Genomic DNA, 56,635 nt, shown 5'->3' with positions numbered 1-56,635 from the left:
CCAGTTCCAGCGCCCGTTTCAGCCGCTCGCGAAAATCGGCGTCATAGGGTACCCCCATGAACGGGCCACGCTCGATGAAGCCGCGGCCGTCAGTCCTGAGCAGCGCCACATCGATTCCATCCATCGACGTGCCGCTCATCAGGCCGATCGCGGTTCTGATGACATCCATGCGGCTTGCCTCCCATGCGATTCCCGGATGCACTTTTATAAAAACAGTGCTAAACGCGCCGCGATAGATCAACAACAACGAACTTGCGTGAAGCCATATGGGTCAAACGCAGACACCAAGAGACGAAAGCCATGTCCGATTTCAAGTCCGATTTCCTCCGCACGCTGAAAGAGCGCGGCTTCATTCATCAGGTCTCCGATGAACGCGGCCTCGACGACCTGTTCGCCAAGGAAACCGTGACGGCTTATATTGGCTTCGATCCGACGGCGCCCAGCCTGCACGCCGGCTCGCTGATCCAGATCATGATGCTGCATTGGATGCAGAAGACCGGTCATCGGGCCATTTCGCTAATGGGCGGCGGCACCGGTATGGTCGGCGACCCCTCCTTCAAGGAAGAGGCGCGCCAGCTCATGACCGTGGATACGATCGAAGGCAACATCGCCTCGATCAAGCGCGCCTTCTCCAATTATCTGAATTACGGCGACGGTCCGAAGGACGCGCTGATGATCAACAATGCCGAATGGCTGCGCTCGCTGAACTACCTCGAATTCCTGCGCGATGTCGGCAAGCACTTCTCCGTCAATCGCATGCTGTCCTTCGACAGCGTGAAGACGCGCCTTGACCGCGAACAGTCGCTGTCCTTCCTGGAATTCAACTACATGATCCTCCAGGCCTACGACTTCGTCGAGATCGCCAAGCGCTATGGCTGCCGTCTGCAGATGGGCGGTTCGGATCAGTGGGGTAATATCGTCAACGGTATCGATCTCGGTCACCGCATGGGGACACCGCAGCTTTATGCACTGACATCGCCGCTGCTGACGACGTCGTCGGGCGCCAAGATGGGCAAGTCGGCGACGGGCGCTATCTGGCTGAACGCCGACATGCTCTCGGCCTACGATTTCTGGCAGTACTGGCGCAACACCGAGGACGCCGACGTCTCGCGCTTCCTGAAGCTCTACACGACGCTGCCGATGGATGAAATCGCCCGTCTCTCGGCGCTCGGCGGTTCGGAGATCAACGAGGTCAAGAAGATCCTCGCGACTGAGGTAACGGCGATCCTGCACGGCCGAGAATTCGCCGATCAGGCCGCCGAAACGGCGCGCAAGACCTTCGAGGAAGGCCGCGTCGCCGAAAACCTGCCTTCGGTCGACATCCCTGGCACCGAACTCGACGGCGGCATCGGCCTGCTGTCGCTGATGGTCCGCGCTGGTCTTGCCGGCTCGAATGGCGAGGCTCGCCGTCACATCCAGGGCGGCGCGGTGCGCATCAACGACGAGGCCGTCAGCGACGAGCGCCGGCTGATCGGCAGCAACGAAATCACCGCCGACGGCGTCATCAAGCTCTCGCTCGGCAAAAAGAAGCACATCCTGATCCGCCGCGCGGCGTAAGCGGCTTCAATTGCGAACAAATCAAAGCCGGCGCTCGCGCCGGCTTTTTCTTTGCCCAACTCATGCGTTGGCGCGCACCCCTCACTCAACTCCGGGCCGAGATGCCGCGTCCGTTCGTTCGGCCTCCCGGAAGACATAGGGTGGTGGATTGACGTCTGGCGCGTGCGTCACGCGGGACCACCAGCTGATCGAGAAGATCGGCGGTGTCACCGTCGCATCGAGAGGAACCGCCAGTACATGGGCGGAACGGATGAGCTCCGGCGGTTTCAGCCGCTCGCTCTTCTCTGCAGAGTATGACGCATGGTGGCCGGCTGCAGCAGCGGCCACCGCGACCGATAGGAACGAGACTGTCCGAGCGCACTGCATGGCATCCTCCGACATTGCGCCGACCGTTTTGCGGGCCGGGATTCACATTACATCAGAGTTACCTAAAATAGGCAAAGCATCAATGTCGGACTTGTCAGTATAAGTCGGAATTAGCGAACAAGCCGCACGACAATCAGCGCTTTATCGGAACCTTTTCCGCCCGCCGGGATTTGCGACCAGATTGGATTGGAGCGCCGGCATGATCAACGACCTCTGGTATAAAAACGCCGTCATCTACTGCCTGTCGGTCGAGACCTTCATGGATGCAAACGGTGACGGCGTCGGCGATTTTCAGGGGCTGATGCGGCGCCTCGACTATCTCTCCGGCCTCGGCGTGACGGCAATCTGGCTGATGCCCTTCCAGGCTTCACCCGGTCGCGACGACGGTTACGACGTCTCGGATTATTACAATGTCGACCCACGCTACGGCACGCTCGGCGACTTCGTCGAATTCACCCACGGCGCCAAGCAGCGCGGTATCCGCGTGTTGATCGATCTGGTGATCAATCACACATCCAAGGATCATCCCTGGTTCCAGGAGGCCAGGAGCGATCCGCAGTCACGCTATCGCGATTGGTACGTCTGGTCTGAGAAAAAGCCGGCTAATGCCGATCAGGGCATGGTCTTCCCCGGCGTCCAGAAGACCACATGGACCCATGACGAGAAGGCCAAGGCCTATTATTTCCACCGTTTCTACGATCATCAGCCCGATCTCAACACGTCCAATCCCGAGGTGCAGGCCGAAATCCTCAAGATCATGGGCTTCTGGATCCAGCTCGGCGTCTCCGGCTTTCGGATGGATGCCGCCCCCTTCATCATCGCTAGGAAAGGCGCCGATGTCAGCAAGCCGGTCGAGCAGTTCGACATGTTGAGAAAATTTCGCGAATTCCTGCAGTGGCGGCTCGGCGATTCCATCATCCTCGCCGAAGCCAACATCCTGCCGAAGGACAATTTCGAATATTTCGGCGACGATGGCGACCGCATGCAGATGATGTTCAATTTCCAGGTCAATCAGGCGCTGTTTTATGCTCTTGCCAGCGCCGATACGCGACCGCTAAAGAAGGCGATGGAGACGACGAAACCGCGCCCGGCAACCGCGCAATGGGGCCTGTTTCTCCGCAACCACGACGAACTGGATCTCGGCCGGCTGTCGGAAAAGCAGCGCGACGCCGTCTTTGCCGCCTTCGGGCCTGAAAAGGACATGCAGCTCTATAACAGGGGCATTCGCCGTCGCCTGGCGCCGATGCTCGGCGGCGACCGCCACAGGATCGAGATGGCCTACAGCCTGCTGTTTTCGCTGCCCGGAACGCCGGTCATCCGTTACGGCGACGAGATCGGCATGGGCGACGATCTCGCTCTGCCAGAACGCAATTGCGCCCGCACGCCGATGCAGTGGTCGACCGAACCGGAAGGCGGTTTCACCAAAAGTCGAAAGCCTGTCTCGCCTGTCATCAAGGACGGCCCCTACGGCTTCCAGCATGTCAACGTCGCCGAGCAGCGGCGCGATGCCAATTCATTGCTGAACTGGACCGAACGAATGATCCGGATGCGCAAGGAAGCTCCTGAGATCGGCTGGGGCGATTTCGCTGTGGTCGACACCGGAAACGACGGCGTGCTAGCGCTTCGTTACGACTGGCGCGGCAATTCCGTGTTGATCCTGCACAATCTGCATGCGCAGCCGGCAGAAGTCACCTTCGATCCGGACAGAGGCAAAGACGGGCGACAGTTGATCGATATCGCCGACGGCGCGAGCAGCGAAGCGGACGAGAAAGGCTGCCACACCGTCGTGCTCGACGCCTATGGCTATCGCTGGTACCGCGTCGGTGGCCTCGACTATCTCCTCAGGCGCAAGGAAATTTAATGCATGTCGACCGGAAGTGTGCAGCGGTTCCGGGAAAACGACATGCATAAAAACAAAGAACTAAAGCGCGCCGCATGATTCAAATTTGATGCGACGCGCTTTAGGTTCCGCGCCCTACTGGAATTCGAAGATCTGCCGGAAGACACCCGGTGCGATGATCGACAGCGGGTTGATCTGCAGGTTTGGCTGGTCGAACTTGCCGGTGAGCTTGAAGGTGATGCCGATCAGGCCGCGGTCGCTGCCGTTGCCGAGGATGACGCCGATCAGCGGCAGTTCGGCAAACAGCCGGTTTAGGCCGTAGGCCGGCATGAAGGTGCCGGTCATGTCCATATTGCCCTTGCGGTCGCGCACCACGCCCTGGAAGGTCGCGCCGATCTGGTCGCCGCGCAGCACGCCATTCTCGATGCCGACCATGCCATCGCGCGAGACGACGCGGGCAAAGCCGCGCTGAAAGCGTTGCGACGAGGTATCGATCTCGCGCTTGACGGCTTCGTTGAGGCTGCGCTGCTCGTTGCCGACAGGCGTCGAGACGATCGAGCGCAGCCGTTGTTCGTTGACGATCGAGAACCGGCGCACGTCGAGCGAACCGTCCCAGCCGCCCTGTGCCGAAAGCCTGATTGCCAGATTGAGCAGGCCGCCCTGCATGTGCTTGTAGAGATCGGCAAAACGCGAGACCGCGCCGGCATCGCCGCTGGTGATGTTGATGACGCCACCGTCCTTCATCTGGCTGACCACGGCTTCACCGCTGTCGGTAACGGCGGAAAAGTTCAGCGCTTGCAGCTTGTCGCCGCGAAGTGACACCTGCGCCTGGAAATTGCCGATCTTCTCATCGTTGAAGCCGATGACGTTTTTCAGCCTGGCGCGCACCGATACGCCGGTGTCGCCGGCATCCCCGTCACCATCGCCATCGCCCGAGCCCGATTTCAGCCGCGCGATAACTGGCCGCGCATCGGCGCTGTCGCCGGAGACCGAGACGTCGAAATTGCCCTTGCTGCGCTTCACCGACAGGGCGAAATCGTCCAGCGAGGAGAGTTTGACGCTGTCGAAATCGGCTGAGATCAGCCCATTTTTGCCGACGTTCATCGATCCGTTGGCGCCGAAACCGTCGCCCTTCAGCCGGAAGTTCTTGATCTGGGTATTGTCGGCCGGGCCGGAGGTTTCGAATTCGGCCGAAGCTGCAATGCCGCTGCCCTTCGACCAGCCGATCCACGGCAGGTCGAGTTGCGACCGGGTAAGCTCGAGCTGAACGTCCTGCCGGTCGTCGTCGATCCGCGTCAGCACCATCTTCACGCTGCCGCCGACGATTCCGGAAAGGCCGGGGATCAGCTTGTTGCGCTGCTCCTCGGAAAGCGTCGCGGTGATCACCCGCTGCCGCTTCGCACTGTCGGATGCCTCGACCGGTTCGGTAAGATCGATATCGGCGGGGACGCCATCGATCTGGGCCTTGGCGTCGAGCGTGATCTGTTTCGGATTGCCGTTCAGCGTACCGTTGAGATTGCTGATCGTGCGGCCGGAAAACGGCTTGCCAAGATCGACATCGGTGAGCTTCATGGCCGCCGTCCATTCGGCCGGCGGCGGGTTCTGCGAGGCGAGCAGGCCGAAATGCGCCTTCACGTTCGCCTCGATCCGCCCCTTGAAATCGTCGGGCGTAAAGCCGGCGCGCTGCAGCACCCGGATCGGTCTGTAGGTCAGAAGCTCGCCGACGGCATCCGCTGCCCCGGAGACCGTAAGATCGATATCCGCCATCAGCGGCTTGTCGTAGGTGGCGGGCATGATGAAGGTTCCCTGCCCGAGACCGACGGATCGGCCGGAGGGGAAAAACGACGTGCCGCTTTTGATCGCGATCGTCGCAACCGGGCCGGCCAGGTCGAAATGGGCCGAGGTGTCACGGATCGGCGGAATGTCGCCGGCAACGTTCATCCGCGCTCCCGTGATGTCGAAGCCGATGCGGATCTGGTTGGCGTCGAGCTTCAACCCCTTGCCGCCGGCTGCCTCGTCCAGCCTGCCGAAGGGAATGAAAACGGAGATGGCAGCGTTGGTGACGGTGCCGCCGAAGAGGTTGCCCTGTACCCAGGTGCGCACCTTGGGCGCCATCCAGAATGGCCACATTTGCTTGATCGCCGTCGTCTGCAGTTGTGCCGACTGGCCGGCAAAGCTGATCTCCGGCGATTTGCCCCCGAGCTTGACGTGCAGTGCCCCGTAAAGCGCGCCGAGCGAGCTGGAGACGGCCATATTGGGAAACTGGAATTCCCGCCCGGCGACAAGGTAGCGCCCGGTCGCCTGGATATCGAAAGAGAGCGGCTGCTCGCCGGAGCCGCTGGGGGCTGCCATGCCGCCGCTGACCAGCAGATCGATGCCGAAGCCCTTGCCGGCCTGCGGGTCGAGCTTGTCGAGATCGATCAGCGCGCCGTTGATCGGAAGCGTGGTCGCGCCGAACCGGGCATTCGACCGGGCGATCTCGAGCGTCTGCTTGGCGAAATCATAGACGAGGTTGATCTGCCCGCCCGATAGCTCCTGCGGATCGCCATCCGCATAGATCAGGCCGGGATCGATGTCGATCGTCGCCGCAAGCGCCGGCTCCACGCCATCGCGCCCCCTGGTGGCCGACACCGTCAGGTCGGCAAACGCGCTGAGCCCCTGCCGGATCACGCCTTGATCGTTGCGTTTGAGCGAAAAGGGCGTGAGGTCGGCATGCCTGAGCGTCGCCACCACCTTCGATACGTGGCCGTCTTCCTTCTCGGCCAGTACATCGAGCTTCGCCACCTCGCCGTTCAGCGCCACCTCGCCGCTCAATTGCAGCGAGGATGGGCCGGCATGGGCAAAGACGAGGTTGTCGACGACCAGCGACAGTGGGCCGTTGGCGGTATCGGCAAGCTTGATAGTTATGCCGGAGATCCGTACCGAATTGGTTGAGCCCCGGGTCACGACGCTGTCGAACATGTCGAATTGCGAGAAGATCTTCTCCGTCGCCGCCGGCATGGCGTCGATGCGCAGATCGTCGAGCGTCAGAGGATTGCCGGAGGGCAAAAGCGCGGTATCGAGCGCGATATCCTCCGCTTCGATGTCGGTGACGGCGATGCGGCCGCGGAAAAGCTGCAGCGGATCGAGCCCCAGGCGCACCGAACCCGTCGTCGACAGGTGCTGGCCGCTCTGCTCATCGATCATGTTGACGTTGCGCGCTTCCAGCGCCAGCCGGAAATCCGAGGTGAAACGGATGACGGTGGAGCCGACCTCGGCGTGGTAACGCGGTCCGGCCACGCCGTTCAACGCCGCCTGCGCCTGCTGCGACAGCGGCTTGTCGAACATGCCGCTCTCGACGGTAAAGACGATCGCCGCGAGAACAAGGAGGATCAGGCCCAGAAATCCCGCGGTCAGCTTCGCTGTCCGGCGCATCGGCGAACGCGGCGGCGGGCAATGGACGATGATCGGATCCTCGGCCTGAGCGGACGGCAAGCGGTCCAGCGCAACGATATCCTTCTTGCGAAACGTGACCTTTTCGCCGCGGATGGCTGACATGCGCCTTCGGGCTCTCCCTTTAAATGAAGAATTGAACCCGGCCATGCTGGACGGGTTTCCGTCCACTATATAATTCGGGGAGAGAAAGTGTCATCCACAAACCCGGCAAAAGAAAGGTTTTCCCAATGGCGGTTCCAGGCATCGGCGCCACGGCTCCTGATTTCAACCTTCCCCGCGACGGCGGCGGCCGCGTCTCGCTGGCCGAATTCCAGGGCAGGCCACTCGTCCTGTTCTTCTATCCCAAGGACGATACGACAGGCTGCACCGCCGAATCACTGGCCTTCACCGCGCTGGCAGGCGAGTTCGAGGCAGCGGGTGTGGCCGTCATCGGCATGTCGCCCGATTCGGCCGCCTGCCATGACAAATTCGTCAGGAAACACCGTCTTTCGGTGGCGCTTGCCTCGGACGAGGAAAAGACCACGTTGCAGGCCTATGGCGTCTGGAAGGAAAAGAGCATGTACGGCCGCAATTTCATGGGCGTCGAGCGCACCACTTTCCTCATCCGCCAGGACGGCACGATCGCCACCATCTGGCAGAAGGTGAAGGTGCAGGGCCATGCCGAAACCGTGCTCGAGGCGGTGCGGAATCTGGCCGCGTGACCGGAGATCTTGCGATAACGTCGCTGCGCGGCGGCGCAATCGATGCCATCTGCTCCGCCGATCTCGACCGCAAGACGGCGCTGGCGCAGGAAAGCGCCACCCGCTGGTTTGCCCGCCGGGTGTCGTTGCGCTCGCCGCTCGATGCCGCTTTGCCGGACAGGCCCGGCCGTCCTGACAGACCGCTGCTGACGCCGCCGACCCAGGTGGAAAAGCGCTCGCTGCATACGTTGAAAGGCCGGATCGCCCTGCTGCATGCCATCGCCCACATCGAGCTCAATGCCGTCGATCTGGCGCTCGATATCGTCGCGCGATTCGCAACCGAGCAGGTGCCGAACTCCTTTTTCGACGGCTGGATGCAGGTTGCCTTCGAGGAGGCGAAGCATTTCCGCATGGTGCGCGCCCGCCTCAACGATCTCGGCGCCGATTATGGCGATCTGCCCGCCCATGACGGGCTCTGGCAGGCCGCCCATTCGACGCGCAACGATCTGACGGCAAGGCTCGCCGTCGTGCCGCTGATTCTCGAAGCCCGCGGCCTCGACGTCACGCCGTCGCTGCAGGCAAAGATGCGCCAGACCGGCGATCTCGAAAGTGCCGCGGTCCTCGACGTCATCTACAACGACGAGAAAGGCCACGTCGCCGTCGGCGCCAAATGGTTCCGCTTCCTATGCGCCCGGGAGAAGCGCGACCCGGCAAAAGCCTTCCAGGAGCTGGTGCGCGCCAATTTCCGCGGACCGTTGAAGCCGCCCTTCAACGATCTTGCCCGCGCCGAGGCCGGCCTGACGCCATCCTTCTACCGCGCGCTCGCATCGATCAGCCACGCCTGAAATAGCTGGTATTTCTGGCGCGGGCGGCGACAAAGAAAGCATTCGTTAACCATAAGGGTGTCTAATTTTCCGAAAGAGGCGTAGCGCATCAATCGGGAGAGCCTGCGTGGACAGCGGACATCAGCACCGGGTATTCGGCAGGCGGGCGCAGGAGCATATCCTGATCCTCGCAAGCGGCGATAAGGTCCGCCACATGACGGTCCGGCCGTGGATGGCAGCCCTTGCTGTCTGCCTCGTCGGCGCCTTTTCGATCGGCTATCTCCTCGCCACCTCCTATCTCGTGCTGCGCGACGATCTGATCGGCGCCACCATGGCGCGGCAAGCCCGCATGCAGCACGATTATGAAGACCGCATCGCCGCCCTTCGCGCGCAAGTCGACCGCATCACCTCCCGGCAGCTCCTCGACCAGCAGGTGGTCGAGGACAAGGTCGACAAGCTGATGGAGCAGCAGATGGCGCTGACCTCGCGCCATGGCAAGCTCGACAATCTGCTCGACCGGGCGGAAAGCTCCGGCCTGACGGAAAAGGACGGCGCTCTCGCTGCCCCCTCTTCGCCCGTTCAGTCCTATGCCCCTGATATCAAGGACAAGCGCGCTTCGCTGACCGGTGGCGGCATCCAGGCGATCGAGAAACAGCTGGCGAGCGGCGCCCCCGCCGATGCGACACCCGACAATTCCACGCTTGCCTATGTGCCGGCCGCCGAGACGGTCGGCGACCGTGCCGACCGCATCTTCTCCAACGTGACGCTGTCGCTGAAGGGTGTCGAACAGGACCAGCGCAACCGCGTCGAGCAGCTGACGAGCGACGCCGGCAATGCCGCCAATGTCATCGGCACCGTGCTGACCCGCTTCAAGATTCCGGTGCCGGAGGAGACTGCGGCGAGGCAAGACGACGATGCCGTCGGCGGCCCCTATGTCGAGCCTGAAAGCAACGACGACTTCAACAATTCGCTGGCAGCGCTCGACGGCGCGCTGACCCGGCTGGAGTCCGTGCGCAGCACCGCCGAATCCCTGCCCTTCCGCAATCCCGCGCTCGGCAAGGACGTGACCAGCCCCTTCGGCAATCGCCGCGACCCTTTCCTCGGCCGGCTCGCGCTGCATTCCGGCATCGATTTCCGCTTCACGCCGGGCGAGAAGATCCGCCCGTCGGCGCCTGGCAAGGTCATCGCCGCCGGCTGGACCGGCGGTTACGGCAACATGGTCGAGGTCGATCACGGCAACGGCATATCGACGCGCTACGGCCATATGTCGCAAGTGCTGGTCAAGGTCGGCGACACGGTCGACCGCAGCGACGTCATCGGCCTTGCCGGCAGCACCGGCCGCTCGACGGGAACGCATCTGCACTATGAGGTGCGCCAGGACGGCCACGCGGTCGATCCAGTATATTTCATGAATGCCGGCCTTAAACTCGCCACCTATATCAAGTAACAGCCGTGAGGTAACCATCGCTTCACTCTGTACCGGGTGCGGCCTCTCTAATTCTTGACTTGCCGGCCATTCGGGGCTATGTCGCGCTGCATTGCGGCATGCAATCCCGCCGACTCGTTCAGAGCTCGGCCGAACCGAAACGGAAACAGTTTTCCCTTTGACGACATTCGCTGACCTTGGCTTGAGCCAAAAAGTGCTATCCGCTGTTACCGACGCGGGCTACACGATCCCCACGCCTATTCAGGCGGGAGCCATTCCCTTTGCGCTCGAGCGCCGCGATATTTGCGGCATCGCGCAGACGGGCACTGGCAAGACGGCATCCTTCGTTCTGCCGATGCTGTCGCTTCTGGAAAAGGGGCGCGCCCGCGCCCGCATGCCCCGTACGCTGATTCTCGAGCCGACGCGCGAACTCGCCGCCCAGGTCGCCGAGAATTTTGAAAAATACGGCAAGAACCACCGTCTCAACGTCGCCCTGCTGATCGGCGGCGTTTCCTTCGAGGACCAGGATCGCAAGCTCGAGCGCGGCGCCGACGTGCTGATTTGCACGCCAGGCCGCCTGCTCGACCATTTCGAGCGCGGCAAGCTTTTGATGAGCGGCGTCGAGATCCTCGTCATCGACGAGGCCGACCGCATGCTCGACATGGGCTTCATCCCCGATATCGAGCGCATCGCCAAGATGATCCCATTCACCCGCCAGACGCTGTTTTTCTCGGCAACCATGCCGTCGGAGATCCAGAAGCTTGCCGATCGCTTCCTGCAAAATCCCGAGCGCATCGAAGTGGCAAAGCCGGCGTCGGCCGCAGAGACCGTGACGCAGCGCTTCGTCGCCTCGCACGGGAAGGACTACGAGAAGCGCGCGGTTCTGCGCGAACTCGTTCGCGCCCAGACCGAACTCAAGAACGCCATCGTCTTCTGCAACCGCAAGAAGGATGTTGCCGATCTCTTCCGGTCGCTGGAGCGCCACGGCTTCTCCGTCGGTGCCCTACATGGGGATATGGATCAGCGCTCCCGCACGATGACGCTGCAGAGCTTCCGTGACGGCAATCTCCAGCTGCTGGTTGCCTCCGACGTCGCCGCCCGCGGCCTCGACATTCCCGATGTCAGCCACGTCTTCAATTTCGACGTGCCGATCCACTCCGAGGATTACGTCCACCGCATCGGCCGCACCGGCCGTGCCGGCCGCTCGGGTGCCTCCTTCACGCTCGTCACCAAGCGCGACACCAAATTCGTCGATGCGATCGAAAAGCTGATCGGCCAAAAGGTCGAGTGGCTGAGCGGCGATGTGAATTCCTTGCCGCCGGCAGAAGAAAGCGCCGAAAGCGAGCGCCCGCGGCGCAACAGCCGCGAGCGTGGCGCAAAGAGTGAACGGGGTGAGAGGGATCGTGGGCGCGGACGCGGCAATCGCAGCGCCTCGGTTCATAAATCTGATAACGACATCCAGGATAATGGCGTAGACGTGATCCAAGCAGCACCAGTAAAGGCCGACATCGTGAAGAACGAGCGCAAAGCAGAGCAGAAGCCGCAAAACAATGCGCGCAACAGCCGGCCTTATCCGGCAAACGATGACAGCCGCGACCGCCGCCGCCATCGCGACCACGACGACGGCCCGACCCCGGTCGGCTTCGGCGACGATATCCCGGCCTTCATGCTGATCGCCGGCAGCGCCAAGATCTGAACGTCCAATGGGTAAGCCCGGTCTCGATTTTCCGGGCTTCGGCGTCGGCCTGGTGATTCTGCGCGACGCCAAGGTACTCCTGTATAAACGCCTGCGTCCACCGGAAGCCGGCTATTGGAATATCGTCGGCGGCAAGGTCGACCACATGGAGCCGGCCGAGCAGGCTGCGCGCCGCGAGGCCGAGGAAGAAACCGGCCTCAAGATCGGTCGGATCGAGAAAATCGGCATGACCGAACAGATCATCGATACCGACCGCCAGCACTGGATTTCGCTTCTCTATCTCGCCTGCGACGTCGAAGGCGAGCCGCAACTGACGGAACCGGACAAGCTTTCGGATTTCGGCTGGTTTCCCCTGACTGATTTACCCTCGCCGTTGTCGGCCTTCACCAAGGCTGCGATCGCAGCGCTGCCCTCAGCCGAACGCGGTCAGCTATCGGCGCGCAGCGACGCCTCATAGGCAAGCCGCACCCATTTCGCCATCAGATCGGGATCGTCGTAAGCCTCGTCGGGGATCGACCAGTAGGGCATCTTCACCGGCTTGCCCTTCTTGCCCTCGTAGCTCCACTGCGTGGCGCCGGCGGCGGCAAATTCAGGGGCGCTCGTCTCGTCGGCCTTCAGCAGCATCTCGTCCCGCACTTCGAGCGCGATGATGCGCCCGAGATGATAGATGCCCTTGCCGCCGAACATGCGCTTGACCGTGACGGGACCGAGCCCCTGAAACATTTCCTCGATGCCGGCAGTGTCCATTCTAATCCCTCGAGATCCTGAAAATCACAGCGCGTGATAATCCCGGTTCATATAGACGAGCGCCGGGTGCTTTTCGCTGAAGCGCACGGCCGCGACCTCGCCGAAGATGACATTGTGCGTCGGCATTTCCTTGATGTCGGTCACCCGGCAATCGAAGGCTGCGAGCGCATCGGCGAGCACAGGCGCGCCGGTGACCAGCGTCTCAAAACGAGCGCTGGCGAAACGCTCGCTATCGGCAAGCGACGTCCGTCCGGAAAAGGCGTCGGCAACGCCCTGATGATGAGCGCCGAGCGTGTTCAGCACGAAGACGCCGGCACGGAAAAAGATCTCGTTCTTCGGATTGGTGTTGTTGAGGCAGATCAGCACCGAGGCTGGATTGTCCGAGACCGAGCAGGCGGCGGTGATGGTGACGCCGCGGCGCAACTCGCCCATCGCCGTCGTCACGAGTTGCACATGGCCGGCATAACGGCTCATGGCGTCTCGATAAAGACCGGGGTCGATATGCTGCCTGTTCAACACCTGCTTCTCCCGTGCTTTTCTGCATGGATCGACTTGTTATCGCGCCAATATGGCGAGCATCAGTTACCTTTTCTACAATAGGACCGGTGAAAAGCACTGCTTCACGCTTGTTTTTCTTTGACGATCGCGGCCTTGCGGATAAAAGGGCATGGACGATGGCTTAGGGATCTCCGCCTTTCATGATCAACCTGCGTGGCATAGCAGCCTTTCTGGCGCTGCTGGGAGCGGCGGCGCAAGGCCATGCGGCCGGCGTGACGATCGGCGTCGTCGCCCCTCAAAACGGCCCGCTCGCTTTGCTCGGCGCCCAGATTGCCGCCGGCGCCGGTTTCGAGATCCAGCAGTCCGGCAATACCCTCGTCGCCATCAACGAGACCTGCGAGGACAATAGTGGCGCTGCGGTTGCCGATGCGCTGGTTGCAGCCAAGGTGCAGGTCGCGGTCGGCTTTCTCTGCAGCGAGACGCTGGAAGGCGCGCTGCCGAAGCTGAAGGACGCCAACATTCCTGCGATGACCGTCTCGGCGCGCTCCCGCATTCTCATGGAGGATGCGCTGAAAAACGGCTGGCAGCTGTTTCGCCTGGCGCCCGCCGATGGCGCCGAAGCCGCAAAGATCAACGAAGTGATCCTGAAGGACTGGGCCGCCGATCCGATCGCGCTGATCGAGGACGGCACCATCCATGGCCGCGAACTGACGGAAGCGGTGCGCAATGCGCTGGAGCAGAACGGCCTGAAGCCGGTCTTTACCGATACCTACCGGCCGGGACAGGAGCAGCAGATCGCTCTCGTGCGCCGCCTGAAACGGGCCGGTGCGACCAGGGTTTTCATCGGCGGCGATCGCAACGATGTCGCCATCATCGCCCGCGACGCCAAGGCGGAAAACATCCCGCTGTCCATTCTCGGCGGCGATGCCACGCGCGCCGCCGACCAGCCGCTGCCGCTCAATGGCGGCGTACGCGCCGTCGCCCTGCCCGAATACGCCGCTCTGCCGGAAGGCACGGCTGCAGCCGACGCGCTGCGTACCAAAGGCATCGAGCCGGAAGGCTATGTCCTGCCGTCGCTGGCAGCGGCACTGATTGCCGGCCAGGCCGCGGAAGCCGCCGCTGCGGCCGGCAAGCCTTTCCAGGAGGCACTGATGGGCACGACATTCCAGACGCCGGTCGGCGCCATCGTCTTCACCGCCGCGCATGAACTTTCGCAAAACCCGTACCGCCTGCTCGAATGGCGGGGCAACGGCTTTTTTCCACCGGCCGCGCCGCCGCAATGAGCAGCGGCGCACCAGCCTTGAATTCGGGCGCCACGGTCAAATGGCGGCCCATACGGAGTGAGATCTGATGACGCTGCCCATTCGCATTGCCCCCTCGATCCTCGCGGCGGATTTCGCCAGGCTCGGCGAGGAGGTGCGCAACGTCACGGCCGCCGGCGCCGACTGGATCCATCTCGACGTGATGGACGGGCATTTCGTGCCGAACATCTCCTTCGGCGCCGATGTCATCAAGTCGCTACGCTCTTATACCTCAGCCACCTTCGACTGCCATCTGATGATCTCGCCGGTCGACGACTATCTCGAAGCCTTCGCCAAGGCCGGCTGCGACCGGATTACCGTCCATGCCGAAGCCGGGCCGCATCTGCACCGCTCGCTGCAGACCATCCGCAATCTCGGCAAGAAGGTCGGGGTGACGATCAATCCGGCAACCCCGCTCAGCGCCATCGAAAACGTGCTCGACGATGTCGACCTCATCCTGATCATGTCGGTCAATCCCGGCTTTGGCGGGCAGAAGTTCATTCCGGCAATGGCTGCCAAGATCGCGGCGGCGAAGTCACTGATCGGTGATCGGCCGATCGAACTCGAGGTCGATGGCGGCGTCACGATGGAAACGGCGCCGGCGATCGCCCGCGCCGGCGGCAACGTCCTCGTCGCCGGCTCGGCAATTTTCAAGGGCGGTACGGTCGAGAACTATCGCCGGACCGTCGCCGATCTGCGTCAGGCAGCCGAAGGGGCACGAACATGACAAAGAGTCTGATCATCGGTGGCCTGTTTGCCGCCGCATTGGCCGGCCTGCCCGGCCTGTCCCTTGCCGGCGACATCGCCAATATCCAGCCGATCGGCTTTTCCGCCGACGGCAAGGTCTTCGGATTTCAGGAATTCGGCATCGAGGAGAGTGGCGGCGTCCCCTACTCCAACACCTATTTCGTCGATACCAACAGCGGCCAGTATCTCGAGGGCACGCCCTTCCACACCGAGATGACCGACAAGGACGCCAATCTTTCCAAGGCGCGGCGGCAGAACCTGACGGCGGCGCGCAGCCAGATGGACAAATACGATCTGCTCACCAATCCCGGCCTGATCGCCGCCTTCAATCCGCCGACCGAACTCGGTTCTCCCTCGAAGACCATCCGCTACACGACGCTTGCGACCGACGGCCCGCCGAAATCGCCCTATACGCTTTCGCTCGGTGAGATGCCGGTGCCGACGCCGAAGGGTTGCGCGGCTGTCGACAAGCGGGTCCTCGGCTTCAGCCTGCAGATGATCGAGAAGCAAGGCGCTCCGAACCGCCAGGCGGCGCGGCAGGCGACCGCGGTTCCGGCCGATCGCGCCTGTTCGGTCGAATACCGGATCGGCGGCGCGATGGTCTATCAGCCGGAGGCCGGAAACCAGGTTCACATCGCCCTTATCCTGGCCTTCGACGCCGACAGGAACGGACGCTGGATCGCCGTTCCGGTTCATCCCTGAGCCCGGAGATCGCCCAAGGATGGATGGCTCGAGCCCGGATCGCCCCAGGACAGATCGCCCGAGGATGGATCGTCTAAGAGCTGCACGGCCGCCCTACCCCGATCTGATAGCCGGCGCATTGTTTTGGGGCACGCAGATGCTCGCCTCCGCCATGCTCGGCCTTTACCTCCGCAACGGCCTGCAGACGAGCCGGCTTGCCGAGGTCGCCGTGCTCTATTTCGCCGGCGGTCTGTTCGCCTGGCCCTTCGCCCTGCCGGTCGCCCGCTTCTTCGCCTATGACAGGCCGCCGGAAACGCGTTTTGCCGCCTTCTTCGCGACGCTGACCGCGGTGACGATCGCAATGACCGCCTTCCTCTTCGCCATGGAATACCGGCTCTTCTATTCGCGCTGGCACGCGCCCTTCGGCAGTTTCGTCTGGGCTTTTCAGTTCGTCTTCACCAGCGTCAGCGCCGTCTACCAGTTCCTGGTGATCGGTCTTCGCCTTTTCCTGCCGCTCGGCCTCGTCTGCCTTGTCGCCAGCAGCTATCATCTTGCCAAACGCATGCGTTGAGATTGCCGCCCGTCTTTGCTACACGAGCGCTAACCTCGATGAAGCAAACCTCTTGAAGTGAAGGCAGCCGCCCATGATCCCGCGTTATTCCCGCCCCGAAATGGTCGCCATCTGGTCTCCCGAAACCAAGTTCCGCATCTGGTTCGAGATCGAAGCGCATGCCTGCGACGCGCTGGCCGAACTCGGCGTCATCCCCCAATCGGCGGCAAAAACGATCTGGGAAAAAGGCGGTGCGGCAACCTTCGATGTCGACCGCATCGACGAGATCGAGGCCGTCACCAAGCATGACGTTATCGCCTTCCTGACCCATCTTGCCGAGATCGTCGGCCCGGATGCACGCTTCGTCCACCAGGGCATGACCTCATCCGACGTGCTCGACACCTGCTTCAACGTCCAGTTGGTTCGCGCCACCGATATCCTCATCGCCGACATCGACCGGCTGCTCGAGGCGCTCAAAACCCGCGCCTTCGAACACAAGGACACCGTCACCATCGGCCGGTCGCACGGCATTCACGCCGAGCCCACCACCTTCGGCGTCAAGCTGGCGCTCGCCTATGCCGAATTCGAGCGCTGCCGCCAGCGCCTCGTCGCCGCCCGCGAGGAAGTCGCGACCTGCGCCATCTCGGGCGCCGTCGGCACCTTCGCCAATATCGATCCGCGCGTCGAGGAACATGTCGCCGAGGCGCTTGGCCTGAAGGCGGAGCCGGTCTCGACCCAGGTCATCCCGCGCGACCGCCACGCCATGTATTTCGCCACCCTCGGCGTCGTTGCCTCCTCCATCGAGCGCCTGGCGACCGAAATCCGCCACCTGCAGCGCACCGAAGTGCTGGAAGTGGAAGAATATTTCTCGCCCGGCCAGAAGGGCTCCTCGGCCATGCCGCACAAGCGCAATCCGGTGCTGACCGAAAACCTCACCGGCCTCGCCCGCATGGTCCGCTCCTACGCCATGCCGGCCATGGAAAACGTCGCCCTCTGGCACGAGCGCGATATATCCCACTCCTCGGTCGAACGCATGATCGGCCCGGATGCGACCGTCACTCTCGACTTCGCCCTCTCGCGTCTCGCCGGCGTCATCGAAAAGCTGCTGGTCTACCCCGAGAACATGGAGAAGAACCTCAACAAATTCCGCGGCCTCGTCCACTCCCAACGCGTCCTCCTGGCTCTGACCCAAGCCGGCGCCTCCCGCGAGGACGCCTACCGCCTGGTGCAGCGCAACGCCATGAAGGTCTGGGAACAGGGCAAGGATTTTTTGGAGGAGCTGCTCGCCGATGGTGAGGTGCGCGCTGCTCTCTCAGAAGAAGATATCCGGGAGAAGTTCGATCTCGGCTACCATACCAAACATGTGGACACGATCTTTCGCCGTGTGTTTGGGAACGCATGAGCGACTAACCGCAATGATACGGCGGCGCCCTTGCAGGCGCCGTCCTAGGGCGTCTGAAACACGTGCGATTGTGGTGATTAATTTTTCTCAAGCGGCCGTTGTTTCTGCTTCGCCGGCTTGGCTGAGGCTCGTCGCTTACGCAGCACCTCCTTTTTCGGCACCACCACATTGGCGGCCTCCGATATCCGGCAAGCCTCCGTCTCGCCCCTGCCCTTGGCCGCCTTGGCGACCAGCTCGTCGAGACGCTTCAGCTCCTCCTCGTCGAGATTTTCGATGCCGATGAAGCGATTTTCCGCATGGCTGGTCAGGATGATTTCGTTGAGTTTGGCCTGGATCGCCCTTGTGTCGCGCGTCTGGGCGTTCTGCAACACGAAAACCATCAGGAAGGTGATGATCGTCGTGCCGGTGTTGATGACCAGCTGCCAGGTTTCCGAATAATCGAAGAAGGGGCCGAGTGCCGCCCAGATCACGACGGCGATGAGCGCCAGGATGAAGATGACGGGTTTGCCCGCCCATTCCGATATCTTGGTTGCGAAGCGGGCGAACAGATGCTGCATCGTCACCTCCGAAATCCTCCCACAAGCCGGTCACACACAACGCGGCGAGAGGTCTCGAGGTTCCGGGAACGGGCGAAGCTTTGAATTCCGGGGATCACGATAATTCGAGATCCCCGGAAACCTTCGATTACACGCCTTCGCGCGCAATCAGCTTGCGATAAAGATGCCAGGTCGCATGGCCAAGGATCGGAATAACCAGCGCCAGTCCGGCAAAGACCGGGATCGTGCCGATCACGAGCAGTGCCGCAACGATCAGGCCCCAGAGCAGCACCGGCACCGGATTGGCAATCGTCGCCCGGATCGAGGCGAGGACGGCGGCCACCGCTCCGACATCGCGGTCGAGCAACAGCGGAAAGGTAATCACGGATATCGACAGCACGACGAGCGCAAAGACGAAGCCGATCAGATTGCCCCAGATGATCAGCTGCATGCCCTCGGCCGTGCCGAAGACCTGGCGGAAGAAATCCGCCATGCTGCGCGGAAACACTTCACCGAGCAGGTTGCTGTAGAGCGTCTGCGCCGTCACCAGCCAGACGACGAAAAGCGCACAAAGCATCAGCCCGACTGCGACGATCGACGGCAGCGCTGGCGAATGGCGTACGTCGAGCGCATGCGTCCATGACGTGTCGAGGCCGGCCTCGCGCCGGCGGCTGATCTCGTAAAGGCCGATCGCTGCGATCGGGCCGATCAGCACGAAACCTGCCATCAGCGGAAAGACCATCGGCAAAAGATTGGCGCCCGATGACCAGAGCGTCAGGAAGACGCCGGCAATCGGGTACATCAGGCACAGGAACACATAATGCGACGGTTTCTCCATGAAATCGTCGTACCCGCGCTTCAGCGCGTCGAAGACGTCGGCGATACTGATGCGATTGACAACGGGCCGCGCTAAGCTTTCGCCTGCACCCGTCATGACATGAAATGCCGCCATGGCTTTCTCCTCCTCAGCCGAGACCTGGTCGGCGGCGGACACGCAATCGGCGGGCAAGCCGACACGAAATCCGCAACCGGCACTGGAGCAATATAGCAAACCAAAACGCCCGTGTCGCTCTCTCCCTTCACGTCCCCTCTTGACATCTTGGCCGAGCTTTCTCACATCGGCGGCACTATGAAAGCCTCAGACGCAGATATCCTCATCATTCCCGGCTACACCAACTCAGGGCCGAGCCACTGGCAGAGCCGCTGGGAGGCAAAGCTCAGCACGGCGCGGCGCGTCGAACAGGCCGAATGGACAAAGCCCGTCCGCGAGGACTGGATCGCCCGTATCGCCGAGGAAGTGAACGCCTCGACCCGTCCGGTCATCCTCGTTGCCCATTCGCTCGGCGTGGCCTCGGCGATCCACGCCATCCCGCATTTCCGCAAGCCGGTGGCGGGCGCCTTCCTCGTCGCCCCACCCGATGTCGCCAATCCCGACATCCGCCCGAAGCACCTGATGACCTTCGGCCCCTACCCGCGTGATCCGCTGCCCTTCCCGTCGATCACGGTGGCGAGCCGCAACGATCCGTTCGGCAGCTACGAACATGCCGACGATATCGCCGGCAGCTGGGGCTCCTTCATCGTCGATGCCGGCGAGGCAGGCCATATCAATGCCGATTCCGGTCACGGCCCCTGGCCCGAGGGCACGATGGTCTTCGCCCAGTTCCTAAGCAAGCTCTCCGCCTGATTGAGAAAAACAGGCTGCCCCGCTAGTTGCGCAAGTGCTTTCTAAGTCTTTCTTAATGGAATGACAGCAGACTGCACCGAGGTGAATTAAGCGAGAATGCCTGTGAAGAAAGCCCATCCAGAGGCCGATGATCCGCATAACGAGGCCTTAGCGGCCGAGGCAGGCGTCGGCAACGGGGCAGACGATGATTCCGACCTAGCGGAGCGGGAGAGCCGGTGGAACCATGCGCTCGTCGGCTCCGGCCTTGGCGTATGGGATCACAACTACCGTCTTGATCGCAAATATTACTCGCAGACGTGGAAGACCATGCGCGGCATGGCGCCCGACGAGGAAGCCGCTGGCGATTACGACACCTGGCTGCAGCTCGTCCATCCCGATGACCGCGATTTCGTCATCCACGCCATCGACCGGCAAAACGCCGGCGACCCGGATTACCAGATCTTCGAATATCGCGAGCGCCACAGGGACGGTCACTGGATGTGGATCGACTGCCGCGGCGCCTGCGTCGAATGGAACGAGAGCGGCGTACCGTCGCGGATCGTCGGCACCGATACCGATATCACCGCCCGCAAGGAGGCCGAGGAGACGCTGTCGCGTTTGTCGCGCCGGCTCGATCTGGCGCTGGAGATTTCCCGCATCGGCGTCTTCGAGGCGGATATCGAGAATGAGACCGTCGAATGGGATGAGCGTCTCATCGCCATATACGGGCTGCAGGGCGCCCCACGCCAAATCGCCAGCGACGCCTGGGCGAAAAGCCTGCATCCCGACGACCGCGAGCGCGTGCTGGGCTTGTCCGACCGCAGCGTCGAAAGCGGAAGTGACTTCCAGCAGGAATACCGCATCATTCGCGGCGACGGCGCCGAACGCGTTATCCGCGCCCGCTCGGCCTTCTTCGTCGACGGCAACGGCCACCGCAAGCTGATCGGCGCCAATTGGGACGTCACCGGGGAGGTCGCGCTCCGAAACGAGTTGCAGCGCGCCAAGGATCTGGCCGAGGCCCGCAACCGCGAACTCGAAGCCGCCAAGGAGAGCATCGAGCACCTGGCGCTGCACGATTATCTCACCAGCCTGCCGAACCGCCGTTATCTCGACAAGATGCTGGACGAACGCTCCGCCGAATGCCGGGCCAAGGGCCTGGCGCTGGCGATCCTGCATATCGATCTCGACCGCTTCAAGCAGATCAACGACACGCTCGGCCACCGGGCCGGCGACGCCATGCTGCGGCATGCCGCAACCGTACTCAGAAATTCCGTCCGTGCCGCCGATTTCGTCGCCCGCATCGGCGGCGACGAATTCGTCATCCTCTGCATCGTCGATCCCGCATCCAAGAAGATCGGCGGCCTTGCCGAACGTGTCATCCGCGAATTGCGCAAACCCGTCCGATATGAGGGGCACGACTGCCGCTTCGGCGCCAGCATCGGCATCGCCATCGACAGCGGACCGACACTCGACGCCAAGCAGATGCTGCTCGATGCCGATATCGCGCTCTATCGTGCCAAGGGCCTGGGCCGCAATCGCTTCGAATTTTTCTCGGCTGCTGCCCGCCGCGACATCATCTCCGCCAAGCACCTCGCCGACGAGATCCTGATCGGCCTCGAGCGCAATGAATTCGTGCCCTTCTATCAGCTGCAGTTCGATGCCCGCACGCTGGATGTCGCAGGCGTCGAAACACTTGCCCGCTGGCAGCATCCGGTGCATGGGCTGCTGACGCCCGACCGCTTCCTCGATATCGCTGAAGACCTCGACGTCGTCTCGACCATCGACGCCCTGATCCTGGAGCGCGCCATGGCCGATCGCCGCGTCTGGATCAAGGACGGGCTGTCGGTTCCGAAAATATCGGTCAACGTTTCGGCCAGACGGCTCGCCGATCCCGATCTCGGTAAGAAACTCCGCGCCCTGAAAATCCAGCCCGGCACGTTCGCCTTCGAATTGCTGGAATCGATCTCGCTCGACGATTGCGACGAGGCGGTGGCCGCCAACCTGAAAAAGCTGCGCAAGCTCGGCATCGACATCCAGATCGATGATTTCGGCACCGGCCATGCCTCGATCGTCAGCCTGCTGCGCTTGAGCCCGAAGACATTGAAGATCGACCGCGAGCTGATCCGCATGCTGCCGCAATCGGCCGAGCAGCGCAAACTCGTCGGCTCGATCATCGACATCGGTCGCTCGCTGAACATCCTCGTCATCGCCGAGGGTGTCGAGACGGCCGATCATATCCGCATTCTCGAAGAACTCGACTGCGACACGCTGCAGGGTTATGCGCTTGCCCGGCCAATGCCGGCCATGCAGATCCCTTCCTTCATCCGTGCCGGAAGCTGGCGTCACGGGCAAATCGCCGCGCGCGCCCTGCAGACGCAGCTTCGTCACGCGCTGCCAAGCAGAGCCGCCAAATAAAGACCTGCATAAACCTCCCGCCATTTCGCCGTCATTTCACCGTATGGGAAAAGGCGGTAGACTCGTCTTGCGAATTCATTCGATTCTCTTGGCGGTATTTCGTAAAATCCGGAAGCCGGAACCACGAAATCCGGAAACGGGGGCCAGAAATCCCGAAACCGGCGAAGGAGGGACAGGCGGATTGTGAAACACACTCTTTTCCTTTAAGGGGACGCCACGAGATCGATCCACTCGCGCTATCCCAAGAGCGCCAACAATAGAGAATGACCACGATGAACCGTCGCCGCCGTATCTACGAGGGCAAGGCAAAGATCTTGTATGAGGGCCCGGAACCGGGCACTTTGATCCAGTTCTTCAAGGACGATGCCACCGCCTTCAACAAGAAGAAACACGAAGTCATCGATGGCAAGGGCGTCCTCAATAACCGCATCTGCGAATATATCTTCAGCCATCTGAACAAGATCGGCATCCCTACTCATTTCATCCGCCGGCTCAACATGCGCGAGCAGCTGATCAAGGAAGTAGAGATGATCCCGCTGGAGATCGTCGTGCGCAACGTCGCCGCCGGTTCGCTCGCCAAGCGCCTCGGGATCGATGAAGGCGTGGTACTGCCGCGCTCGATCATCGAATTCTATTACAAATCAGACGCGCTTGACGATCCGATGGTCTCCGAAGAGCACATCACCGCCTTCGGCTGGGCCAATCCGGCCGAGCTCGACGACATCATGGCGTTGGCCATCCGCGTCAACGACTTCATGACCGGCCTCTTCCTCGGCGTCGGCATCCAGCTCGTCGACTTCAAGATCGAATGCGGCCGCCTCTTCGAAGGCGATATGATGCGCATCATCCTTGCCGACGAAATCTCGCCGGACAGCTGCCGGCTCTGGGATATCGAGACCCACGAGAAGATGGACAAGGATCGTTTCCGCCGCGATCTCGGCGGGCTGCTCGAAGCCTATTCCGAAGTTGCCCGCCGTCTCGGCATCATCAATGAAAATGAGCCTGTGCGCGGCACCGGCCCGGTTCTGGTCAAGTAAGGCAGGGAAGACAAAGTGATCAAGGCTCGTGTCACCGTCACGCTGAAAAACGGCGTTCTCGATCCGCAGGGCAAGGCTATCGAAGGCGCGCTTGGTGCCCTCGGCTTCTCGGGCGTCGGCCATGTAAGACAGGGCAAGGTCTTCGACCTGGAGCTGGAAAGCGCCGACAAGGCCAAGGCAGAGGCCGACCTCAAGGCCATGTGCGAAAAACTGCTCGCCAACACGGTAATCGAGAACTACGCGATCGCGATCGACTGACGATCAGAGACCCGTGGTCCGGCGGACTTTGAGGATTTGGCGTCATGACGAAGACAAAGCTGGAGACGGAAGTCTCGAAATTTATGAGCTATGTTTTGCGCCATGCGCCTGATGCCGCGGGTTTGACGCTCGATGCCGAAGGCTGGGTATCGTTCGATGCGCTCGAAAAAGCGGTGGCATCGAAATACGATGTTTCCCGCGCCGATATTGTCGAGATCGTCGAAAACAATCCGAAGAAGCGCTTCACTCTCGCCGACAACAAAATTCGCGCCAATCAGGGTCATAGCGTCGAGGTCGATCTCGCCTTGAACCCGGTGGAACCGCCCGCAGCACTTTATCACGGCACGTCTCTGACGAACTGGCAGGCGATCGAGCGCGAAGGCTTGAAGAAGATGCAGCGGCACCACGTTCATCTGTCGGCGGATGTCGAAACCGCGAAAATCGTCGCAATGCGCCGCAAGGGTGAGTATGTCATCCTGCGTGTGGACGCGGCCCGCATGTTTTCAGAAGGCCATTCTTTCTTTGTCTCCGACAATGGGGTATGGCTCGCCGAAAGCGTTCCAGTTCAATATCTTTCGCCAGACGCGGGGACCCCATGAAATCAGCCGTCGTTCAACTTCCGGGCCTCAACCGCGACCGCGATATGATCGCCGCCTTGACCAAGATTTCCGGGAAGCCCCCGGTGACGATCTGGCAGACGGAGACTGAGATCCCCGATGTCGACCTGATCGTTATCCCCGGCGGCTTCTCCTATGGCGATTACCTGCGCTGCGGCGCTATCGCGGCCCGCATGCCGGTCATGCAGGCAATCATCGACAAGGCGGCAAAGGGCGTGAAGGTGCTCGGCGTCTGCAACGGCTTCCAGATCCTCGTCGAGGCCGGCCTGCTGCCTGGCGCGCTGATGCGCAATGCCTCGCTGAAATTCGTCTGCCGCGAGATCAAACTCGAAGTCGTCAATGCCGAGACGGATTTCACCCGTGCTTACGCGCAAGGCCAGGTCATCCGCTGCCCGGTCGCTCATCACGACGGTAATTACTTCGCCGACGAAGCAACGCTGGCTCAGATCGAAGGCAATGGTCAGGTGGTCTTCCGTTATGCCGAGGGCACCAATCCGAATGGCTCGATCAGCGACATCGCCGCGGTCATGAACGAAAAGGGCAACGTTCTCGGCATGATGCCGCATCCCGAGAACCTGATCGAAGCCGCCCATGGCGGTTCGGACGGCCGCGGCCTCTTCGCCTCGGCGCTCGACGTCATCGCCGCCTGATCTACAGCGCCGCGCCTCTTTTCAGATGCGCGAACATCGCTGTGGCACTTTGAATTCAAAATCCTTTTATCCGGATCCGGAGCAAGATCGATGCGCCCTCGCCATTCTGTCGCTAACGCTGCCCTGCTCGCCACTCTCGCAGCCATGGTCGCAGCCTGCCAGACGCCGGCGCCGACGACGGGTCCGAACCGCGCCGCGCTGCCGACGATGGAACGCGTTGCGCTCGCCGCCAATGCCTGCTGGTTCAAGTCGGGCGATCCGGCTTTTGCTGCGTACAAGCTTGCGCCGGAACTCAATTCCTTCTCCGGCCGCCCGCGCATTCTGGTCGTCCACAAGGGCAGCCCGGAAAGCCGGCCGCTGCTCGTCGTTCAGGCCGAGGGAAGCCCGTCGCGCCTCCAGGCCTTCGGTCCGATGATGTCGGAGCCGGTCGCCGGCCGTATCGCCGCCGACGTCAATCGCTGGTCCGGTGGCAATAAGGCCTGCAGCTGACCGCTGCGATCAGCGCCCAGGCTCGATCAATCCCAGAAGAACGACTTGCCGACTTCGCGCGCGGCATCGGACTGCGACACGCCGATATCCTTGAGTTCGCTCGCCGTCAGATTTCTCAGTGCCCGGCGGCCTTCCCGCTTCTCATTCCAAAGAAGAATCGCCGCCCAGATCCGCCCCACACGTGTCGTCGCCTCGGCAGGCGCGTCGGGCAGGACGATCTGTCTCCTATCGTCGTAAGAGACAATAGGTACAATCGGCATTTTGATCTCAGGCAAGGCAGACATTCCAGGAATCCTCTCGGTTGTCCGTTGGAATTGACTCTTAATCTTGACAGGGACAATGTGACAATATAGGCAATTGTCACCATGACAAATTGGCTTCCCGATCTCTCCCGCGGTTCCGGTCCGGTCTATCTCCGGCTTGCCGACAGCATCGAAACTGCCATCGCCAGCGGCGCCCTGCCCGCCGGCAGCAAATTGCCGCCGCAACGCAACCTCGCTTACGATATCGGGGTGACCATCGGCACGATCGGCCGCGCCTATGCATTGGTGCACGAACGCGGCCTGGTCGCCGGCGAGGTCGGGCGCGGCACTTATGTGCTGAACCGTTCCGAAACCCAGCCTGGGGAACAGACCGACCCGCTGACTGTCTCGCTTGGCGGCACCCGCGTCCAGGACGCGCCTGCAGACAAGATCCGCTTTGATACCACTGCCGCCCCGGACCTTGGCCAGGGCAAGATCATATCCGGCATCCTCGCCGAAATCGGTGAGCAGCATCTCGCCGAGATTTCATCCTATTCCCGCACTTTTCCGCGCAACTGGTTTGAAGCCGGCCGCCTCTGGCTTGCCCGCGGCGGCTGGACGCCGGAGGCCGAAAACATCGTGCCGACCCTCGGCGCTCATGCGGCGGCGATCGCCGTCATCGCCGCCGTCTCGGCGCCGGGCGACAAGATCGTCTTTGAGGATCTCACTTACACCCAGGTCAGCCGCAGCGCCCGCCTTCTCGGCCGCCGCACGCTGACGGTCGAGTCCGATGAACTCGGCGTGATCCCGGACGATTTCGAGCGGCTTTGCCAGCAGCAGCATCCGAAGATCGCCTTCCTGATGCCGACCGTCCACAATCCCACCGTGGCGATCATGCCCTACGAGCGGCGCGCGGCAATCGCCGCAATCGCCAGGAAACACGGCGTTTGGCTGATCGAAGACGATCTCTACGGCGGCATGGCCGACGATGAGACGCCACTGCTCGCCTCGCTTGCCCCCGATCGAACCTTCCTCGTCAACGGCTTGTCGAAATCGGTGGCCGCTGGTGTGCGCGGCGGCTGGGTCGCATGCCCGCCACATTTTGCCCAGCGCATCCGGGTGACGCACAAGATGATCACCGGTGGTCTGCCCTTCATCCTGGCGGAGACCTGCGCGCGCCTCGTTGAAAGCGGAATGGCCCACGAGATCCGCAAGCAGAGCGTCGAGGAACTCTCCCGGCGCGTCCGGCTTGCGCGGGAGCAATTGCAGGGCTTCGATTTCACGTCGCACCTGCATGCGCCCTTCCTCTGGCTGAAATTGCCGGAGCCCTGGATGTCGGGCACCTTCAAGAATGCCGCCTTCCGTGACGGCGTGCTCGTCGATGACGAGGACGAGTTCAAGGCAGCCCGCGGGGAGAAATCCTATCATCGCGTTCGCATCGGTTTTTCCTCGCCGAAGACGGGGCAGGAACTGATCTCCGGCCTGATGATCCTGCGCCGGCTGCTGGAAAATGGCGGTTCCGCCTATGACGGTGAAATATGACGTGTTGCAGATACACGTCATAATTTAGAAAAACGCCAGAGCCTGTTCACAGCGCTTCACTGACTCAACCTCCATGTTACCTCTTTGTTATTCGCGCCTAACGCGAATCAAAGGACAGGATATGAGGGTCGGCTTCGGAAGAATCGCGTTGGTTTTTTGAGTGCCGCGTCAGCAGCAGCGGTAACCCGAACCTTGATGGCAGGTTCGGCAAATGCCGGCGAGCAGATATTCGATGAACTGCGTTTTGGGGTTTCGACCTCGGTGCAATCGGGCCATTCCAGGGAAGACGGCGTCTTTCCTGAGATTACCGCTCTCTTCGATCCTTTCGGATCTGACACGGCCGTCGGCTGGCAGCAGCAGTTGTTACACCCCCGTGTCCATCTCGGCACCTCGATCGGCACGTCGGGCGAGGTCCCCCAATTCTTCACAGGTTTCGCCTGGACGGTCAATTTCAACGAGAAGCTCTTTGCCGAAGCCGGCTTCGGCGGCGTTATCCATACGGCGATCTCAAGGGCAATGGCGATGGCCCGGAACTCGGCTGTCGCGTTCTGTTCCGCGAATATGCCGGCGCCGGCTACCGTTTCAATCCTCACTGGAACCTGATGGCCCAGATCGCCCACTCCTCGCATGCCAATCTCTGCGACGGCCCGAACGACGGCGTGACACGCGCCGGCCTGCAGGTCGGCTACAAGTTCTGACTGGTTTGACCCCTTGTGGGAAAAGCCTGCCCGCCCTCTGTTGACGGCAAGCTTTTTTCTGTCGCGCGTCGCCGCTACATAAGCTAAAGACAGCGCAAAACGCGCCAGGGACTTTCCGCTCATGACCATTCCAAACACCATGCCGATCACGCCGGAACTCATTGCAAGCCATGGCCTGAAACCGGACGAGTACCAGCGCATTCTCGATCTGATCGGCCGCGAACCGACTTTTACCGAACTCGGTATCTTCTCGGCCATGTGGAATGAGCACTGCTCCTACAAATCCTCGAAGAAGTGGCTGCGCACGTTGCCGACCACGGGGCCGCGCGTCATCCAGGGCCCGGGCGAAAATGCCGGCGTGGTCGATATCGATGATGGCGATTGCGTCGTCTTCAAGATGGAGAGCCACAACCACCCCTCCTATATCGAACCCTACCAGGGGGCCGCGACCGGCGTTGGCGGCATCCTGCGCGACGTCTTCACCATGGGTGCGCGCCCGATCGCCGCCATGAACGCGTTGCGCTTCGGCGAGCCGGATCACCCGAAGACCCGCCATCTGGTCTCCGGCGTCGTCTCCGGCGTCGGCGGCTACGGCAATTCCTTCGGCGTGCCGACCGTCGGCGGCGAAGTCGAGTTCGATGCCCGCTATAACGGCAACATCCTCGTCAACGCCTTTGCCGCCGGCATCGCCAAATCCAACGCCATTTTCCTGTCCGAGGCCAAGGGCGTCGGCCTTCCGGTCGTCTATCTCGGCGCCAAGACCGGCCGCGACGGCGTCGGCGGCGCGACGATGGCATCGGCCGAATTCGACGAATCGATCGAGGAAAAGCGCCCGACCGTTCAGGTCGGCGACCCCTTCACCGAAAAGTGCCTGCTCGAAGCCTGCCTTGAGCTGATGCAGACCGGCGCCGTCATCGCCATCCAGGACATGGGTGCGGCCGGCCTCACCTGCTCGGCCGTCGAAATGGGCGCCAAGGGCGATCTCGGCATCCTGCTCGAGCTCGACAAGGTGCCGGTGCGCGAAGAGATGATGACCGCCTACGAGATGATGCTGTCGGAAAGCCAGGAGCGCATGCTCATGGTGCTACAGCCGGAGAAGGAAGCGGAAGCCAAGGCGATCTTCGTCAAATGGGGCCTCGACTTTGCCATCGTCGGTAAAACGACAGACGACCTGCGCTTCCGCGTCATGCATCAGGGCGAGGAGGTCGCCAATCTGCCGATCAAGGATCTCGGCGACCAGGCGCCGGAATATGACCGCCCCTGGCGCGAATCCGGCAAGCAGGCTCCCCTGCCCGCTAATCTCGTCGCAGCCCCTGAGGATTACGGCCAGGCGCTGCTCCAGCTTGTCGGCTCCGCCAATCAGTCGAGCCGCCGCTGGGTCTACGAGCAGTACGACACGCTGATCCAGGGCAATTCGCTGCAGCTTCCGGGCGGCGATGCCGGTGTCGTGCGCGTCGACGGCCACCCGAGCAAGGCGCTCGCCTTCTCCTCCGACGTCACCCCGCGTTATGTCGAGGCCGATCCCTTCGAAGGCGGCAAGCAGGCAGTCGCCGAGTGCTGGCGCAACATCACCGCGACGGGTGCCGAGCCGCTCGCCGCCACCGACAATCTCAATTTTGGCAACCCCGAAAAGCCCGAAATCATGGGCCAGTTCGTCGAAGCGGTGAAGGGCATTGGCGAAGCCTGCCGCGCGCTCGACTTCCCGATCGTCTCAGGTAACGTCTCGCTCTACAACGAGACCAACGGCGTCGCCATCCTGCCGACCCCGACAATTGCGGGCGTCGGCCTGCTGCCGGATTGGCGCCAGATGACCCGCATCGGCTCCGCCAATGACGGCGACAGGGTGATCATGATCGGCGTCGACGGCAGCCACCTCGGCCAGTCGGTCTACCTCCGCGATGTGCTCGCCAGCCGCGAAGGTCCGGCACCCGAAGTGGATCTGTTTGCCGAGCGGCGCAACGGCGATTTTGTCCGCTCCGTCATCCGCAACGGCCAGGCGACCGCCTGCCACGATATTTCGTCGGGCGGCCTTGCTGTGGCGCTCGCCGAAATGGCCATGGCATCGAACAAGGGCCTGATGATCGATCTCGACGAAGGCAAAGGCGCGCCGCATGCGCTGCTATTCGGCGAAGACCAGGCTCGCTACATCTTGACGGTGCCTGCCGACGTGGCAAATTTCGTCTGCGCCAATGCAGAAGGCGCCGGCGTTCCTTTCCGCCGCCTCGGCACGGTCGGCGGGACGGCGCTCGTCGTCGGCGATCTGATCGCGCTGCCGATTCAGCAATTGCGCGATGCCCATGAATCGTGGTTCCCTGATTTCATGGAAGGCCGCGGCGAACTCGCCGCGGAATGATGCGCAAGGAGTAACGATCATGGCCATGAAACCCGGCGATATCGAAGACATGATCAAGGCTGGGATTCCCGGTGCCAAGGTGACGATCCGCGATCTGGCGGGCGACGGCGATCATTACGCCGCCGAAGTCGTCGCCGAAGTCTTCCGCGGCAAGAGCCGCGTGCAGCAGCACCAGATGGTCTACGAGGCGCTGAAGGGCAATATGGGCGGCGTGTTGCACGCGCTGGCGCTGCAGACCTCCGCGCCGGAATAGGCTCGTCCTGTGGATAAACGACGCCTGGCGCTTGGGTCTAACCCCTAACTTAAATGTGGCATCCAAGTAGATATTAATGCCGAATCCCGTGCGGCGTGAACGTTTCGCGTGGTTTATCTTGCTGGAAAAATCTTCATGAAGCACTCTGCGCACTCACCCGTCGCGGAATGCTTGTTTTCGCGACGTCGCAAAATCCAGTCGCAAAACTGCCGCCTTAATTGGAAATTTTGCTACGCCTGTCTTGAATATCACCGGCTAAATAGCTCTCCAGCCCATCCAGCAGCGCTCTCCAGCCGTGTTCTCGCCCTTCAGCGCCGTCGCTCGGCGGGATGACGCATAACTGTTCCACGTAAGTCAGCTTCGTCCCGCCGCCATGGTCGGAGAACAGCACGGTCGCCAGCGACACCGTATGGATACGACCATTGAGGGCCATCGAATAGGCAAACACAATCCTCTTGGATTCCTTGATCTCGAAATAGTGCGTCTGGTTGGTGTGGGTTCCCATGTCCGTGACAAAGCTGCTGCGCTCGGCTCCTCCCTCGCGAAAGTCGCATTCCGCCAGTCCTTCACCGAACCATGCTTTCTTCTTTTCGGGAATCGCCCACGCCGCCCAGACGTGATCCACGCAATTGGAAAAAACGCGCTCGATGGTAATCGATCTGTGCTCTTGTTCTGTTTTTGTCACTTTACTGCTCCTGATTTAGGAAGTTGCCAAGTCTGTCGAAACGTTCCTCAAGCCCGGCGCGGTGCTGACGGACCCAATGTTCCACCCGCATCAGCGAGTCTGGTACGAGGCTGACCGTTCTCACTCGCCCGGATTTGCTTGACGCGATGACGCCCGCGTTTTCGAGTACGCGGAGGTGCTTCAGGAACGAAGGGCCTGCCATATCGAACGGCCGCGACAGATCGGTCACCGAGGCAGGTCCATCCACGAGCCTTTCGACGACTGCGAGCCGGGTCGGGTCGGACAAAGCCCCGAAAATCTTCGGGACGCTCACTTCATAGGTATCCATATGGCTATCTTTACGGAGAGCTGATGGATCGGTCAAGATAGATATCCATACGGCTACCTTTTTTTGACTGGGCACGCGCTTTGAGCAAGGGGTATGAAGCTTGTTCGCACTTGTTTGTCGCAAGATTTCTAACTTCCGCGACAAACGGCCGGCACTGAACTTTCCTGTCAATGTCGCAAGAAACCGCTCGCAAAAGTGGGAGTTTCGCGACAGGGATTTGCGACAGGGTTGGGGCGCTCAGCCGGGCATTCGCTTTTCATCGGGGCTGGCGAAGACCGATGCCGGCATCGGCCCTGATGTCATCAGCGTGAAATCGAAGGGCGCCTTCAGGTCCGGCCCGAGCACATATTGCCGGTGGACGCGCAGCTGGTCCTTGCGGATCTTGCGATAGTGTTTGCGCGTCAGCATCTGCTTGACGCGGATCAGGATCATTTTTGCCTCAGGTGCATCCCCATGGCCACACACGGAAACGACGGGCACCTTGTAGAAATTGATCGAGTCCGTCAGACACTGCACGTCGAGCCAGGAAATGTCCTCGCACCGGGCAATCAGCCCGACGCGGGCACGCAGCTGCGTTGCCGATGACAGCAGCGCGCATTGCAGGATGGCGCTGCCGAGGGTCGCAAACACCACGCGCTTGCCCTTGAAGATCTCCGGCTCCCTTTCCAGCAATATGCCGATGACATGGGCGGCAACGTTCGACCCCATGCTGTGCGAGGAGATCACATATTCGTCCGCCTCTTGCGCCAGCGCCTTGCGCACGGCAGCCGCCCGGTCTTCCAGCCAGTCGTTGAAATCCGTCCGGTCCATGCGGCCGAGCGCCACCGCCATTTTCCAATCGGCAAACAGATGCAGCGTATGGAAGCGTTCGGAAAACGGCAGGAAGGCGAAGATGAAGAAGCAGAGCGCGAGCGGCCCGCTCCACAGCATGTGCCACGGTGAAAAGCCGAGACCATAGGGCAGCACAGCGATTTGCACCGTCAGCGCAATCGCCAGCGCCGTCAGCAGGAACGGAAAGAGGAAGAATAGGCCGAAGCGCCAGGCATGGCGGAAATATCCCCGCATGCCGCCTTCCAATATGATCTGGGCGCAACTGCGGAAACCCGTAATGATCTGGCTCAGCGTATTGCCGCCGCGCAGCCGGCTTACCAGCGCGTCGTGATCGACCATGTGGATCCAGCTCTTCGTCTGCCAGCCAGGAGAACCAGTGCCTGCCTCGGGCGCCGTGCCGGCTGCCTCAGGCGCCGCGTCAGCGGCTGCCTCGGGCGCCGCGTCAGCGGCTGCCCCGCTGCCCGTCGTGACCTCGAAACTGAGGGGATCGCTTCCCGCTGCAGGCGCCCCCACCTCAACTGAATAGCCCCAGACGGCAGCACTCTGCTTGGCAGAACGTTCGTAACGCGCCCTGTGGGCGGCGCCGTCAAGCGGCTCAAATCCGGCGAAGTGTAGGACGACCCGCTTTTCGATCAGTTTCATTCCACCTTCCGGCCGGGCGAATGGCCGGCATGTTGCTTGTGATCCTCGCTGCTTTGCCGCTGATATCGGCAAAAAAGCAGCTCCGGCCTCGAAGCCGTCTTGCTAACGGAACTCTTCCGGAATTCAATAGCACCCATGTCGTTTCCACCACGAACGGAGGGCTTTGTGGCCGATCTCGTCAAAGAATTGATATCAGGCGTCGTCGATAGCGTGCTGAAGGAAATCCTCAAGAAAACCACCGGCCGCGCCACGACGAAGCGCAAGAAGAGTAAAACGCGCGGCGCGTCGACGACGGCTGCAGCGCGCAAGCCAGCCTCGACCGCCCGCAAGACGGCGACGACACGCAAGCCCGCCCGCAAACAGGTGAGCAAGCGCCGCACTGCCGCCGGCCGCAGCCGCCAGCGCCGCAGCTAATGCCCGGTGCCTTCGCGGGCACCGATCTTGCAGATTTTTGGGGGGGGCCTGAGCCAGTGAAACGTATTTTGAAAATTGTCCTCGCGGCCGTTGTCGCGATCTGTCTCATCGCCGTCGCCGGCGTCTACGCCCTGTCGGAGATGCGCCTTTCCAGAACCTACGATATCGCGGCCTCCGATTTTGCCGTCAAGACGACGCTGTCCCCGGAAGAGGCCGAACGCCGCGCCCGCACGCTGATGTGCGGCGGCTGCCATCACGATGCCGGCAACGTGCTGATCGACGAGCCCGGCGTCGGTCGCATCGTCGCGCCGAACCTGACCCGCCTGGTGCCCATGTACAGCGATGCCGAGCTCGTGCGTCTCATTCGCCACGGCGTCAAGAAGGACGGCACCGGCGTCTTGATCATGCCGGCTGGTAATTTCGCCAATATTACTGACGACGACATGGCAGCACTTATCGCCTGGCTTCGCACCCTGAAGCAACTTCCCGACGCCGTGGCGGGAGGAACACAATGGGGGCCGCTCGGCCGAGTGGGCCTGGCGCTCGACAAGATCCCCTTCGAGGCAGATCTGGTGCTTGCCGTCATCGCCCCCGCCGCCACGCGCCCGGCCGATATCGGTGAATATGCCTTTAGGACCGATTGCAGCCACTGCCACAATCTCGATACGGCGAAACAGTCCGAAGCCTTTCTTGCCCCGGCGCTGAAGCCCCTGGCACAATCCTATTCGGCTGCCGATTTCAAGAACCTGCTGCGCACCGGAAAGGGTGTCGGAGGCCGCGACCTCGGCGTGATGACCCAGGTTTCGCAGTGGGATTTCAAATATTTCACCGATACTGAAATCGAACAGATTCAGGCTTATCTCACCCACCAACCGTAACGTGCCAGCAACAGCCCCGGAGAGGCCTGCGATAATGGGTCTTTTTTTGGTTTGGGCGGCTGGAATTCCTGCTGCCGCATGCTATCTAAAGACAACGATTGAAACGGCGGGCCTTTAACCCGCCTGTTGAAAGGATTTGGTTCTATGAGCGGCATTAACGAATTCATCGCCAACGAAATCAAGAGCAACGACGTCGTCCTCTTCATGAAGGGCACGCCGCAGTTTCCGCAGTGCGGTTTCTCCGGGCAGGTCGTGCAGATGCTCGATTACATCGGCGTCGACTACAAAGGCGTCAACGTGCTCGCCGATTCGGAGATCCGCCAAGGTATCAAGGAATATTCCAACTGGCCGACGATCCCGCAGCTTTACATAAAGGGTGAATTCGTCGGCGGCTGTGACATCGTCCGGGAAATGTTCCAGGCCGGTGAGTTGCAGCAGCATCTCCAGGAAAACGGCATCACCGTGCGCGGCGCCGCCTGATCGGTCACCGGGCGTCCGCCCGGTTTCCAAATCTGTAATCTTGAGTCCGAGGCGCTGCGGCTAGCAGCGCCTTAGCCTGTTTATGGGAATTTCATTGTGACAGATTCATCACAAGCCGTGTCCGCGGGCCGCCTGCCCATGGGCAAGCGAGAATTTATCGCGCTCGCCGCCTTCCTGATGGCCGTCAACTCTCTGGCGATCGATATCATGCTGCCGGCCTTGCAGCAGATCGGCGCGAGCCTCGGCGTCGAGAGCGAAAATCATCGCCAATTCGTCGTCTCCACCTATCTGCTCGGTTTCGGCTGTGCCCAGCTGTTCTACGGGCCGCTGTCTGACCGTTTCGGCCGCCGTACGCCGCTCTTGATCGGTCTCGTCATCTACATTCTCTCCGCCATCAGTATCGTCTTCGTCCCCACCTTCGCCGGCTTGCTCGCCCTGCGCTTTGTCCAGGGCGTCGGTTCGGCGGCAACCCGCGTCATCACAGTCTCCATTGTCCGCGATATCTATGGCGGCCGGCAGATGGCCGAAGTCATGTCGCTGATCATGATGGTCTTCATGATCGTGCCGGTGATTGCGCCCGGCACCGGCCAGATCGTCATGTTCTTCGGCAACTGGCATCTGATCTTCCTCTTCATCGCCGCCATGGCGATTGGTATCGCCGTCTGGGCCTATCTCCGTCTGCCGGAAACCCTGCACCCCACCAATGTCCGCCCCTTCACCGCCCGCTCGATCTTCGGCGCATTCAAGCTGGTGCTGACCAATCGCACGGCGCTTTGCTACACCATCGCCAGCACCTTCATCTTCGGCGCGCTGTTCGGCTTCATCAATTCCGCCCAGCAAGTCTATGTCGGCATTTACGATCTCGGCGTCTATTTCCCCTTCGCCTTCGCCGGCGTGGCGATCTTCATGTCGCTGTCGTCCTTCTTCAATTCGCGTTTCGTCGGCAAGCTCGGCATGCGCCGCCTGTCGCACGGCTCGCTCATCGGCTTCATCGCCATCAACACCATCTGGCTGATCGTCCAGATGGTGAGTTCCGAGCCGATGCCTTTCGCTCTCTTCATCTCCTTCTTCGGCCTTGCCATGTTCCAGTTCGGCTGGATCGGCTCGAACTTCAATTCGCTCGCCATGGAGCCGCTCGGTCATGTCGCCGGCACCGCCTCCTCCGTTCTCGGCTTCATGAGCACGGTCGGTGGCGCCCTCATCGGCGCCGGCATCGGCCAGGCCTTCGACGGTACCGCGCTGCCGATGGTCGCCGGTTATTTCATCGTGTCGATCATCGGGCTCGTTTTCGTGCTGATCGCCGAAAAGGGCCGCCTCTTCCAACCGCAGAATCCGGCCGTCTGAACGGCCGGCCTCCTCCGCATCCGGGATTTCACCACATGACGCCGCCGCATAAACCGCACCAGGAAAACCAGGGCTCCCGCCGCATCGGCATGGGTTTCGGCGAGTTCGTCGTCACCATCGCCATCATGACCGCCAGTATCGCCATGGCGATCGACAGCATGCTGCCGGCATTGCCCAACATCGGCCATTCCCTTGGCGTCACCAATACCAACGACGCGCAGCTGATCATCGGCGTGTTTTTTCTTGGCTTCGGCGTCTCGCAGATATTCTTCGGCAGCCTTTCGGATACGTTCGGCCGCCGCAACATCCTGCTCGGCGGCCTGGTTTGTTACGTGATCGGGATGTTTGCCGCCGCAGCAACCGGCAGTTTCGAAATGCTGCTCATCATGCGTTTCGTTCAGGGCGTGGGTGGCGCCGCCGTGCGCATCACCACCATGGCCATCGTCCGCGACTGCTTCGGCGGCCGCGAGATGGCCCGTGTGATGTCCTACGTCATGATCGTCTTCATGATCGTACCGATCGTTGCCCCTTCCGTCGGCCAGCTCATCATCCTTTATGCCAACTGGCACTGGATCTTCATCCTGCTCGGCATCACCGCCACCATCCTGTTCGTCTGGGCGTTTCTGCGGCTGAAGGAATCGCTGCCGCCGGAAGAGCGGCTGCCGCTGTCGGTTGGCTCCGTCGTCGATGGCTTCAAGACCGTGCTCACCAACCGTATCACCTGCGGCTACATGATCGGCCTCACCATGTTCACCGGCGTCATCAGCGCCTATGTGATCTCGGTGCAACAGGTCTTCGGCGAGGTCTATGGCCTCGGCGACTGGTTGCCGATCGCCTTTGCGGCCACCGCCGGCGGCATCGCTGTCGCCAATTTCGCCAACGGCTTCTTTGTGCGAAAATTCGGCATGCGCCGCATCTCGCACGCCGCTTTGCTGATCTTCACGGCGCTGTCGGCACTCGGTTTCGTCATCGCGCTGGCTGGCAAGCCGGACTTCGCCATCGCCTACGGCATCTTCACCATCGTGCTGATGATGTTTGCCGTCATCGCCACCAATTTCACCGCCATCAGCCTCGAACCGATGGGCAATCTCGCCGGTACTGCGACCGCCATCACCGGCTTCGTCTCGACGACGGCCGGCGCCATCCTCGGCGGCCTGGTCGGCCAGATGTTCAACGGCACGGTGCAGCCGCTCTTCGGCGGCTTCGCGCTCTTTGGCGCAGTCACGATCGCGGCCACGCTCTGGGCGGAGAACGGCAAACTCTTCACGCATCCTGGAGATAGCCCGCAGCTGGATCCAGGTGCTGCCCACTTCTGACACCGAAAACGATTGGCGGCAGTGCGCGAAGGCATCCCAGTGAACGACCGAATTCTGATCAGGCCCTACACGCCAGGCGACGTGGACGCTACAATTGACATTTTCCTGCGCGCCATTCGAGAAGTCTCGTCGAAGGACTATTCACCGGCTGAGATCGAGGCCTGGGCAAAGGTGGAAGACTGCAGCCGATGGGCGGAGCGAAGGATCAGCAGGCCTGCCTGGATCGCGGAATTTGACGGAAAGCCGGCAGGATTTTCGGATCTGACTGGCGACGGCTGCCTGGACATGATGTTCGTGCACCCCGACTTTCAGGGGCTCGGCTTTGGCCGAATCTACACCGAAGCCAGCCGAACGGCCAGACCGTTCTTCGAGCGCAAAGGCTTCTGGGTGGTTACAAAGCAGATCGTCGCGAAACGCGGCCAAAGCCTGGAGAACTTCCTCATGGAGAAGCTCTATGGATAATTTTCGGCAAGTAGAACGAATGCCGCAGCGGACATTTCATGCCTTCAGACGGTGAACACCTCACGCCGCAGCACCTCCCACGAGGCCTTGTCAGGGCCAATCAGCAGCCCACCGTCAAGATGATGCGGCAGGTAGGGCGAGCCGTCGAGACGCGCCGCATGGGCACCTGCCTCCTGCGAGATCAGCGTGCCGGCCAGGTGATCCCAGGGCATCAGCTTGTTGTACATCAGGTAATGCACATGGCCGCCGGCAAAGGTGCGGTATTCGTGAGCGGCACAGCGGTAATTGGTGAGGAAGCGCACCTTGGCGAGATTGCCGAGCACCTCGGCCCGCTTCTCCTGCGGCAGGTAACCGGTCGAGGCCATGCCGACCATCTGCTCCAGCGCGACAGGCTCGGCCACGCGCAGCCGCTGCGCCTCGCCATCCGGTCGGCGCAGCCAGGCGCCGCCGCCCTTTTCCGCCATCACCCAGTCGTCGCCCATCGGATCGTAGATGATGCCGGCAATGGTCTCGCCGCCTGATATGACCGCGGCCATGACGCCGAAGGCCGGGATGCCGGAGGCGAAATTGAACGTGCCGTCGACCGGATCGACGACGATCGCCAGATCAGCATCGGCAAGCCTGCCGAGCAGCGCCGGGTCGGCCGCGACCGATTCCTCGCCGACGAACAGCGCGTCCGGCCAGAGCTGTGCGGCTTCCGTCTTGATCATCCGCTCGGCCTGCTCGTCGGCCTCGGTGACGAGATCGGTCGCCTCGCTCTTGGCGCGCACCTCATCCTGACGGAGCCGGCGGAAGCGCGGCAGGATTTCTGCTTTCGCCGCACGGCGCAGCAGGTCGGCAAGAACGGTCACGTCGACAGTCACAGTCATGTCAAATCCTTTCGGTCCGGCTTTTTAGGAAGGGCCTTAGATCAGTTGCCGATGATCTCGCGCCGGATCAGCTGCCAGCTGTCCTTATCGGGTGCAGAAATGATGCCGCCTGTCGTCTCGCCGGGGCGATAGGGCGTGCCGTCGAATTTCGCCGTATGGCCGCCGGCCTCCTGATGCGCAAGCACGCCGGCCAGGTGATCCCAGGGCATCAGCTTTGCATGGCCGATGAAATGCAGCTTGCCGGAGGCGACCATCCAATATTCGTAGGCCGAGCAGTTGAAGGCGAAGGTCATCCTGATCTTTGCCATGTTGGCGGAGATGCGCGAGCGATCCGGGTCGTCCATATGGCCCCACGAGATGCCGCCGACCATCTGGTTCAAGGCGGCAGACTCAGCCACCCTCAGTCTGCTCGATTGGCCATCCTGCCGCGTCAGGAAGGTGCCGGCGCCCTTGATCGCCGTCACGGTGTCGCCGAGAACGGGATCATGAATGATGCCGGCGACCGTCTCACCCTTTACGGTGACCGCCAGCATCGTCCCGAACACCGGAAGCCCGGCGGCGAAATTAAAGGTGCCGTCGACAGGGTCGATAACGAAGGCAAGTTCGGCATCGGCAAGTGCCGGCACGACGGACCGGTCAGCGTCATAGGCTTCCTCACCGACGATGAGCGCTGCGGGAAAGCGCTCTTTCAGCGCCGCGGTAATCCTGTGTTCGGCAAGCAGGTCCGCCTGCGTCACCAGATCGGTTGCCGAGGTCTTTTCCGAAACATCGTCAGCACCGAGATTGCGGAAACGCGGCATGATTTCTGCACGCGCAGCCTCCCTGACACAATCGCCGAGAAAGAGAATATCCTGATCTGAAATGGTCATGCGAAATCCTGTACTTCATCCAATAGCCAGGCTGCATAGCCGGCCGTTCATGAAGGATCGGTGACACCACTTCATAATTCCTCAAATCGGAACCGATTTAAGGAATTATGCAGCAATTCAAAGTGTTACAGCGTCCCCTTGCGCGTCTGAAAAGACGCGCGACGCTGTAAGGGCGGAAAAGTCGAAGAGTTTTGGATCGAGCAGGTGCGACGGGTTCACATGTGAAAGCGCCCGCAGCATCGTATCCTTACGCCCCGGCATGCGCCGCTCGATATCGGCGAGCATATCCTTCATCGCATTGCGCTGCAGCCCGTCCTGCGAACCGCAGAGATCGCAGGGAATGATCGGAAACTGCATGGCGGCGGCAAATTTCGCGAGGTCGTCCTCGGCGGCATAGGCGAGCGGCCGAAGCACCATCAGATCGCCTTCATCGTTCAGAAGCTTCGCCGGCATAGAGGCAAGCCGTCCACCGTGGAAGAAGTTCATGAAGAAGGTTTCGAGAATGTCCTCGCGATGGTGGCCGAGCACCAATGCGTCGCAGCCCTCTTCGCGCGCGACGCGATAAAGATTGCCGCGGCGCAGCCGCGAACAGAGCGAGCAATAGGTCGCCCCTTCCGGCACCTTCTCCTTCACGATCGAATAGGTATCCCGATACTCGATCCGATGCCGCACGCCGATTTTGGTCAGATAATCCGGCAATACATGTTTTGGAAAGTTCGGCTGCCCCTGGTCGAGATTGCAGGCAATGAGCTCGACCGGCAGCAGGCCGCGCCACTTGAGATCAAGCAGTAGCGCCAGCAGACCGTAGGAGTCCTTGCCGCCGGAAAGGCCGACCAGCCAGCGTCTCTGCCCATTCAGCATATCGAAATCGTCGAAGGCCTGGCGCACCTGCCTGAGCAGCCGCTTGCGCAGCTTGTTGAAGGAGACCGAGCGCGGCGCATCGGCAAAAAGCGCATGGCCGACGCCGCCGTCGGCTTCGCCGCTTTCCAGATCATCCGCAATATTGGCTGCGATATTCATTGCGTCGTCCTATCGAGATCTGTCTGCCTTAGCAGAAACGAGTTCGGTAACACAGCGTCAATCGCCAAAAACCGACCAGCCGGTGCGCGCCGCGAGCATTTCCAGCGCCACGGCGCCGAGCTGCGAATTGCCGACCTTGTTCAGCCCCGGCGACCAGACCGCGATCGAGGCAATGCCCGGCGCCACCGCGAAGATGCCGCCGCCGACGCCGCTCTTTCCGGGCAGGCCGACATGATAGGCAAAGTCGCCAGAGCCATCGTAATGGCCGCAGGTCAGCATCAGCGCATTGATACGCCGTGCCCGCTTCGGCGAGACCACCGAGTGGCCGGTCACCGGATTGCTGCCGCGCGCCGCCAGGAACAGGCCGGCGCGGGCCAGCTGCTCGCAGCTCATCGACAGGGCGCATTGATGGAAATAGACGCCGAGCACATGGTCGACGGGATGGTCGAGATTGCGGTAGGCGCGCATGAAGTTGGCAAGCGCGACATTGCGATACCCCGTCTGCGTTTCCGAGCGGGCCACCCTGTCGTCGATGCTGATCGACTCGTCATCGGCGAGATAACGCACGAAGCGCAGCAACTCGCCGATTGCCTCGCGCGGCGCATGGCCGGCCATGACGACGTCGCTGACGGCGATCGCGCCGGCATTGATGAAGGGATTGCGCGGGATGCCGCCCTCGTGCTCGAGCTGGACGATCGAGTTGAAAGCCGATCCGGAAGGTTCGCGCCCGACGCGCTTCCAGAGCCCCTCACCGACCTTGCCGAGCGCCAGCGTCAGCATGAAGACCTTCGATATGCTCTGGATCGAGAAGGCGGTATCGGCGTCGCCGACGCGATAGACCTTGCCGTCGACGGTGACGATCGCCATGCCGAACTGCCTCGGATCGACCTTGGCAAGCTCCGGAATATAGTCGGCGACCTTGCCCTCGCCGATGCGCGGCAGGATATCGCTATAGATACTATCGAGGGTCGCCTGCAAATCCGCCATCGCTTCTCTCCAGATAACAAAAAAGCCGCCCGAAGGAGCGGCTTTTCCATATGCGAAAACGCCTGGTTTTGATTAACGCGAATAAAATTCGACGACCAGTTGCGGTTCCATGATGACCGGGAACGGAACGTCGCTGAGCGTCGGGACACGGCCGAAGGTGGCGACCATCTTGTGGTGATCGGCCTCGATATAATCAGGAACGTCGCGCTCGGCGAGGCTGACGGCTTCCAGAACCGTCACCATCTGCTTCGACTTTTCGCGAACTTCGATGACGTCGCCGGCCTTGCAGCGGTAGGAACCGATGTTGACGCGCACACCGTTGACGGTGACGTGGCCATGGTTGACGAACTGACGGGCAGCAAACACCGTCGGAACGAACTTGGCGCGATAGACGATCGCGTCGAGACGCGATTCCAACAGGCCGATCAGGTTTTCCGAGGTATCGCCCTTGCGGCGGTCGGCTTCGGCGAAGATCGCGCGGAACTGCTTCTCGCGCAGGTCACCGTAGTAGCCCTTGAGCTTCTGCTTGGCGCGCAGCTGCACACCGAAGTCCGAAAGCTTGCCCTTGCGGCGCTGGCCGTGCTGGCCCGGGCCGTATTCGCGGCGGTTCACCGGGGACTTAGGACGGCCCCAGATGTTTTCGCCCATACGGCGGTCGATTTTGTACTTGGACGATTCGCGCTTGCTCATCGCATTTCCTTTCAAAGGTTTCTGTCGGTTTGTTGCCAAACCGCGCGAAGGAAACACGCCCTCCTCTGAACTCTTGCGAGATCTGACAGGATGTTCCGGTTAGCGAACAGGAACCATCCACGGGACATGTCAAATGAAACACCGGACATTGCTGCCCGGTGCTTGGGGCGGTCTTTAGAGGGCCGTCATGAAATTGTCAACAGCGGCAAAGCCCGAAAGCGCCACTATTCCGCCGCCAGCGGCTGATCGCCTGTATCGGGCGCGTTGGCGTCGCCCGGCGCCGTCTGGCAGTTCATATCCGGGAACGCGACAATACGCCTGCCGGAAAAATCCGTGTGCACGACAATGCTGCCCTGCTCCTCGAAATAGCCGAGCAGGCGGCGGGCGCGGCGGGCGGAATGGGTACCGTAGGCGCGGGCGATGCGCGCGTCCGACGGGCACGGCTCGCCGCGGACGGCCGCCCTGGCGAGCATCAGGAAAACGCCCTGCAGGTCGTCGGTGACATTAGTTGACAGCGACAGCGCCGTTGCCCAGGCATCGCTCGCAGCCGTTTCCGCATCGACGCCGGAGCGCGAGATTGCCACACGCCGACGGAAATCCGGCAGCGCGATCGGCGGTCCCGGCACGCGGCGCATCCGCAGCCGGACGAGAAAATCCTGGTAGAGCACCGAATCGGTGCGGAAGGCAGAGGTGGGATCGTCGAGTATTTCGGCAAGCACGCCGGCAAGGCGCTCCTCCCGCTCCTCGGCGGAGACCTCTATTTGGCTCGCCCTCGCCTCGGCCGGCGCTGCGGATGCCGCCGGCGTCGAGCGCGAGAGTTCAGCGAGAATGTCGGTCGTTGGCCGCGGCGCCGGCGGGGCGCGGCGCACCGGCGGACGGAGAAACTCCTCCGGATCGGGCGTGAAGATCAGATCCTCGACATCCTGGGGCGCATCCGGCAGCGGCATCAGCTTCGGGCTGGAAGAGCGCGCCGAGGTTTCCACCGCGCCGATCTGGATCGGCAGCGGCCGGCGCGAAAGCGCCGGTCCAAGCGCAACGAAATTGCCGCGCTTCAGGTCCCGGAACATCTCGGCCTGGCGCCGGTCCATGCCGAGCAGGTCGGCGGCGCGCGCCATATCGATATCGAGAAAGGTGCGGCCCATCAGGAAGTTGGAGGCTTCGGCTGCGACGTTCTTGGCGAGCTTGGCGAGCCGCTGTGTCGCGATGACGCCGGCAAGCCCGCGCTTGCGGCCGCGGCACATCAGGTTGGTCATTGCCCCGAGCGACATTTTGCGCGCATCTTCCGAGACGTCGCCGCCGACCGACGGTGCAAACATCTGCGCCTCGTCGACGACGACGAGAACCGGATACCAGTATTCGCGATCGGCATCGAACATGCCGTTGAGAAAGGCTGCGGCCGCCCGCATCTGCTGTTCGATGTCGAGACCTTCGAGCGTCAACACGCAGGAAACGCGATGCTGGCGGATGCGGTTAGCAATGCCGGCCAATTCCGCCTCGGTGCGCTCGCCATCGACGACGACATGGCCGAACCTGTCGCTGAGCGTGACGAAATCACCCTCAGGATCGATGATGACCTGCTGCACCCATTGCGCCGATTGTTCGAGCAGGCGGCGCAACAGATGCGACTTGCCCGATCCGGAATTGCCCTGCACCAACAGACGGGTCGCCAGCAGCTCCTCGATATCGAGCGTCGCCGGGCTGCCGGACGCCAATCCCATATCGATGCCAACCTGCAATGCTGATCCTCGCGACGAAGAGACTCACATGAACGAAACACCATTCTTCCGAAACGGCTGCGCCCCGTCTATCAAAGAATGCGCTTATTTTCAGGGCCAGATTTCGCCAACCCACAAGACAATTCCCCTCACGCCCTCAACCCAAAACCCTGCATTAGCCGCCGCGTCGCAAAATCCTGCTGGCCGGAGGTGAAGACGGCGAAGTCGAAATTGTCGGGATGTACGGCATCGGCGATCAGCGGCACCAGCGTGCGGGCGCGGCGCGCGATCGCCTCGGCCGGATCGAGCCAGTCGACCGGCCACGGCGCAAGCCGCCGGAACAGATTGGCCATGAATGGATAATGCGTGCAGGCAAGCACGACGATATCGGTCTTGTGACCGTCCTTCTCGACGAAGCATTGGTCGATTTCGGCAAGCACGGCCTCGTCGGAGACGGCGTCGCCGCGAATATAGGCTTCTGCCATCCGCGCCAGGTTCTCTGAGCCGACGAGGCGGACGTGGCATTGCTGCGCGAAGGACTGGATGAGATCGCGCGTATAGGCCCGCTTCACCGTGCCCGGCGTCGCAAGCACCGAGACCAGGCCCGAGCGCGTACGCTCCGCCGCCGGCTTGATCGCCGGCACGGTGCCGATGAAGGTCATCTGAGGATAGGCGGCGCGCAGATCGGCGCCGACCAGCGTGAAGGCCGTATTACACGCAATGATGCAGACCTCGGGATCGTGATCCGTCAACAGCTTGCCGAAAAGCCCGACAACCCGTTCCTTCAGCGCCTGTTCCTCCCAGCCGCCATAGGGAAAGCCGGCATCGTCGGCGACATAGATGAAGCCGCGTTCCGGCATCAGCACGCGTGCCTCCCGCAGGACGGTCAGCCCCCCGATGCCGGAATCGAAGACGAGGATCGGTTTCAGCTCATGCGTCGGTGCTGTCATCAGGCGGTGTTTCCTTGGCCGCTATCGGGAACCGGCCGCCGCGCGGGCTCTTGCGCGAAAAACGGTCGAGGGAGGAGATGACGCCGCGCAACACGCTGATTTCCTGCTCCGTGAAAGCCCGGCGAGATAGGACTGCACGCAGATTGTCGATCATTTTCGGCTTTTTCCCGGCAGGATGGAAATATCCCCTGGCATCGAGCGCCTCTTCCAGCTGGTCGAACAGGCCAAAGAGCTGCTCCTTGGTCGAGGGCGTCTGTCCCATCGCCTGGAAGGGCACGGCACCGATATCGCCCATACCGGATTTCATCCATTCATAGGACATCAGCAGCACGGCCTGGGCGATATTCAACGAGGCAAAGGCCGGGTTGACAGGAAAGGTGACGATCTCGTCGGCAAGCGCCACTTCCTCGTTGGTCAGCCCCCAGCGCTCGCGCCCAAAGAGGATGCCGGTGCCCTCGCCCGCCCGGAACCTCGCCCGCAGTGTTTCGGCAGCGGTGACCGGCGAGCGGACCGGCTTGAAGCCGTCGCGCTCACGCGCCGTCGTCGCATAGACGAAGTTGAGGTCGGCGACCGCCTGCTCCAGCGTGTCGTAGACCTTGGTCGCCGCGATCACATGATCGGCCTTGGAAGCGGTCGCTTGCGCCTTCTCGTTCGGCCAGCCGTCGCGCGGATTGACGAGACGCAGTTCGGCAAGACCGAAATTCGCCATGGCGCGCGCCACCATGCCGATATTCTCACCCATCTGCGGCTCGACCAGAATGATGGCCGGCCCTTCGGCCAGAAGTTGACGCTCGCTGTTCGTGCCTGCCATGGTCCTATCCCTGTTTCGAGCGCGCAATAGCCTCGCCCGGCGCAAACGGCAAGACGTCGGCCTGCGGATAGAGCCTTTCCAACGCCGAACCGATCATTTCAAGCCCCAGCCTGGCACCCGCGCGCGACAGCGGCAGATGCCGGCCTGTCGTTCGCGATATCTTGCGCTTGATCAGAAAACAGTTCGAACCACGCGGGGCTACCGTATCGATCATCGCCAGCTCCGCCGCGATTACGCTCTTCAGAGTGTCGTCAGCTGCCGGCGCGTCGCAGCTCTTCGCCAGGATGCGCGTCCAGTAGGTGCAGGACAGGAAGATCGCCAGTGTCTGGCGGATCTGGCCCGGCCGGGTCACCACCGACCAGGACGAGCCGAGCGGCCGTGCTGTCACCGTCACATCCCGGTAGCAGGCATCGATCTTCTGCGACAGAGCGATCAGCTCGAAGCCGCTCTTACCCTCGCCGATCGCGCCAAGCAGCTCACGCAGCGCTTGGAACCAGCGGGCGAGTGCGGCATCGAGTGCGCCGCGTGTGCGCGTGGGGAAGACGAGGAAGGCGACCGCCGTTCCGGCCGCCGCGCCGATCATGGTCTCGCCGATGCGCAGCTTCAATAGATCGAGCGTCAGCACACCGGTCATGCCGTAGACCAGGCAGAGCACGATCGAGATGAAGAAGGTCATCGTCGCGTAGGAAACCTGCAGGAAATAGAAGGCGAGGAAGATACAGACGACAGCAACCGGAATGGCGATATCAGACTCGCCTGAAAGCAGCGTTGCCAGCACAAGGCCGATCGCGATCCCGAACACGGTACCGAGGGAGCGCGACAATGCCCTCATCGCCGTATCGCCGCGCGAATTGGTGTTGGTGAAAACGAGGAAGGAAGCAAGCACCGCCCAGAACCAGCGTTCGCGCGACAAGAGCAGGCCGAAGCTCATGGCGATTGCCGAGGCGACCGTAATCTGCAGCGCCAAGCGCAGCAGCGGGTTGGCGAATGAAAAATCGATCGGCTGGGATTGCGCCGTGTCGCTGACCGTATCGATGCCGGAAAAACCGCGGGCCTGTCCCTCGTCGATCGCCTGCGTCAGTTGCTGCCGCGCCTCGCCGAGCCAGAGAAGCGCCCTCACCGTTTCGCCTTGCGGCTGGTCCCTGATCGTTTCGGCCATTCCCTCAAATCTTAGAAGTTCCGATTTGTCGGCCTCGATCACGGCGTGAATGAGCGCGAATGGCGGTGGGCTCTGGAAGCTCAGCACGATCGCGCTCTCGGCGGCAAGATGCGCATCGAAGAGCCGGATCGCCAGTTCGGCGGCGGGGTCGGCGGCACCGTCGAAGACGCCTGCCGGCGGGCGCGGGATGAAGGTCTCCGCCATCAGCACCACCTCCTTCAGCCGGTCTTCCAGCTGGCGCAGTTCCTGCCGATCGGCTTCGCCAATCTCTGCACTCCCGGCAAGGGCGGCGAGTTTGAAGAGAATCTGGTTGATCCGGCCGCGCACGCTTTCGAGCGAGCGCAGCAGGTCGCGCCGCCAGTCGTCGGGCAGCAGCACCGCCCTCACCAGATGGCCGACCAGCACCGCAACGACGGGACCGATCGCCACCGCCGGCAGATCGACTAGCGAAGGCCGGAAATAGGCGCCCATGAAATAGGAGGTGAAGGCGAACATGCCGATCGCAAAACCGCGCGGCCCGAACACGCGACCCGCAGATGCAAGCGCGATCACCACCAGGAAGACGAGATCGGAGAGAAAACGGCGATCCTCGAGCCCGGCCGCAATACCGACAACGGCTAGGCTTACCACACAACCGAAGAGCCTCGTCACCAGCTGGCGCGCATTGCCCTTGTCGCGAACGGCGATCCCGCCTTCGATCGACAGTACGATCCCGAGGCCGAAAGCCGCGGTCGGCAGCGGCAGGATGAGAGCCCTGATGGCAAGCAGGATCAAAAACGAAAGGACGATCGTCAGCGTCACCCGCGATGCCATGCGCAGGCGCGAAAGCGCCGGATCGTTGGCAAGCACCCAGTCGCGGAACTGAAACCCGGAAAACAAATGCAAGAGCCCCCATGCCACGGAAGGATCGACAGATACCGCCGATAGAGCGCAAATCAAACCATCGGAGAACCGATCGGAACAATCGCCCGGGATCGAATTCCCATTATAGATCGCCCGACATCAATCGCCCGACATCAATCGAATGTCGCGCGCCTACTGGCCTTTGGCAATCAGCGCCATCGTCGCCTTCAGGGAATCACGGGCCTGCGTTTCGATATTCTCGGTGACGATATCGTCGATTACCGCTTGGCCAGCCTCCTCGACCACCTCGAAACGAACGGTCGTATAGTCCTTGGCATCGGGCGCGCCCGAGCAGGCAGACTTCTTGAAGCGCACCGTCACCTCGGTCGTGCCGTCAACCGGCGGTGCCGCCGCTGTGGTCATATCCTCCAGCGGGCATGCATCCTGGCCGTTGACGATGACGTCGTAGTTGAACGGCGATATGCCGTCGTCATCGACGGCCGGAAACTGCGCGGCCGCATTGTATCGCGCGACGAAGTCCTTGCTGTAGAGATGATCGAGCCGGCTCGCATCGAAGATGTCGGTCCAATCATTGTTGTTGTCGGCCCAGTTGCTCCCGGTCGCATCCATGATCTCCTTCACCGGAGCGGTGGCATCGGCCGCATGGGCGGCACCTGAAAGGGCGATAAGGTTTGCGATAACAATGGCGAGCGTCTTCATGGTCGAATGTTCCGGACGGGCAAATCAAGGCGGACACTAGAGCATGATGCCGAAAAGTGTGAGCGGTTTTCGGACGACACCATGCTCTAACTTCTAATGTAGAACAGGATTCAGATTTTAGGCCGACCGGCCCAAAATCATCCTGTTCTAGCCGGATTCGAGCGCTTGGCAATGCTGGCAAAAACGCGTTGTGAAACCCGTTGCAGCTTTGCGTTCCAGGTTCACAATGCTATAGCGCTCCTCATCACGTCACCCACCCGGGACCCCGTCCCCCTTCAAGCTCGAACGAGGCAGATACATGAACAAGATCAAGGTCGCCAATCCCGTCGCCGATCTCGACGGCGATGAAATGACGCGCATCATCTGGCAGCTTATCAAGGACAAGCTGATCCATCCGTATCTCGACCTCGACATCGATTATTTCGACCTCTCCGTTGAAAACCGCGACGCCACCAACGACCAGGTGACGGTCGATGCCGCCAACGCCATCAAGAAATACGGCGTCGGCATCAAGTGCGCCACGATCACGCCGGACGAAGCACGCGTCAAGGAATTCAACCTCAAGGAAATGTGGAAGAGCCCGAATGGCACGATCCGCAACATCCTCGGCGGGGTCATTTTTCGCGAGCCGATCATCTGCAAAAACGTGCCGCGTCTAGTTCCCGGCTGGACCAAGCCGATCGTCGTCGGCCGCCACGCCTTCGGCGACCAGTACCGCGCCACCGATTTCAAGTTTCCCGGCAAGGGCAAGCTGACGATCAAGTTCGTCGGCGAGGACGGGACCGTGATCGAGAAGGAAGTCTTCAACGCGCCGGGCTCCGGCGTCGCCATGGCCATGTACAACCTCGACGAGTCGATCCGGGAATTCGCCCGTGCCTCGATGATGTACGGCCTGATGCGCAAGTGGCCGGTCTACCTGTCGACCAAGAACACCATCCTCAAGGCCTATGACGGCCGCTTCAAGGACATCTTCGAAGAAGTCTTCGAGGCTGAGTTCAAGGATCAGTTCAAGGACGCCGGCATCACTTACGAACATCGCCTGATCGACGACATGGTGGCCTCGGCGCTCAAGTGGTCGGGCGGCTACGTCTGGGCCTGCAAAAACTACGATGGCGACGTCCAGTCCGACACCGTTGCCCAAGGCTTCGGCTCGCTCGGCCTGATGACCTCGGTCCTGCTGACGCCCGACGGCAAGACGGTCGAAGCCGAAGCCGCTCACGGCACGGTCACCCGCCACTATCGCCAGCACCAGAAGGGCCAGGAAACCTCGACGAACTCGATCGCCTCGATCTTCGCCTGGACCCGCGGCCTCGCCCATCGCGCCAAGCTCGACGACAATGCCGAGCTTGCCCGCTTTGCCGCAACGCTCGAAAAGGTCTGCGTCGACACCGTCGAATCCGGTTTCATGACCAAGGATCTGGCGCTGCTGATCGGCCCCGACCAGCCGTGGCTGTCGACCACCGCCTTCCTCGACAAGATCGACCAGAACCTGCAGAAGGCCATGGCGTAAGTCAGCCCTTTCGCGATAATATTGAAACGGCGGGGATTTTCTCCGCCGTTTTTCATTTGGGAGAACAGCTGATGACGGCGACCCTGCGCCCGCTCGAACCATCTGACCATGCCGCTTGGCAACCCTTATGGGAGGCCTATCAGCGCTTCTATGACGTAGCCATCCCGCCCGAAACCACGGATCTCACCTGGGCCCGCTTCCACGACCCTGACGAACCGATGCACGCGCTCGGCGCCTTCGATGAAGACGGTCACCTCGTCGGCATCGCCCATGCCATCTTTCACCGCTCCTGCTGGCTGCCGCAATGGACCTGCTACCTGCAAGATCTCTATGTCGAAAATAGCCAACGCGGGCTCGGCACCGGCGCCGCGCTGATCGATGCGGTCGCCGATCTTGCCCGCAAAAACGGCGCAGGCAGGCTCTATTGGATGACGCATGAAACGAACGCAACGGCGCGGCGGCTCTACGACAAGATCGCCGAACGCTCGGGTTTCATCCAGTACCGCAAGGCTCTCTGAAGATCGGGGGTTGCACAAAGACCTCGCAGCGCTATTGATTCCGAGCGACGCAACAGGAGGAGGATCTCATGACTGAGGAATTGGTATTCTATACGAACCCGATGTCGCGCGGCCGTATCGCGCGCTGGATGCTGGAGGAGATCGGCCAGCCTTATCGCACCGAACTGCTGACCTTCGGTGGGACCATGAAAGCCCCCGAATATCTCTCGGTCAATCCGATGGGCAAGGTGCCGGCGATCCGCCACGGCGAGACCGTCGTTACCGAATGTGCGGCGATCTGCGCCTATCTCGCTGAGACCTTCCCGGAAAAGGCGCTGGCGCCGAGGCCGGAGGAGCGCGCCCGCTATTACCGCTGGATGTTCTTTGCCGCCGGTCCGCTCGAATCGGCGGTGACGATGAGGGCTCTCGGCTTCGAAATTCCGACGGAGCGCCTGCGCATGGCCGGCTGCGGCGGTTTCGGCGACGTGATGAACACGCTCGAAATGGCCGTCTCCGGTTCGACCTATGTTGCCGGCGAGCGCTTCACCGCCGCCGACGTCTATGTCGGCTCGCATATCGGCTGGGGCCTTGGCTTCGGCTCCATCGAGAAGCGACAGGCCTTCGTCGATTATTTCGGCCGCATCAGTGAGCGTGAGGCCTATAAGCGTGCCAATGCCCTTGATGATGAGGCCGGCAAGACGATGCAGGCCGCCTGATCGTTACCGGCGCGGCTCTCCGATGGCCGCGCCGGGATGCCAGCCTTCAGGCAAGCGGCATGTGAATATCCGTCAGAAGCTCGGTCGGCGGCACGTCGCGCGGATTGTTGAGATATTCCTCGAACATCACCCTGTCCTTCAACTGTCGACCGGATTTCGGCAGCCATTCGGCAAAGAGCCACTGATAGGACTTGGGCATGTCGGCATAGGGACCCTTGTGGCGCAGCACGGCATAATCGCCGCCGTCGATCGTACGCCGCTCGAAAGGCGCATTGACCGGCACTTCGGCAGCGCCGGCGACGCAGGCGATCGAGCGCAGCTTTTCAAGCGGCACAACGTCGGGATCGTCGAGATAGACGCCGATCATCCGCATGTCGGGCTTGGCAAGCCCGCGGGCGTAAAGCGTGCCGAACAATGTCTCGAAGGCCTTGCCGATCTCCATATAAGAGCCGGTATGGGCGACGCCGATCAGTTCGGTTGGTGCGATCTCGCGTATGGTAATGTCGAACATGGCTTTGGTCTTTCCCTTAGGTGAGGGTTGGAAGGCGGTGTGGCTTCCCTCTTTCCGGTAACGGGCCGGCGGCATGCCGTAGACCGACTTGAAGATGCGGTTGAAAGATTGGAGATTGGGATAGCCTGATCGCTTCGCAATTTCGCTGACCGCAAGCTCCGTGCGGACGATCTCGCCCGCCGCGCGATGCAGCCTGAGCCGCTTGACGGTTGCCGCCAGCGTCTCACCGTAAATCGCCCGGTAGATCCTGTGCCAGTGATAGCTCGACATGCAGGCGATCTCGGCAAGGCGCCCCATATCCAGCTCCTCGTCGAGGTGGTCGTGAATATAGGCAGAAACCCGTCTCAGACGATTTTCATAAAGTGCCCATGCCGTTTCGCCGTTCATGTCAAACCTCGTGCAAATCGATCGGCTAAAGAGAACCATATCCCGATTTGACAAATCCTGCGGAGTTGCTTCCGGCGCAAACCGAAAAAGAAAAAGGCGGAAGCTGAGCCTCCGCCTTTCGAAACTCTCTTATGAACCGGCAGTTCAGCCGGCGAGTGCCAGGGCCACCGCTTCGATCGCCTCGTCGGCCTTCGAGCCGTCGGGACCGCCGGCCTGGGCCATGTCGGGGCGGCCGCCGCCGCCCTTGCCGCCAAGGGCGGCAGAGGCGATGCGGACGAGATCGACGGCGCTGTAGCGCTCAACTAGATCCGGTGTCACCGCCACGACGGCGCTCGCCTTGCCGTCGTCGGACACGCCGATCAGGGTGACGACGCCGGAGCCGATGCTGGTCTTGCCGTCATCGGCAAGCCCCTTCAAATCCTTGGGATCGACGCCTGAAATCGCCTTTCCGAGGAACTTGACGCCGGCGACTTCGCGCACGGCATCGACCGAGCCGCCCTGCCCGCCGCCCATGGCGAGCTTGCGCTTGGCGTCAGCCAGTTCTTTCTCCAACTTGCGGCGCTCGTCCATCAACGCTTCGACGCGCGACAGAACTTCGGCCGGCTGTACCTTGAGCGAAGTGGCAAGCGCCTTCACGCGTTCGTCCTGTTCGGCCAGATATTCGCGCGCCGATTCGCCGGTGACGGCCTCGATGCGGCGAACGCCGGCGCCGACGGCACTTTCGCCGAGAACGCGGATCAGGCCGATCTGGCCGGTCGCCCCGACATGGGTGCCGCCGCAGAGTTCGATCGAATAGGACCTGCCGGCCTTGGCGCCACGCATACCCTCGCCCATCGCCACGACGCGCACCTCGTCGCCGTATTTTTCGCCGAACAGCGCCATCGCGCCTTCGGCGATTGCATCGTCGACGCTCATCAGCCGGGTTGTAACAGGCGAATTCTGCAGCACGATTTCGTTTGCCATATCCTCGACGATCTTCAGCTCTTCGGCCGACATCGGCTTCGGATGCGAAACGTCGAAACGCAGACGCTCAGGCGCGACCAGCGAACCCTTCTGCGCCACATGGGTACCGAGCACCTCGCGCAGCGCCTCATGCAGCAGATGCGTTGCCGAGTGGTTGGCACGCAGCCGCGAGCGTCGGGCGTGATCGACGGTCAGAACAACCGCGTCGCCGGTCTTGAATGCACCTTCGACGACGGCACCGAAATGCACGAAGAGGCCTTCGCCCCTCTTCTGCGTGTCTGATATCTCGATCTTGCCGTGGTCGGACGAGATGACGCCGGTATCGCCCATCTGACCACCGGATTCGCCATAGAACGGCGTCTGGCTGACGACGATCTGCACCTTATCGCCGGCCTTGGCTTCTTCAGCGACGGCGCCGTCCTTGACGATCGCCTGCACCACACCTTCAGCGGTTTCGGTATCGTAACCCAGGAATTCGCTTGCGCCGTGCTTTTCCCTGAGCTCGAACCAGATGGTTTCGGTTGCCTTCTCGCCGGAACCGGCCCAGTGCGAGCGGGCTTCGGCCTTCTGGCGTTGCATGGCATCGGTGAAGCCGGAGATATCGACGCCGATCTCGCGAGCGCGCAGCGCATCCTGCGTCAGGTCGAGCGGGAAGCCGTAGGTGTCGTAGAGCCTGAAGGCGGTCTCGCCATCCAGCATGTCGCCCTTGCCGAGATCGGTGGTCGCATCCGACAGCAACGACAGGCCACGCTCCAGCGTCTTGCGGAAACGGCCTTCTTCGAGTTTCAGCGTCTCCGAGATCAGCGCTTCGGCACGCACCAGTTCCGGATAAGCGCGGCCCATCTCCTGCACCAGCGTCGGCAGCAGCTTGTACATCAGAGGCTCGCGGGCACCGAGCAGTTCGGCATGGCGCATGGCGCGGCGCATGATGCGGCGAAGCACATAGCCGCGACCTTCATTCGACGGCAGCACGCCATCGGCGATCAGGAAAGCCGAGGAGCGCAAGTGGTCGGCGATGACGCGATGGCTGGCGCTCCCCTCCGCCTTGACGCCCATCGTCTCTTCGATAGTACCGATCAGCGTGCGGAACAGGTCCGTGTCAAAGACGCTCTGGACGCCCTGCAGAATGCAGGCCATGCGCTCCAGACCCAAGCCGGTATCGATCGACGGACGCGGCAGCGGGTTGCGAACGCCAGGCTCCGTCTGCTCGAACTGCATGAAAACGAGGTTCCAGAACTCCAGGAACCGGTCGCCATCTTCTTCCGGCGAACCGGGAGGGCCTCCCCAGACGTTCTCGCCTTGGTCAATGAAGATTTCCGAGCAGGGGCCGCAGGGGCCGGTATCGCCCATCTGCCAGAAATTGTCAGAGGTGGGGATGCGGATGATCTTGTCGTCGGAGAAGCCGGCAATCTTCTTCCACAGCGTCGCAGCTTCTTCGTCTTCGGAATAGACAGTCACCAGCAGGCGATGTTTCGGCAGATCGAAACCTTCGGTAACCAGCTTCCAGGCAAGCTCGATCGCATTCTCTTTGAAATAGTCGCCAAACGAGAAGTTGCCGAGCATTTCAAAAAAGGTCAGGTGCCGGGCCGTATAACCAACATTGTCGAGGTCGTTATGCTTGCCGCCGGCGCGCACGCATTTCTGCGACGTTGTCGCAGTCGAATAAGGGCGCTTCTCAAGGCCGGTGAAGACGTTCTTGAACTGCACCATACCGGCATTGGTGAACATCAGCGTCGGGTCGTTGCGCGGCACGAGCGGGCTCGACGAGACGATCTCATGACCGTTCTTCTTGAAATAGTCGAGGAATGTCGACCGGATATCGTTCACACCGCTCATGCTATGCCCTTCAATGCTGCCCGAGGCAGGTAAATCTAAATCCATCGGCTTTTAACGTTCGCCTCCGCCACTGTCCAGCAGACAAACAAAACCGGCCGCATTCTGATCAGGGAATGCAGCCGGTTTGGATTTTCTAAAGGACTGGCAGAAAAACTGATCGCGAGATCACATCTCAGCGGCAGCATCACTGTCATCGGGATCCGGTCCGCCGTTCTGCAGGAAGCGGTCGGCGATCAGGCCGGCATTCTGGCGCAGCGACAGCTCGATTTCGCGAGCGAGATCCGGATTGTCGCGCAGGAAGGTCTTGGCGTTTTCGCGGCCTTGGCCGAGACGCTGGCTGTTATAGGAGAACCAGGCACCCGACTTCTCGACGATGCCGGCCTTGACACCGAGATCGACCAATTCGCCGGTCTTGGAAACGCCCTCGCCATACATGATGTCGAACTCGACCTGCTTGAAGGGCGGCGCCATCTTGTTCTTGACGACCTTCACGCGGGTCTGGTTGCCGATCACCTCTTCGCGCTCCTTGACCGCGCCGATGCGGCGGATGTCGAGGCGCACGGAGGCATAGAACTTCAGCGCATTGCCGCCGGTCGTCGTTTCCGGCGAACCGAACATGACGCCGATCTTCATGCGGATCTGGTTGATGAAGATCACCATGGTGTTCGACTTGGAAATCGAAGCGGTGAGCTTGCGCAGCGCCTGGCTCATCAGGCGCGCCTGCAGGCCGGGTAGGCTGTCGCCCATCTCGCCTTCGATTTCGGCGCGCGGCGTCAGTGCAGCGACCGAGTCGATGACAAGAACGTCGACGGCGCCGGAGCGCACCAGCGTATCGGTGATTTCGAGCGCCTGCTCACCGGTATCGGGCTGCGAGATCAGAAGGTTCTGCAGATCGACGCCAAGCTTGCGGGCATAGACGGGATCGAGCGCATGTTCGGCATCGACGAAGGCGCAGATGCCGCCCTTCTTCTGCGCTTCGGCAATGGTCTGCAGTGCAAGCGTTGTCTTACCCGAGCTTTCCGGCCCGTAAATTTCGATGATGCGGCCCCTCGGCAGACCACCGACGCCAAGTGCAATATCGAGGCCAAGCGAGCCGGTCGAGATCGTCTCGATCTCGACAACATTCTCGTTGGAGCCGAGTTTCATGATCGAGCCCTTGCCGAACGACCGCTCTATCTGTGAGAGTGCCGCTTCAAGCGCCTTGCTTTTGTCCACCGATTTGTCCTCTACCAGCCGCAATGAATTCTGAGACATCCGATCCACCTTTAGGTTATTGAAGCCGCCCAAGCAATGTTGAGTTTGTACCCTGTTTGTTCCATTCTCGCAATAGGCGATCAAACAATTGAAAGAAAAAGGTAAAACGGCCCGTGTTCTATTTTTGTTTTATCGATGCAAAGCAACGGCTTAGACCTGAAATGCCAACACGCGCCCATCAGAATGCATCGCATCGATTCGCTTTTTCGGCATTGGGAGAGCGACTGAAATGAACAGAAAGATTCTCGTTCTCGGTGGTGCCCATATCGATAGACGCGGCCGCATCTTGGGCGAGACGGCGCCTGGCGCCAGCAATCCCGGGACCTGGTTCGAAGAGCCGGGCGGCGGCGGCTTCAATGCGGCGCGCAATCTCGCAAGGCTTGGTTTTCAGGTGACGATGATCTCGCCGCGCGGCGGCGATCCGATGGGCGAGATGGTCGGCGAA

General features: G+C 61.6%; 56 protein-coding genes and 1 pseudogene (2 of these 57 only partly in view). 33 read left to right on the top strand and 24 right to left on the bottom strand.

Features of this window, described 5'->3' with window-relative positions:
* A protein-coding gene (locus HJB82_RS26725) for an anhydro-N-acetylmuramic acid kinase (RefSeq protein WP_207580603.1) crosses the window boundary here: on the bottom strand, positions 1 to 169 show its 5' end (the start). 950 nt of this gene lie to the left of the window's left edge; only the first 169 of its 1,119 coding nucleotides appear in the window; its start codon is at positions 167 to 169; the stop codon falls past the left edge of the window.
* Positions 170 to 300: 131 nt separating this feature from the next.
* Here HJB82_RS26725 and tyrS point away from each other — a divergent pair, with 131 nt between their 5' ends.
* Positions 301 to 1,557 carry a tyrosine--tRNA ligase gene (tyrS, locus tag HJB82_RS26720; RefSeq protein ID WP_221141973.1) on the top strand — a complete coding sequence of 419 codons (1,257 nt, stop codon included), beginning with the start codon at positions 301 to 303 and terminating at the stop codon, positions 1,555 to 1,557.
* A gap of 81 nt (positions 1,558 to 1,638) precedes the next feature.
* Here tyrS and HJB82_RS26715 read toward each other — a convergent pair whose 3' ends face one another.
* Entirely contained in the window at positions 1,639 to 1,923 is a 285-nt protein-coding gene (locus tag HJB82_RS26715) for a hypothetical protein (protein ID WP_207580605.1), read from the bottom strand.
* Between the two features lie 199 nt (positions 1,924 to 2,122).
* Here HJB82_RS26715 and HJB82_RS26710 point away from each other — a divergent pair, with 199 nt between their 5' ends.
* Complete coding sequence (locus HJB82_RS26710; protein ID WP_207580606.1) at positions 2,123 to 3,784, top strand: alpha-amylase family protein; 1,662 nt, start codon at positions 2,123 to 2,125, stop codon at positions 3,782 to 3,784.
* 114 nt (positions 3,785 to 3,898) lie between these two features.
* Here the strand turns inward: HJB82_RS26710 and HJB82_RS26705 are convergent, their stop codons facing one another.
* Entirely contained in the window at positions 3,899 to 7,300 is a 3,402-nt protein-coding gene (locus tag HJB82_RS26705) for an AsmA-like C-terminal domain-containing protein (protein ID WP_207580607.1), read from the bottom strand.
* A 125-nt stretch (positions 7,301 to 7,425) separates the two neighbouring features.
* On the opposite strand from HJB82_RS26705, the gene HJB82_RS26700 reads away from it, so the two are divergent.
* The 5 genes from HJB82_RS26700 to HJB82_RS26680 all read left to right on the top strand — a co-directional run bounded on the left by HJB82_RS26700 (position 7,426) and on the right by HJB82_RS26680 (position 12,281).
* Positions 7,426 to 7,899, top strand: a complete 474-nt coding sequence (locus HJB82_RS26700; protein WP_207580608.1) for a peroxiredoxin — start codon at positions 7,426 to 7,428, stop codon at positions 7,897 to 7,899.
* Positions 7,896 to 8,723 carry a ferritin-like domain-containing protein gene (locus tag HJB82_RS26695; protein ID WP_207580609.1) on the top strand — a complete coding sequence of 276 codons (828 nt, stop codon included), beginning with the start codon at positions 7,896 to 7,898 and terminating at the stop codon, positions 8,721 to 8,723. Before HJB82_RS26700 ends, HJB82_RS26695 begins: the two co-directional genes overlap by 4 nt.
* Before the next feature lie 106 nt (positions 8,724 to 8,829).
* Complete coding sequence (locus tag HJB82_RS26690) at positions 8,830 to 10,149, top strand: peptidoglycan DD-metalloendopeptidase family protein (protein ID WP_221141972.1); 1,320 nt, start codon at positions 8,830 to 8,832, stop codon at positions 10,147 to 10,149.
* A 157-nt stretch (positions 10,150 to 10,306) separates the two neighbouring features.
* Positions 10,307 to 11,824 (top strand): DEAD/DEAH box helicase, encoded by a 1,518-nt coding sequence (locus tag HJB82_RS26685; RefSeq protein ID WP_207580611.1) that lies wholly within the window; start codon positions 10,307 to 10,309, stop codon positions 11,822 to 11,824.
* A 7-nt stretch (positions 11,825 to 11,831) separates the two neighbouring features.
* A complete protein-coding gene (locus tag HJB82_RS26680; protein WP_207580612.1) occupies positions 11,832 to 12,281 on the top strand; it encodes an NUDIX domain-containing protein in 450 nt (149 codons plus the stop codon).
* Here the strand turns inward: HJB82_RS26680 and HJB82_RS26675 are convergent.
* Together HJB82_RS26675 and HJB82_RS26670 are read right to left on the bottom strand one after the other, a co-directional pair.
* On the bottom strand, positions 12,251 to 12,571 hold the full coding sequence (locus HJB82_RS26675; RefSeq protein ID WP_164014291.1) for a TfoX/Sxy family protein: 321 nt from the start codon (positions 12,569 to 12,571) through the stop codon (positions 12,251 to 12,253). The two genes, HJB82_RS26680 and HJB82_RS26675, sit on opposite strands and share 31 nt — an antisense overlap.
* Before the next feature lie 24 nt (positions 12,572 to 12,595).
* Positions 12,596 to 13,090, bottom strand: coding sequence for a flavin reductase (locus HJB82_RS26670; protein ID WP_221141971.1), 495 nt, complete (start codon positions 13,088 to 13,090; stop codon positions 12,596 to 12,598).
* Positions 13,091 to 13,269: 179 nt separating this feature from the next.
* Between HJB82_RS26670 and HJB82_RS26665 the strand changes: the two genes are divergently transcribed.
* From HJB82_RS26665 to purB, 5 genes are all read left to right on the top strand, one after another.
* Positions 13,270 to 14,352: an ABC transporter substrate-binding protein gene (locus tag HJB82_RS26665; RefSeq protein WP_221141969.1), complete on the top strand. Its 1,083-nt coding sequence runs from the start codon at positions 13,270 to 13,272 to the stop codon at positions 14,350 to 14,352.
* A 67-nt stretch (positions 14,353 to 14,419) separates the two neighbouring features.
* Complete coding sequence (rpe, locus tag HJB82_RS26660) at positions 14,420 to 15,097, top strand: ribulose-phosphate 3-epimerase (protein WP_207580615.1); 678 nt, start codon at positions 14,420 to 14,422, stop codon at positions 15,095 to 15,097.
* A complete protein-coding gene (locus HJB82_RS26655) occupies positions 15,094 to 15,819 on the top strand; it encodes a DUF2259 domain-containing protein (protein ID WP_207580616.1) in 726 nt (241 codons plus the stop codon). The genes rpe and HJB82_RS26655 overlap by 4 nt, the downstream gene beginning before the upstream one ends.
* Before the next feature lie 64 nt (positions 15,820 to 15,883).
* A complete protein-coding gene (locus HJB82_RS26650) occupies positions 15,884 to 16,369 on the top strand; it encodes a hypothetical protein (RefSeq protein WP_207580617.1) in 486 nt (161 codons plus the stop codon).
* A 73-nt stretch (positions 16,370 to 16,442) separates the two neighbouring features.
* On the top strand, positions 16,443 to 17,750 hold the full coding sequence (purB, locus tag HJB82_RS26645; protein ID WP_207580618.1) for an adenylosuccinate lyase: 1,308 nt from the start codon (positions 16,443 to 16,445) through the stop codon (positions 17,748 to 17,750).
* A gap of 77 nt (positions 17,751 to 17,827) precedes the next feature.
* Here purB and HJB82_RS26640 read toward each other — a convergent pair whose 3' ends face one another.
* A complete protein-coding gene (locus HJB82_RS26640; protein WP_207580619.1) occupies positions 17,828 to 18,307 on the bottom strand; it encodes a low affinity iron permease family protein in 480 nt (159 codons plus the stop codon).
* A 127-nt stretch (positions 18,308 to 18,434) separates the two neighbouring features.
* Complete coding sequence (locus HJB82_RS26635) at positions 18,435 to 19,238, bottom strand: DUF2189 domain-containing protein (RefSeq protein ID WP_207580620.1); 804 nt, start codon at positions 19,236 to 19,238, stop codon at positions 18,435 to 18,437.
* A gap of 177 nt (positions 19,239 to 19,415) precedes the next feature.
* On the opposite strand from HJB82_RS26635, the gene HJB82_RS26630 reads away from it, so the two are divergent.
* The 7 genes from HJB82_RS26630 (at position 19,416) to HJB82_RS26600 (ending at position 25,415) form a co-directional block, all read left to right on the top strand.
* The gene (locus tag HJB82_RS26630; RefSeq protein WP_207580621.1) at positions 19,416 to 19,970 is read left to right on the top strand and encodes an alpha/beta hydrolase; all 555 of its coding nucleotides are present in this window, start codon (positions 19,416 to 19,418) and stop codon (positions 19,968 to 19,970) included.
* 96 nt (positions 19,971 to 20,066) lie between these two features.
* Positions 20,067 to 22,364 carry a bifunctional diguanylate cyclase/phosphodiesterase gene (locus HJB82_RS26625; protein WP_207580622.1) on the top strand — a complete coding sequence of 766 codons (2,298 nt, stop codon included), beginning with the start codon at positions 20,067 to 20,069 and terminating at the stop codon, positions 22,362 to 22,364.
* A 272-nt stretch (positions 22,365 to 22,636) separates the two neighbouring features.
* Entirely contained in the window at positions 22,637 to 23,401 is a 765-nt protein-coding gene (gene purC, locus HJB82_RS26620) for a phosphoribosylaminoimidazolesuccinocarboxamide synthase (RefSeq protein WP_003540062.1), read from the top strand.
* Between the two features lie 15 nt (positions 23,402 to 23,416).
* The gene (gene purS / locus HJB82_RS26615; RefSeq protein WP_207580623.1) at positions 23,417 to 23,659 is read left to right on the top strand and encodes a phosphoribosylformylglycinamidine synthase subunit PurS; all 243 of its coding nucleotides are present in this window, start codon (positions 23,417 to 23,419) and stop codon (positions 23,657 to 23,659) included.
* Positions 23,660 to 23,703: 44 nt separating this feature from the next.
* Positions 23,704 to 24,258 (top strand): RNA 2'-phosphotransferase, encoded by a 555-nt coding sequence (locus HJB82_RS26610; RefSeq protein ID WP_221117094.1) that lies wholly within the window; start codon positions 23,704 to 23,706, stop codon positions 24,256 to 24,258.
* A complete protein-coding gene (purQ, locus tag HJB82_RS26605; RefSeq protein WP_207580625.1) occupies positions 24,255 to 24,926 on the top strand; it encodes a phosphoribosylformylglycinamidine synthase subunit PurQ in 672 nt (223 codons plus the stop codon). Before HJB82_RS26610 ends, purQ begins: the two co-directional genes overlap by 4 nt.
* A gap of 90 nt (positions 24,927 to 25,016) precedes the next feature.
* Positions 25,017 to 25,415 (top strand): hypothetical protein, encoded by a 399-nt coding sequence (locus tag HJB82_RS26600; RefSeq protein WP_207580626.1) that lies wholly within the window; start codon positions 25,017 to 25,019, stop codon positions 25,413 to 25,415.
* A 26-nt stretch (positions 25,416 to 25,441) separates the two neighbouring features.
* Here the strand turns inward: HJB82_RS26600 and HJB82_RS26595 are convergent, their stop codons facing one another.
* Positions 25,442 to 25,699 (bottom strand): DUF1127 domain-containing protein, encoded by a 258-nt coding sequence (locus tag HJB82_RS26595; protein WP_221141968.1) that lies wholly within the window; start codon positions 25,697 to 25,699, stop codon positions 25,442 to 25,444.
* Between the two features lie 81 nt (positions 25,700 to 25,780).
* On the opposite strand from HJB82_RS26595, the gene HJB82_RS26590 reads away from it, so the two are divergent.
* From HJB82_RS26590 to HJB82_RS26575, 4 genes and pseudogenes are all read left to right on the top strand, one after another.
* Complete coding sequence (locus HJB82_RS26590; protein ID WP_221133117.1) at positions 25,781 to 27,199, top strand: PLP-dependent aminotransferase family protein; 1,419 nt, start codon at positions 25,781 to 25,783, stop codon at positions 27,197 to 27,199.
* A 121-nt stretch (positions 27,200 to 27,320) separates the two neighbouring features.
* Positions 27,321 to 27,897 (top strand): annotated as a pseudogene (locus tag HJB82_RS26585) (acyloxyacyl hydrolase).
* Between the two features lie 121 nt (positions 27,898 to 28,018).
* The gene (gene purL / locus HJB82_RS26580) at positions 28,019 to 30,250 is read left to right on the top strand and encodes a phosphoribosylformylglycinamidine synthase subunit PurL (protein WP_221141966.1); all 2,232 of its coding nucleotides are present in this window, start codon (positions 28,019 to 28,021) and stop codon (positions 30,248 to 30,250) included.
* A gap of 19 nt (positions 30,251 to 30,269) precedes the next feature.
* A complete protein-coding gene (locus HJB82_RS26575; RefSeq protein ID WP_003586236.1) occupies positions 30,270 to 30,503 on the top strand; it encodes a BolA/IbaG family iron-sulfur metabolism protein in 234 nt (77 codons plus the stop codon).
* Positions 30,504 to 30,717: 214 nt separating this feature from the next.
* Here the strand turns inward: HJB82_RS26575 and HJB82_RS26570 are convergent, their stop codons facing one another.
* From HJB82_RS26570 to HJB82_RS26560, 3 genes are all read right to left on the bottom strand, one after another.
* Entirely contained in the window at positions 30,718 to 31,188 is a 471-nt protein-coding gene (locus tag HJB82_RS26570) for an SRPBCC domain-containing protein (RefSeq protein WP_221133115.1), read from the bottom strand.
* A gap of 1 nt (position 31,189) precedes the next feature.
* Entirely contained in the window at positions 31,190 to 31,516 is a 327-nt protein-coding gene (locus HJB82_RS26565) for a helix-turn-helix transcriptional regulator (protein ID WP_259674009.1), read from the bottom strand.
* Positions 31,517 to 31,753: 237 nt separating this feature from the next.
* Entirely contained in the window at positions 31,754 to 32,989 is a 1,236-nt protein-coding gene (locus HJB82_RS26560; protein ID WP_221141964.1) for a hypothetical protein, read from the bottom strand.
* 165 nt (positions 32,990 to 33,154) lie between these two features.
* Between HJB82_RS26560 and HJB82_RS26555 the strand changes: the two genes are divergently transcribed.
* The 6 genes from HJB82_RS26555 to HJB82_RS26530 all read left to right on the top strand — a co-directional run bounded on the left by HJB82_RS26555 (position 33,155) and on the right by HJB82_RS26530 (position 37,883).
* A complete protein-coding gene (locus HJB82_RS26555; protein ID WP_221141962.1) occupies positions 33,155 to 33,403 on the top strand; it encodes a hypothetical protein in 249 nt (82 codons plus the stop codon).
* A 56-nt stretch (positions 33,404 to 33,459) separates the two neighbouring features.
* Positions 33,460 to 34,281, top strand: a complete 822-nt coding sequence (locus HJB82_RS26550) for a c-type cytochrome (protein WP_207580633.1) — start codon at positions 33,460 to 33,462, stop codon at positions 34,279 to 34,281.
* 144 nt (positions 34,282 to 34,425) lie between these two features.
* Positions 34,426 to 34,761: a Grx4 family monothiol glutaredoxin gene (grxD, locus tag HJB82_RS26545; protein ID WP_207580634.1), complete on the top strand. Its 336-nt coding sequence runs from the start codon at positions 34,426 to 34,428 to the stop codon at positions 34,759 to 34,761.
* Between the two features lie 138 nt (positions 34,762 to 34,899).
* Entirely contained in the window at positions 34,900 to 36,105 is a 1,206-nt protein-coding gene (locus tag HJB82_RS26540) for a multidrug effflux MFS transporter (RefSeq protein WP_221141999.1), read from the top strand.
* Positions 36,106 to 36,140: 35 nt separating this feature from the next.
* Positions 36,141 to 37,421: a multidrug effflux MFS transporter gene (locus HJB82_RS26535; protein WP_221141960.1), complete on the top strand. Its 1,281-nt coding sequence runs from the start codon at positions 36,141 to 36,143 to the stop codon at positions 37,419 to 37,421.
* A 39-nt stretch (positions 37,422 to 37,460) separates the two neighbouring features.
* The gene (locus HJB82_RS26530; RefSeq protein WP_221133130.1) at positions 37,461 to 37,883 is read left to right on the top strand and encodes a GNAT family N-acetyltransferase; all 423 of its coding nucleotides are present in this window, start codon (positions 37,461 to 37,463) and stop codon (positions 37,881 to 37,883) included.
* A 44-nt stretch (positions 37,884 to 37,927) separates the two neighbouring features.
* On the opposite strand, the gene HJB82_RS26525 is transcribed toward HJB82_RS26530, so the two are convergent.
* From HJB82_RS26525 to HJB82_RS26480, 10 genes are all read right to left on the bottom strand, one after another.
* Entirely contained in the window at positions 37,928 to 38,752 is an 825-nt protein-coding gene (locus tag HJB82_RS26525) for an inositol monophosphatase family protein (RefSeq protein ID WP_221133113.1), read from the bottom strand.
* 41 nt (positions 38,753 to 38,793) lie between these two features.
* On the bottom strand, positions 38,794 to 39,621 hold the full coding sequence (locus HJB82_RS26520; RefSeq protein WP_221133112.1) for an inositol monophosphatase family protein: 828 nt from the start codon (positions 39,619 to 39,621) through the stop codon (positions 38,794 to 38,796).
* A 117-nt stretch (positions 39,622 to 39,738) separates the two neighbouring features.
* Positions 39,739 to 40,641, bottom strand: a complete 903-nt coding sequence (ttcA, locus tag HJB82_RS26515) for a tRNA 2-thiocytidine(32) synthetase TtcA (RefSeq protein WP_207580639.1) — start codon at positions 40,639 to 40,641, stop codon at positions 39,739 to 39,741.
* A gap of 57 nt (positions 40,642 to 40,698) precedes the next feature.
* Positions 40,699 to 41,628, bottom strand: a complete 930-nt coding sequence (locus HJB82_RS26510; RefSeq protein ID WP_207580640.1) for a glutaminase — start codon at positions 41,626 to 41,628, stop codon at positions 40,699 to 40,701.
* Between the two features lie 72 nt (positions 41,629 to 41,700).
* Complete coding sequence (rpsD, locus tag HJB82_RS26505) at positions 41,701 to 42,318, bottom strand: 30S ribosomal protein S4 (protein WP_007629312.1); 618 nt, start codon at positions 42,316 to 42,318, stop codon at positions 41,701 to 41,703.
* Positions 42,319 to 42,542: 224 nt separating this feature from the next.
* Positions 42,543 to 44,054, bottom strand: coding sequence for an ATP-binding protein (locus HJB82_RS26500; protein ID WP_207580641.1), 1,512 nt, complete (start codon positions 44,052 to 44,054; stop codon positions 42,543 to 42,545).
* 128 nt (positions 44,055 to 44,182) lie between these two features.
* Positions 44,183 to 44,983: a glutamate racemase gene (gene murI, locus HJB82_RS26495; protein WP_207580642.1), complete on the bottom strand. Its 801-nt coding sequence runs from the start codon at positions 44,981 to 44,983 to the stop codon at positions 44,183 to 44,185.
* On the bottom strand, positions 44,964 to 45,794 hold the full coding sequence (locus HJB82_RS26490) for an RNA methyltransferase (RefSeq protein WP_207580643.1): 831 nt from the start codon (positions 45,792 to 45,794) through the stop codon (positions 44,964 to 44,966). Before HJB82_RS26490 ends, murI begins: the two co-directional genes overlap by 20 nt.
* A gap of 4 nt (positions 45,795 to 45,798) precedes the next feature.
* Positions 45,799 to 47,838: an FUSC family protein gene (locus tag HJB82_RS26485; protein WP_207580644.1), complete on the bottom strand. Its 2,040-nt coding sequence runs from the start codon at positions 47,836 to 47,838 to the stop codon at positions 45,799 to 45,801.
* 150 nt (positions 47,839 to 47,988) lie between these two features.
* On the bottom strand, positions 47,989 to 48,516 hold the full coding sequence (locus tag HJB82_RS26480) for a hypothetical protein (RefSeq protein ID WP_207580645.1): 528 nt from the start codon (positions 48,514 to 48,516) through the stop codon (positions 47,989 to 47,991).
* Between the two features lie 298 nt (positions 48,517 to 48,814).
* On the opposite strand from HJB82_RS26480, the gene HJB82_RS26475 reads away from it, so the two are divergent.
* The 3 genes from HJB82_RS26475 to HJB82_RS26465 all read left to right on the top strand — a co-directional run bounded on the left by HJB82_RS26475 (position 48,815) and on the right by HJB82_RS26465 (position 51,239).
* Positions 48,815 to 50,026 (top strand): NADP-dependent isocitrate dehydrogenase, encoded by a 1,212-nt coding sequence (locus HJB82_RS26475; protein WP_221117085.1) that lies wholly within the window; start codon positions 48,815 to 48,817, stop codon positions 50,024 to 50,026.
* Positions 50,027 to 50,097: 71 nt separating this feature from the next.
* Complete coding sequence (locus HJB82_RS26470; RefSeq protein WP_207580647.1) at positions 50,098 to 50,544, top strand: GNAT family N-acetyltransferase; 447 nt, start codon at positions 50,098 to 50,100, stop codon at positions 50,542 to 50,544.
* 68 nt (positions 50,545 to 50,612) lie between these two features.
* Positions 50,613 to 51,239, top strand: coding sequence for a glutathione S-transferase family protein (locus HJB82_RS26465; protein ID WP_207580648.1), 627 nt, complete (start codon positions 50,613 to 50,615; stop codon positions 51,237 to 51,239).
* 46 nt (positions 51,240 to 51,285) lie between these two features.
* Here the strand turns inward: HJB82_RS26465 and HJB82_RS26460 are convergent, their stop codons facing one another.
* The 3 genes from HJB82_RS26460 to recA form a co-directional block, all read right to left on the bottom strand.
* Entirely contained in the window at positions 51,286 to 52,137 is an 852-nt protein-coding gene (locus tag HJB82_RS26460) for a GyrI-like domain-containing protein (protein ID WP_221141958.1), read from the bottom strand.
* Between the two features lie 144 nt (positions 52,138 to 52,281).
* Positions 52,282 to 54,936, bottom strand: coding sequence for an alanine--tRNA ligase (alaS, locus tag HJB82_RS26455; RefSeq protein ID WP_221117083.1), 2,655 nt, complete (start codon positions 54,934 to 54,936; stop codon positions 52,282 to 52,284).
* Between the two features lie 165 nt (positions 54,937 to 55,101).
* Positions 55,102 to 56,190, bottom strand: coding sequence for a recombinase RecA (gene recA / locus HJB82_RS26450; protein WP_207580652.1), 1,089 nt, complete (start codon positions 56,188 to 56,190; stop codon positions 55,102 to 55,104).
* Between the two features lie 229 nt (positions 56,191 to 56,419).
* Between recA and HJB82_RS26445 the strand changes: the two genes are divergently transcribed.
* Positions 56,420 to 56,635, top strand: partial view of a carbohydrate kinase family protein gene (locus tag HJB82_RS26445; protein WP_221117082.1) — the start only. The gene runs 729 nt beyond the window's last position; only the first 216 of its 945 coding nucleotides appear in the window; it begins with the start codon at positions 56,420 to 56,422; its stop codon lies beyond the right edge, outside the window.

The organism is Rhizobium sp. NZLR10 (assembly GCF_019685125.1).
GTDB lineage: Bacteria > Pseudomonadota > Alphaproteobacteria > Rhizobiales > Rhizobiaceae > Rhizobium.
Note: the sequence above shows the minus strand (reverse complement) of the source record. Positions and strands in the feature narration are given on the sequence as shown.

Coding starts and splice junctions, on each gene's coding strand:
- purC (WP_003540062.1), top strand. CDS start 22,637: ATGAACCGTCGCCGCCGTATCTACGAGGGCAAGGCAAAGATCTTGTAT.
- HJB82_RS26700 (WP_207580608.1), top strand. CDS start 7,426: ATGGCGGTTCCAGGCATCGGCGCCACGGCTCCTGATTTCAACCTTCCC.
- HJB82_RS26595 (WP_221141968.1), bottom strand. CDS start 25,699: ATGTCTGCCTTGCCTGAGATCAAAATGCCGATTGTACCTATTGTCTCT.
- HJB82_RS26610 (WP_221117094.1), top strand. CDS start 23,704: ATGACGAAGACAAAGCTGGAGACGGAAGTCTCGAAATTTATGAGCTAT.
- HJB82_RS26480 (WP_207580645.1), bottom strand. CDS start 48,516: ATGAAGACGCTCGCCATTGTTATCGCAAACCTTATCGCCCTTTCAGGT.
- HJB82_RS26590 (WP_221133117.1), top strand. CDS start 25,781: ATGACAAATTGGCTTCCCGATCTCTCCCGCGGTTCCGGTCCGGTCTAT.
- grxD (WP_207580634.1), top strand. CDS start 34,426: ATGAGCGGCATTAACGAATTCATCGCCAACGAAATCAAGAGCAACGAC.
- purQ (WP_207580625.1), top strand. CDS start 24,255: ATGAAATCAGCCGTCGTTCAACTTCCGGGCCTCAACCGCGACCGCGAT.
- HJB82_RS26470 (WP_207580647.1), top strand. CDS start 50,098: ATGACGGCGACCCTGCGCCCGCTCGAACCATCTGACCATGCCGCTTGG.
- HJB82_RS26525 (WP_221133113.1), bottom strand. CDS start 38,752: ATGACTGTGACTGTCGACGTGACCGTTCTTGCCGACCTGCTGCGCCGT.
- purB (WP_207580618.1), top strand. CDS start 16,443: ATGATCCCGCGTTATTCCCGCCCCGAAATGGTCGCCATCTGGTCTCCC.
- HJB82_RS26520 (WP_221133112.1), bottom strand. CDS start 39,621: ATGACCATTTCAGATCAGGATATTCTCTTTCTCGGCGATTGTGTCAGG.
- rpe (WP_207580615.1), top strand. CDS start 14,420: ATGACGCTGCCCATTCGCATTGCCCCCTCGATCCTCGCGGCGGATTTC.
- rpsD (WP_007629312.1), bottom strand. CDS start 42,318: ATGAGCAAGCGCGAATCGTCCAAGTACAAAATCGACCGCCGTATGGGC.
- HJB82_RS26575 (WP_003586236.1), top strand. CDS start 30,270: ATGGCCATGAAACCCGGCGATATCGAAGACATGATCAAGGCTGGGATT.
- tyrS (WP_221141973.1), top strand. CDS start 301: ATGTCCGATTTCAAGTCCGATTTCCTCCGCACGCTGAAAGAGCGCGGC.
- purL (WP_221141966.1), top strand. CDS start 28,019: ATGACCATTCCAAACACCATGCCGATCACGCCGGAACTCATTGCAAGC.
- HJB82_RS26540 (WP_221141999.1), top strand. CDS start 34,900: ATGGGCAAGCGAGAATTTATCGCGCTCGCCGCCTTCCTGATGGCCGTC.
- recA (WP_207580652.1), bottom strand. CDS start 56,190: ATGTCTCAGAATTCATTGCGGCTGGTAGAGGACAAATCGGTGGACAAA.
- HJB82_RS26465 (WP_207580648.1), top strand. CDS start 50,613: ATGACTGAGGAATTGGTATTCTATACGAACCCGATGTCGCGCGGCCGT.
- HJB82_RS26565 (WP_259674009.1), bottom strand. CDS start 31,516: ATGGATACCTATGAAGTGAGCGTCCCGAAGATTTTCGGGGCTTTGTCC.
- HJB82_RS26710 (WP_207580606.1), top strand. CDS start 2,123: ATGATCAACGACCTCTGGTATAAAAACGCCGTCATCTACTGCCTGTCG.
- ttcA (WP_207580639.1), bottom strand. CDS start 40,641: ATGAATATCGCAGCCAATATTGCGGATGATCTGGAAAGCGGCGAAGCC.
- HJB82_RS26600 (WP_207580626.1), top strand. CDS start 25,017: ATGCGCCCTCGCCATTCTGTCGCTAACGCTGCCCTGCTCGCCACTCTC.
- HJB82_RS26655 (WP_207580616.1), top strand. CDS start 15,094: ATGACAAAGAGTCTGATCATCGGTGGCCTGTTTGCCGCCGCATTGGCC.
- HJB82_RS26490 (WP_207580643.1), bottom strand. CDS start 45,794: ATGGCAGGCACGAACAGCGAGCGTCAACTTCTGGCCGAAGGGCCGGCC.
- HJB82_RS26625 (WP_207580622.1), top strand. CDS start 20,067: ATGCCTGTGAAGAAAGCCCATCCAGAGGCCGATGATCCGCATAACGAG.
- HJB82_RS26510 (WP_207580640.1), bottom strand. CDS start 41,628: ATGGCGGATTTGCAGGCGACCCTCGATAGTATCTATAGCGATATCCTG.
- HJB82_RS26475 (WP_221117085.1), top strand. CDS start 48,815: ATGAACAAGATCAAGGTCGCCAATCCCGTCGCCGATCTCGACGGCGAT.
- HJB82_RS26680 (WP_207580612.1), top strand. CDS start 11,832: ATGGGTAAGCCCGGTCTCGATTTTCCGGGCTTCGGCGTCGGCCTGGTG.
- HJB82_RS26635 (WP_207580620.1), bottom strand. CDS start 19,238: ATGGCGGCATTTCATGTCATGACGGGTGCAGGCGAAAGCTTAGCGCGG.
- HJB82_RS26630 (WP_207580621.1), top strand. CDS start 19,416: ATGAAAGCCTCAGACGCAGATATCCTCATCATTCCCGGCTACACCAAC.
- HJB82_RS26705 (WP_207580607.1), bottom strand. CDS start 7,300: ATGTCAGCCATCCGCGGCGAAAAGGTCACGTTTCGCAAGAAGGATATC.
- HJB82_RS26640 (WP_207580619.1), bottom strand. CDS start 18,307: ATGCAGCATCTGTTCGCCCGCTTCGCAACCAAGATATCGGAATGGGCG.
- HJB82_RS26560 (WP_221141964.1), bottom strand. CDS start 32,989: ATGAAACTGATCGAAAAGCGGGTCGTCCTACACTTCGCCGGATTTGAG.
- HJB82_RS26715 (WP_207580605.1), bottom strand. CDS start 1,923: ATGCAGTGCGCTCGGACAGTCTCGTTCCTATCGGTCGCGGTGGCCGCT.
- HJB82_RS26650 (WP_207580617.1), top strand. CDS start 15,884: ATGGATCGTCTAAGAGCTGCACGGCCGCCCTACCCCGATCTGATAGCC.
- HJB82_RS26675 (WP_164014291.1), bottom strand. CDS start 12,571: ATGGACACTGCCGGCATCGAGGAAATGTTTCAGGGGCTCGGTCCCGTC.
- murI (WP_207580642.1), bottom strand. CDS start 44,983: ATGACAGCACCGACGCATGAGCTGAAACCGATCCTCGTCTTCGATTCC.
- HJB82_RS26460 (WP_221141958.1), bottom strand. CDS start 52,137: ATGAACGGCGAAACGGCATGGGCACTTTATGAAAATCGTCTGAGACGG.
- alaS (WP_221117083.1), bottom strand. CDS start 54,936: ATGAGCGGTGTGAACGATATCCGGTCGACATTCCTCGACTATTTCAAG.
- HJB82_RS26535 (WP_221141960.1), top strand. CDS start 36,141: ATGACGCCGCCGCATAAACCGCACCAGGAAAACCAGGGCTCCCGCCGC.
- HJB82_RS26665 (WP_221141969.1), top strand. CDS start 13,270: ATGATCAACCTGCGTGGCATAGCAGCCTTTCTGGCGCTGCTGGGAGCG.